Genomic DNA, 56,051 nt, shown 5'->3' with positions numbered 1-56,051 from the left:
CAGCTCGCCCGTGGCCATGCGCGGCAGCCAGCGGTCCTTCTGCACCTGCGTGCCGAAGTTCCAGAGATAGGGCGCCACCATGTCGGAATGGATGGAAAAGCCGATGCCCAAGCAGTTGGCGCGCGCCAGCGCCTCGATGACCACGGCCGCGTGGCCGAAGTCGCCGCCCTGGCCGTAGGGCGGAGGCAGGTCGCAGTTCAGCAGGCCGCTGTCGCCGGCCTTGCGCCACAGGGCGCGCGGCGTGATGCCCTCGGCCTCCCAGTCATTGATGTGGGGCAGGATCTCGGTGGCCACGAATCGGTCCACCTGTTCCTTGAACAGCAGGTGGTCTTCACGCAATACGGAGCGGGTGCGCATGTCTGTGTCGGTCTCCTTGGGCTGGGTCAGGGACGATAGGTGTCGGTGGCGCTGGCCTGGCCGCGCAGCACGGGGGCGGCGGCCGTACCCGTCATGAACAGGCTGTAGTGGTCGCCCGGCTGCAGCTGGGGCAGTGCCAGCGGCGCGCTGGCCGCAGTGGCGCAGGTGGCTGCGAGCTGGGCACTGACCGGGTTGATGGAGCGGCTGGCCGACCTGGCGGGCGCCACGCCCGTGAACAGCGGCGTGCCCGTGCCGGCGATCTTGAGCCCGCCTTCGGTGCAATCGTCGATCAGGTTGTAGAAGCGCAGCTCGGCCTTGAGCGCGTCCTGGCTTCCGCCGGAGTCGTCGATGGACGTGAAGCGCGCGGCCGCGTTCTTGCCTTGGCGCTGCGGCACCAGGGTGGTGAAGCTGCCCGGCGCCACCTTCATGCTGCCGGCGCTCTTGCCGTCCAGCTGAATGGCAAAGGGCGTGTCGCCCTTGACGATGGCGTAGCTGCTGGCCGGCTTGCTGCCGGACAGCGTCTGCTCGGGGCCGCCGCCGATCTTCACGCGCAGGCTGCCCGCGTCGGGGTGGACCACGCGCACGAAGGACGAGCCTGCGGGCGGGCGCGCCGCATAGAGCTGGGCCAGCGTGCCTTCGGCATGCGCGGCGGGCAGGCAGGAGAGCCCGGCCAGGCCGGCCAGGGCGAGCGCGACGGTACGCATCACGGGGGAAAAAGCGGAGGTCATGCCTGCGGGTCCTTGGTTTCCTTGGCGGGGCGCATGCGTGCATCAAGGTACATGCGCTCCAGTTGCTTGCGGTCGGCCTTGTCAGTCTGCGTCAGCGGGAAGCCGTGGCAGGCCAGCAGTTCCGACGGAATCATGTAGGGCGGCACGCGCTGGGCCAGCAGTTCGCGCCACCCGGCCAGGTCTTCGGGCAGGGGCTGCATGCCGGGCGGGCCGCTGCGGTCCAGGTCCACGAAGCCGATCATGCGCACGATGAAGCCATCGGGCCGCTTCAGCGCCACCGCCGCGCCTGCGCGCACGCCGGGCAGGGTGGCCAGCACGGCATCGACCTCGGCCAGCTCGATGCGGTAGCCGTGCATCTTGATCTGGTCGTCGCGCCGGCCGTGGAAGGTGACCAGGCCCTCGCCGTCGATCTCGCCCAGGTCGCCCGTGCGGTAGCCGCGCTTGCCGTTGCGCATGAACATGCGTGTGGCGTGCAGGTCGGGGCGGTTCAGGTAGCCGCGCATCACGTGGTCGCCAGCCACGCAGATCTCGCCTTCGTCCAGGAACACATCGGCATAGGGCTTGGCCCGGCCGATGGGAAAGGGCAGCGGCGCGCGCTGGCGCAGCGCGGGGTCGATCTCCACCCAGGTGGTGGAGCAGGTGGCCTCGGTGGGGCCGTAGGAGTTGATGATGCGTGCCTGGGGAAAGCGGCTCCACAGCGCCTCGGCCACGGTGGGCGTGAGCGATTCGGCGCCGAAGACGAAGACGCGCAGGTCGGGCAGGTGCTGCTGGTCGAAGTCGGCATCCAGCAGCTGCTGGCGCACGAAGGAGGGCGTGGATGCCCAGACGTTCACATGGGTGCCCGCCAGGTAGGCGGCAAAGGCCTGGCGGTCGGCAATGGTCTCGCGCGCGCACAGCACGCAGGCGCCGCCCGTGACCAGGGCGCCCATCCAGTTGAACAGCGAAAAGTCGAAGCTGAACAGCATCTGGTCCATGAAGACCGGCGCCTCGCCCAGGGCCAGGCAGTCGCGTATCCAGCCGGCGAACAGGCCCAGGCTCTCCCGCCCGATCTGCACGCCCTTGGGATCGCCCGTGCTGCCCGAGGTGAACATGATGTAGGCCAGCGATTTTTCCTGCAGCGGCTGCGCGGCGATGCCGGTGTCCAGGAAGCTGCGGGCCTGCGCGTCGTAGTGCAGGCCGGCCTGCACCAGCGTGGCGATGCGCGCCATGCGCTCGGGCGGGTTGATCACGTCCACCGGCACGAAGGGCACGCCCAGGCGCAGGCAGCCGAGGATGGCCACGAGGAACGCGGTCTCCTTGTGCCCCGTGATCAGCAGCGGCTCGTCGCGCCGCGCGCCGCGCGCCAGCGCCTGCTGCTCCCATTGCGCCACGGCCTGGGCCAGTTGCTGCCAGTCCAGCGTGCCGGCGGCATCGATCACGGCGGGCCGCGCGGTGTCGGCGCCGGGCTCGGTGAAGTCGAAGCGGTCAAAACTGAATCGCATGCGGGCTCCTTGTTGCGCAGGGACAAAGGGACAGGGCGGCGGCGTGCAGGCGCTGCATCAGGCCTTGCGCTGCTCGGCCACGTACTGCGCCAGCGTGTGCACGGATTCCAGGTGCAGGTCGATCTCCGATGGCGGTATCTTGACGCCGAATTCCTTTTCGATGGCCAATGCCACGTCCACGGCGGACAGCGAGTCCACCAGGCCCGATTCGAGCAGCAGCGTATCGGGCTCGACCGAGGTCAGGATGATGGCGCCGATGATCTGGGCAATCTTGGTTTCGATGTCATTCAGGGACATGGTTTCTCTCCAACAGGTGTTTCAGAACTGGAAATACAGGAAGCGGGTTTCCTTGTGCAGGTTGACCAGGCACAGGAAGAGCAGGACCAGGGTCACGGCCGTCCAGCCTGCGCTGGGGCGCCAGCGCATCCAGGCGCGGGGCGCTTCCTGCACCTTGAACATGGCGGGCGAGAAGCGGCCCAGGATCTGGTGGGCATTGGGCGTGAACCAGGCAATGGCCAGCAGCAGCAGGACCAGGGCCAGCTGCATGTGGTGGCCTATGGCCAGGCGTATGGCATCGCCCAGTGCCAGGCCCTGGACGTGGGACAGCGACTCCAGCGCCTCCACGCCGCGCAGGCCGGCCATGCCCTTGAGCAGTAGCATGGCGTCGCCCACGCCATGGGCGCGGAAGAAGGTCTGGGCGATGAGCACGGCGATGAAGGTGATGACAACGCACAGCGCCTGCACGCCCCGGCCCGACTTTCGTGCGGCGGCCGGCTTGCGGCTGACCACGAAGATGCGCCAGGCGTGGTTGACCGACAGGTAGAAGGCATGCAGCAGGCCGAAGATCACGTACTGCAGGCCCGCACCGTGCCAGATGCCCGCCAGCCCCATGGTGAACAGCGTGGGCACGACGATGGTGGCCGCAAAGCCGCCGGGCGTGCGCGCGGCGCTGGAGCCCACGGACAGGCCGCGCTTTTCGCGTGCGCGCGAGATGGCCATGGCCACGGGGTAGTACAGGTAGGCCGTGAGGTAGCGCGTCAGCGTCATGTGCCAGCGTGCCCAGAAGTCGATGATGCTGCCGGCCTTGTAGGGCGAGTTGAAGTTCAGCGGGAAACGGATGCCGAACATGCGCGCCAGGCCCAGCGCCATGTCCGAATAGCCCGAGAAGTCGAAGTACAGCTGCAGCGCGTAGCTGAGGCTGGCGCCCCAGGCGGCCCAGAACTGCAGCTCGCCGGGCGCGGCGAATCCCGCGTCTGCATAGGGCGCGATCTCGTCGGCCAGCAGCACCTTCTTGGCCAGGCCGATCACGAACAGCGTGCCGCCGATGGACAGGTTGTCCGCGCGGAACCGGTAGTTATCCGGCTGCGCGAACTGCGGCATCATTTCCTTGTGATGCAGGATGGGCCCCGCGATCAGGTGCGGGAAGAAGGTCACGAACAGCACGTAGCTGAGCAGGCTGCGTTCCTTGACGATGCCCGAGCGGCAGTCCAGCAGGTAGCCGATCTGGGTGAAGGTGAAGAACGAGATGCCCAGGGGCAGGATGAGCTCGTGCATGCCGCCCTGCGTCAGCCCCCATTCGCCCAGGAAGTTGAACAGCGTGGCGAAGTACTTGTAGTGGAACAGTGCCGCAAGGTCGGCGCCCACGCCCAGGGCGGTGACCAGCCCCTGCAGCCGCACACGGCCCGCAAAGCGCAGGATCAGCAGGCTCACCACGTAGTTGAAGGCGATGGACAGCGCCAGCAGGGCGACGAACTGCGGGTTCCACCAGCCGTAGAAGACAAAGGACGTCAGGCACAGCCAGAACGCGGCCAGCCGCAGGCTGATGGCCCCGGCCAGGTAGTGGCCCGCCAGCGCGATGGGCAGGAACAGCAGCAGGAAAAGATAGGAATTGAACAGCATGTAGCGGGCGGGGTCACGCAGGCGGGGAGGCGGCGTCCATCTCCTTGAGCGCCGCTTTTTCATCGTCCGTCAGGGGCAGGGACAAGGTGTTTTCCGAGAACTCCCAGATCACCAGCCGCAGGCTGGCCGGCCAGGAGGCGCGGCGCTTGAGCGCGGCCACCATGGCGCCGCTGAACTGGCCGCCGTCCATGCTGAGGTTCCAGACTTCCTGGCCCAGCGCGCGGCCGAGCTGCGGCGCGAAATTGCTGCGCAGCCCGTTGGAGCTGCCGGCCAGCAGCACCTGCACGGGCGGCGTCTCGTCCAGCAGGCCGCCGCCGCGCACGGGGACAATGGTCTGCGGGCGCACCTGGTCGCGCCGTGGGCGCCAGCCGGCCGGGGCATCGGCCAGGCCGGCCAGGGCCAGCAGGTCGCCGGGCAGCGGCTGCAGCGGCCCGGGCGCGGATTCCTCGAAGGCCTGGGCGCCGCGCTGCCCGCCCAGCAGCGGCAGCGCGGCCTGGGCCACGGCCAGGGCGGCGGCGCGTGCGCCCTCGGCATTCATGTGCACGTCGGTGCGAAAGAAAACGGGTTGCGCCTGCTCCTGTGTCTGCAGGGCAGGGCGCAGATCGGCAAAGGCAATGCCGTCGGCCTGCAGGCGCTGCTGCCACAGGTCCAGGCGCTGGAGCATCACGGGCGCCACGGGCAGGCCGCACAGATGGGCGGCCTCGATGCGCGACTTGTCGGGCACGGCCACCACCAGGGTGGCAATGCCTTTGTCCTGCAACTGCCGGGTCCAGTGGCGCAGCAGGCGCTGGCGCGCCTCGAAGGGCGCGGCGCCCGTGCCGGGCTGGGGCCGCAGGCCGTCGCGGTAGAACATCCATTGCGGGCAGCCCAGTGCCACCTGCGCTCCCGTGTCGCCCAGCAGGCGGTAGCGCAGCGCGGCCTGGCCGGTTTCCAGCGAGGACTGCGCAGGCAGGCGCAGGCCCTTGTTCAGCGCCGCGCCCGCGCGGCCATCCAGCCAGGCGGCCAGTTGCAGCTCGCCGGCCTTCGGTCCCCCGCTGGCCAGCGTCCAGCCGCCCCAGGCCAGGCCCGACAGCAGCAGGGCACCCCAGATCCAGGCGTTGCGCCGGTGTCCTTTGTCGGTTTGCAGTTCTTGCGCGGTGGGGTCCACGGTGTCAGCCCTTGAGCGCGGCCCGCAGCCGCTCCAGCCAGGTGGCGTTGGGCATGAGCGAGGCGTTGTCCCACTGGCCGGCCGCGTTGGGGCCGTAGCTGTAGGTGGGCTCGAACATCTGCCACACCAGCACCTGGGGCTTGTGGGACTTGAAGGCCGGCGACTCCAGGTACTCCAGCAGCATGGTCCACTGGCCCACGTTGCCGGGCTTCCAGTTCAGCGAGACCGGGCGGTCCAGCAGGTTGGAGAGCTTTTGCGGAAAGCCGAAGTAGGGCTGGACCATGCTGTGGCCGGTGACATGGACGGGGGCGGGCTCATCGTCGAGCAGGCCCTTGGCCGGAGCCTGGCGGCGCACGGTGTAGACCTCGCGGCCGATCTGCTTGCGCTCGTCGGCGGTGAGGAACAGCTCGGCCAGGTCGCCATAGCGGCGCTCGGTGACGGTGTCGCCCAGGGCCAGGCCGCTGCCGGCGCTGCCGGCCAGCTGGGGCACCTCGCCCTGGACCATGCGGGCGGTGGCCTCGGCCGTGGCGTCGGCTGCCGCCTGGGTCCAGTGCTGGTCGGTGCGGTAGAACACGTCCTTGCCGCTGTCGCGCACGGTGCGCAGCACGGCCTCGTCGTCAAAGCTGGGAATGCCGGCGGCCTGCAGCGCCTGCAGCACCTGCTTGTAGCGGCCCTGGACATCGGCGCTCATGGCCTTGCCGTCGGGCATCTTGTCGGCATAGAAGCGCACCTTGTCGGGCAGCAGCAGCACCTGCAGCTTCACGCCGCGCGCGGCCAGCAGGTTGCGCGCCTCGGTGATCAGCCGGGTGGATTCGGTGATGCCGGCGCGGTCCACCTGGGTCAGGCTGCCCCAGCCCGGAAACAGCCAGCCGTCCTTGCCCCTGAGAACGATGGAGGAGCTGTCCTGTGCCTGTGCCTGTGCCTGTGCCGTACCCTGCGCTGCCAGCGCGCCCAGCACCAGGGCGCAGCCAGCCAGTCCGCGTGCGGCGCGCGCCATGCCCGAGCGCAGTCCGTGCAGGGCGGGGCGGGGTGCTTGCTTGGTCGAATCCATGGGAGCTTTCTCCTTTTCTCTTGTCTGTGTGGTGGTGGCGGCGGCGGGGCAGGGCTTTCAATAGGACAGCGTCAGCGTCATGAAAAGGCCCTTGGCCCGGTCGGCCTGGCCGCCGCCGATGTTGAAGCGGTACTGCATGGACCAGTCCAGATAGGACTGGGCCGTGCTGTAGTGGCTTTCGCGGAACCATTGGCGCAGGCTGACGCCCACGCCGGCGCTGGCGGACCAGCTGCTGCCATTGCCTTGCAGTGCCAGCGTCTGCCCCTGCTGGGCGGCCAACTGGGCTGCGGTGGGCGTGGCGCCCGGGGCGGCCTGCAGGGAGCGCACATCGACGCGGTTCCTCTGCTTGATCCAGTCGGCCGCGACCACGCCGAACGGGAAGATCACCAGGCCCTGGTTGATGCCGTCGGCCCGGAAGCTGCGCCCGATACGGGCCTCGGTGGAGAAGAACCATTGCTCGCGCTTGTAGCGGCCCGAGCCGTCGCCCACCAGGGCACCATTGGTCTGGTCTGTCAGCGTGAAGCGCGAGGCCATGCTCTGGTTGGCATAGCCGGCCTGGCTGTAGCCTTCCATGGTGAACCAGCTGGAGCGGTCCGTGCGCCGGCCCGTTCCCTCGTAGAAGCCATGGGTGACATAGGCCAGCCACCCGCCCTGGCCCGCGCCTGCGCTGTATTTGGCCGAGATGGGATTGCCCAGCGCGGGGCCCGTGGGGTTGAGCGGATCGCGCCCGCTCATCAGGCAGCGCAGCTGGGGCGATTCAGGCGTGATGAAGCCCGAGCGCGTGGCGGAGCCGATGTTGAACTGGCGCTCTATGCCAAAGGTCAGCGCGTACTTGGTGGACGGCGTGAAGCGCATGCCCAGCGAGCCCGTGGTGGTGGGCAGGCCAGAGATGCCGCGGTTGTCGCCGGCCTGCACATTGATGGGCAGGCCCGTGCAGGGGTCGATGGCGCTCTGGCCCAGCGTGGTGCCGCCGCCGTCATGCAAGGTGCTGCCCAGCCGCCCGTAGACATCGAAGATGCGCGTCGATGAGTTGAGGAAGTTGGACGGGCGCCAGTAGGCCTCGGCCGTGCCGAAGACCGCATCGCCCGCCTGGGTGAGGATGCCGTCCGAGAACGCACGCCCCGCAGGCCGCGCACCCCGGTAGCCCATGGAGACGATGGCGCCCCATTCGCGCGAATAGCCGGAGACGGCGCTGCGTGCGTTCTCGCGCTGGCCGGGCGTGAGCTTGGCGGTGCCGGCGTCGTCCAGGTCGATGGCTTCCTTGAAGGTGCGCACGGCGCCCCGGTTGTCGCCGGTGCCGGCCAGCGCATAGCCTTCGTCCAGCATGGCGCCCGCTGGCGCCTCGCCCGTGGCGCGCGCCGCGCGAAAGTCCTGCAGCGCCTTGGCCGGCTCTTCCTGGCGCGAGTACAGGTAGCCGCGCTGCATCAGCAGCTGGGGGTCGTTGGGGGTGATGGACAGCGACTTGTCCAGCCGCAGCAGGGCCTGGCCCTGCTGGTCGCGGTTGCCTGCGGCCAGCGTGGTGGTCAGCAGCTTTTGCAACTGCTCGTTGTCGGGGTCCTGCTCCACGGCCGTGCGCGCGTGGTCGATGGCGGCCTTGTAGTCCTGGCGCGCGTAGGCCGCATAGGCCTGGGCGCTGGGGCCGCCCGTGCCCTGGGCATCGGAAGGCTGCAGCTCGCAGACCGTGCCATAGGGCGTGTCGCGGCAGTCCTGCAGGGGCGGCGGATAGTCGGCCATGGCCAGGGTCTGCGAGGCGCCGCGCGTATCGGCCACCATGGGCGTGTCGCGGCCGGGGCGCAGGTCATCGGCTTGCTTGAGGCGGCGGGCCACGGATTCATCCTGTGCCGGCATGGGCGCCAGCAGCGCGCGGGCGCGTGCCGCGTCGCCAGCGGCCAGGGCCGCGTCGGCCGCGATCAGGCGCAGGTTGGCGGACTGCTTTTCGTCCAGCCAGTCCTGCTTGAGCACGGCATCGAAGTCCTCGTTGGCCTGTGCGGTCTTGCCCTGGCGCTGGCGGATGTAGCCGCGCATGCCCAGCGCCGCTGTGTCTTCGTTGTCCTGCGCCAGCGCCTCGTCTGCGGCTTTTTCCGCATCGGGCAATTGCTCGGCCAGCAGCAGCGAGGTGATCAGCAGCAGGCGGTGCGATGCCGTTCCCGGCGCCAGCGCCACTGCTTCGCGCGCAAAGGGCACAGCCTGCGCCGGGTTGTTGGCGATCAGCGCCTGGTAGGCCTTTTGCGCCGGCAGCACGGCCTGGCTGCGGCGCAGGGTCTGGCGCTTGGCCACCAGGTCGCTTTTGTTGGGAGGGTCCAGGGCCAGGGCGGCATCTGCGGCCTCGATGGCGGCGCCCAGTTGCTCCTGCGCCTCCAGCGCGCCTATCCACAGCAGCGCCCACTGGCCCTGGCTGGGGTCCAGGCGAAAGGCCTGCTCGGCCCTGCGCGCGCTGTCCGCGTAGTTCTTGGCGTTGTAGTCGGTGTAGGCCTGCGTGGCGATGGGAAAGGCTTTGTTGTAGGCCTCGGAAGCCGTGGCCCCCGCAGGCCCGCCCGCCGCCCCGCCTGCCGCTGCGGCCCGCACATTGGTTTCGGCCTGCTGCAGCGTGGCCTCGTCCAGCCCGGCGGCGCGGGCCGAGGCGATGGCCTTGAGCGCTTCCTCGTTCTTGCCCTGCTTTTGCAGCGAGTAGATCAGCAGCATGCGCAGGCGCAGCAGGTCGGGGCGCAGCTGTACGGCCGATGCGGCGGCGGTCGCGGCCCGTGCAAAGCGGCCGGCCTGGTAGTGGGCATAGGCCTGGTTGGCCAGTTGCCACGCGCGGCCCCTGAGCGGCGCCTCCGCCTTGACGGCCGCCACGGCCTGCGGCCAAGCCGGCGGCGTGTTCCAGCCGGCGCCCAGCAGCGCGGCCAGCGTGAGAGGGCGAACGAGGGGAGCGAGATGCTTCATATGCCGGCCCTTGGGGTGCTTGGAATGCCTTGTGCGGGAATGTCGGGATGCACCGTGGGGTCGGTGGGCTCCCCCTGCTGGAAGCTGATGGCCTCGCGCAGCGTGGCCTCGTCGAGCCAGCCCTGCTCCATGAGGATGGCGCCCAGCGGACGGCGTTCGCGCTGCTGTATCTCCAGCGCGGTGGCCAGCCGGGTTTCGTCGATGGCCTGCCATGACAGCAGCAGCTCGCCCAGGCGCTGGCGCTGGTGGCTCAACTGGTCGGTGGACGGGAAGTCGTGCATGGTCTTGTCCCAGGCCAGGCGCTTGCCCGTGACCAGGTGGACGATGAACAGCTTCCAGGCGCGCGCCGCTGCCATGGCATTGATGAAGTTGCCGATCACCATGCGCGGAATGGACAGCATGGCGTGCTCCCAGCCGTACAGGCGCGAGACGAACCATGCGCGCTGCACCACGCGCAGCAGCAGGGCGATGACGTTGACGCTCATCAGCGTCACCAGCCAGCCGTTGGGAGCGAACAGGGACGGGTAGTACACCGTCCACCAGCCCATGTGATCGGCCAGCAGGAAGAGCAGGAAGTTCAGCAGCAGCAGATAGGCCAGGATGGCCACGAAGGAGGTCACCAGCCCCTTGCGGTCACGGAACAGCAGGTACTTGGTGGACAGCGGCCCGGCCCAGCCGACCTGGCTCCAGCCCTGCAGGCCGATGCCCAGTGTCCAGCGCGCCTTTTGCCGGTAGGCGGTCTTGAAGGTGTTGGGAAAGAACTCGCGGATGCCCAGCGGCATGGTCAGCGTGGACACCTTTTCCTTGCCCAGGCCGAACAGCGGCTTGCGCCGTATCACGTAGTCCACGGGGAACTTGCCGAAGATCTGCTTCATGCCCCGGCGTGCCAGCCGCGCGCCGATGTCATAGTCCTCGGTCAGCGTGTCGGTGTTGAAGGGCTGGTTGTGGGTCTCGGCCGCCAGTTCCTCCATCGCCTTGCGCGAAAAGCAGGTGCCCACGCCGGCCGAGGGCACCATGTGCGACATGCTCTCGCGCACCACCAGGTCCTTGGTGTGCCATTCGGCGAATTCGTCCATGTAGGTGCCGGCCACCAGCTCGTACCACTCGCGCTCCAGGGAGGTCACGGGCAGCTGGATGAAGTCCATGCGCGGCAGCAGGTAGTTGTAGTACTTGAGCTCCAGCGGGTGCAGCACGTCCTCGCTGTCGTGCAGGATCACGCCGGCAAAGGGCTCGGGCTGCAGCGTGTTCTGCTGGAAGATGGCCTGCACGATCCAGTTGAGGCAGTCGGCCTTGCAGGTGGGGCCGTCATGGGGCACCTCCACGCGGACCAGCTGGCGGTAGCGCCGGCGCATGCGCTCGACCTCGTTCTTGGTGCGCTCGTCGTTGCGGTAGGTGCCCACGAAGATCATGTAGTTCTTGTAGTCCAGCGTGCCCACCATGCTCTCCAGCATGGGCGCGATCACGTCGTACTCCAGCCAGGCCGGCACCATGATGGCCAGCGGCTTTTCCTCGACCTCCTGCAACTGCTGTGCCTTGAGCGGCTGGTAGCGGCGCTTGACGGTCAGCGCGCGCCAGGCCTCGCGCACCCAGTACCAGGCGTCGATGAACAGGTCGTCGATGCTGGACAGCAGGATGACGACGGCCACCACGGCGCTGACGATCTCCAGCGCGTGGTAGTAGTCGGCCACCAGGTAGGGCCAGTAGAGGGAAGAGATCATGGCGATCGCCTCATGCCGTCGTCATCGTTGCCCGGGCCGGGCTCAGTGCTTGGACTGCTTGCTGCGCGCCACCGCCCAGGCCAGCACCACCAGCAGCAGCACCACGAACAGCGCGATGGCGATGCCCGGCACGCTCCAGGACAGGAAGTTGCGCCATTCGTGGAAGGCGCCTTCGCGCGGACCCGACGGAATGCCTGTTTCGGGATTGCTGCTGTCCACCCAGGCCAGCGGGCCGTCGCCACCGATCACGGCGATGTTGCCGCGATTGAGCAGGAAGGGCTCGCCCAGGCCGCCCGTCCACTCGCCGATGGCATGCCACAGCACGCCCTGCTGGCCGCCTGCCGTGACCACTTCGGCCGAGGACAGTTGCTTGAGTCCCTTGATGTCCAGCCAGTCCGCCGACTTGCCGCGGATGCGCAGCTGCTGCCGGTCCGTCACCGTCACCAGGGGCTTGGCGCCGTCCACCGGCACTTCCATGGCGACAAAGGGCATGGAGGGCTTGGCCGTTGCATCGGCCTGGGCCACGACCAGCTCGGCCTGCGAAGCCGACAGGCCGCTGGCGGCCGCCAGATTTGCCATGCGCTCCAGCGCGGCCGGCGCCGCCGACAGATAGCTGGCGGGCACCAGGAACTGCGACTTGGCGCCCAGCAGCGGCAGCAGGCCGATGAAGCTGCCGTTGGCCTCGGCCTTGCCGGGCGTCACGTAGCTGATGGCCGGCAGCACGCTGGCGGGGTAGGGCTGGGGAATCTCGTTGCAGTCGGCCGAGTAGGGCTGGCGCTGCACGGACACCCGCAAGGTGTTGTTGATGCCCAGCGCATAGCCGGGCACACGGGCGCGCAGGCGTTCGGGCTGGCCGTTGGCCTCCAGCTGGCGGGCCGACAGCAGCATGCCGTTCCAGAACAGCGTGGCCACGGGACGCGTGGCCGAGGCGCCGGGGGCGGCGGCCACGTACAGCGTGATCTCGCCCGGCATCTGGCCCTGCGAGGCCACGGCGCTCAGCGGGAAGTTCATCGTCCAGTCGCCGCGCGACAGCACGTCGAAGCTGTCGGGACTGCCGCCCAGGCTGGACAGGCGTATGCCCTTGGCCTCGTCCCATTGCGGGGGCTGGGCCGCGGCCACGGTCACGTTGTCGCTGACCAGCAGGCGCTGCAGGGCGGCCTCCTGCAGGCCGGCCACGCGCGCACCCGCGTCCGCGGCCACGGCCAGCACCATCTGGCGGCCCATGGGCAGGGCGCGCAACTGCTGCGAGGCCAGCGCCTCGTTGGCCAGCGGTGCGCGCCGGGCGCGCCATTGCTGCAGGGCCTGTCCCGCATCGGGGTCGGCCGCCAGCTGGGCCTGCAGGGCCGCGAAGGCGGCGGTCAGGCGCTGCTGCAGTGCCTTGTCGGCCACCACGATGTCTCCGCTGACCTGGGCGGCCCCCAGCATGAGCAGCGCGCCCAGTTCGGCGTCACTGGCCAGCTTGTGCTGGGGCTCGGCGCCGCGCAGTGCGGCAAAGGCGGGCACGCCGGCCAGGGCGGCGGGAACCTCCAGGCCGCGCAGGTCCAGCGTCTCCCCCACGGCGGGCAATGCGTTCACCGTCATGCGCCTGTTGTTGCGCTGCAGGCTGGCGCCGATGCGCCAGGCACTGTCGAACGAGGCCTGCTCCAGCTGCCGGCCCGCCACCAGCACGGTGGTGCGCACGGGCAGGGTGTTCCAGACATCTTCGATGCTGCGCACATCGCGCGGGTCCACGCGGTAGCTCAGCCGTGTCTGCGGCGAGATGGTCAGGGAGTTGGCCAGGGAGTGGTTGTCATCGCATCGCACCTGGCCGTTGCGGCTGCGCCAGTTCACGCCCAGCCGCACGAAATCGCTGGCGCGGGCCTGCTGGGCGACGGGCAGCGTGCGCTGCAGCGTGCCGTCACCGTCGGGCACGGTCTGCGACACGGCGGGCGTGCCGTTGAGCGAGATCACCACGGTCGAGACGCCGGGCTCACCCTTCAGGTAGCGGCTGTCGAAGGCAATGCTGGCATCGCCCAGCGGCAGGCCGCGCGGCACGGGCAGGTAGAAGTCCTGGGTGGCCGTGCCGGCCAGCACCACGGGATCGACGATGCCCAGCTCCTTGAGCGTGACGCTGCGCTGCAGCCCGTCGCTGGCGCCCAGCTGGCGTATGGCGTCACCCAGCGCCGAGGCCGAGGCCGTCTGCGCGAACAGGGCGCCCAGGCCCAGCAGCGAACCCAGCGCCCAGCGGGCCCCGGTGCGGGAAAGCGATTGGCGGATGGTCGGTTGCATGGGGGCCTCTTTTCTCACTTCGGTGCTCGATTCGTAATGCGCTTCGTGGACGTGGTGCGCGGGGTGGTGCGTGCGTGGTTCAGGCCGGCGCCATGCCCTTGGTCACGGCGGCCGCGATGCCCGGGACGGCCGCGCCGCCTGTGTGTCCGGCGGCAAACTCGTCGAAGGGCTGTCCCAGCAGGGCACGCACGATGCGCTGCGAGGCCTGGCCATCGCCATAGGGATTGATGCGGCGCGCAAACGAGGCGTGGTGCACCTCGTCGGCCAGCAGCCGGTTGACCTCGGCCACGATGCGCGCGCGCTGCGTGCCCACCAGCAGCACGGTGCCGGCCGATACGGCCTCGGGCCGCTCGGTCACGTCGCGCATCACCAGCACGGGCTTGCCCAGGTAGGGCGCCTCTTCCTGCACGCCACCGGAGTCGGTCAGGATGATGTGGGCGCGCTGCATGAACCAGACGAAGTCCACATAGTCCAGCGGATCGATGAGGCGGATGTTGTCCATGCCGCCCAGCGTGCGCATGACCACTTCACGCACGGCGGGGTTGAAGTGCACGGGGTAGACGATGAGCAGGTCCGGATGGCGCTGCGCCAGCTCGGCCAGCGCAGCGCAGATGTTCTGGAAGCCTTCGCCGAAATTCTCGCGCCGGTGTCCCGTGACCAGCAGCAGCGGGCGCTGCGCATCCACCCAGGGATGGCGCTGGGCAATGGCGCGGGCCAGCTCGGGCTGGGCATCGAGCCGGTCGCACAGCGTGGCCAGCGCATCGATGACGGTGTTGCCCGTCACGGCGATGCGGCCCTGCAGGTTCTCGCCCAGCAGGTTGGCGCGCGACGTGGGCGTGGGCGCAAACATCCACTGGCTGACCACATCGACCACGCGGCGGTTCATCTCTTCGGGAAAGGGCTGGGCCAGATCGCCGGTGCGCAGGCCGGCTTCCACGTGGCCCACCGGAATGCGACGGTGAAACGCCGCCAGCGCGCAGGCGGTGGCCGTGCTGGTGTCGCCGTGCACCAGCACGTAGTCGGGCTTTTCCTGCTCCAGCACGCCATCGGCACCTGCCACCACGCGGGAGAACAGGCCGTTGAGCGTCTGGTTGGGTTGCATGACGGCGAGATCGTGCTGCGCCTGCAGGCCGAACAGATCCATCACCTGGTCCAGCATCTGCCGGTGCTGGCCGGTGACGCACACCACGCTCTCGATGCCCCGCGTCTGCGACAGGGCCGTGACCAGTGGCGCCATCTTGATGGCCTCGGGACGGGTCCCGAAAAACGAAAGAATCTTCATGCCAACCCCTTTTGCGTTTTCCTGTGCTCTTCGCTTGTGCGTTCTTGTGCTGCGCTGTACCCGGCAGGGGCGGGACCCGTCTCAGCCCGAAGACGGGCCGGGCAGGCTGCAAAGCGGTGTGGAATATACGGCGGGTTTTTGGAATTTTCGATCGATTGCTCCGGTTCGATTGAAAACTATCGTCAATTGAGAGAAATTGACGGAAGTTAAGAGGACTTGAGGGAGCTTGATGACCTTGCTTTCCATTGGGGAACCTCCGTCGAATCTCAAGCGCCGCAAGCCATGCGCGCCATGGGGCTGGATGCACGTTCGCGCCAGGGGTGCTGTTGCACAAAGCTGCGCGCCTGGGGGCTTTGTTGCAGCTAGTACATCACCGAAACAAGGATGTGCTTGTCAGACGCTTGCCTATTGCTGCCAGCTGCTGCCTATTGCAAGCCCTGGGGCGCGTCTGCGCAAGGCTTGGAGGGGGCGTCCGTGCTGTCGCTTTCCCTGATGTGCGGCCGGTGCGCGGGGCCGGGGCAGGGGCGGGCGCGGCGGGCGCAAACCTGGGCATGAACCTTGCCACAAGCCGGCCCGGAAACGAAAACGGGCCCCGTGTAGGGGCCCGTTTTGCTGGGTGTATGGCGGAGAGGGCGGGATTCGAACCCGCGGTGGGGATTAGCCCACACACGCTTTCCAGGCGTGCGACTTAAACCGCTCATCCACCTCTCCGAAGCCAGCGATTGTAGCAGTGATTTCGGGCGGTCACGGTAAGAAGCTGGAACCGGCAGCGATGCGCATGCGTCCCGCCGCACCTTGCAGGTAAAACCGGCAAGGCAGCTCCGGTCGTTCAGCCGCAAGCCATTTGGGATGGTGAATGGTTGCAGTATCGTGAAATCCGGCGAACTTTTGATGCGGGTCCATCTAGGGAATCCTCGGTGCGCACTATTTGCAGTGGGCAACCCATGGCGTATCCGCATTGATTCAGGTTTTCCTCAGCCCGGTGCATTCGATGGAAGCAGATGTCGGGAGCTGTCATGTATACAAGAAGGTATTTTCCTTGCTTTGTGAAATTGGAGTGAATTTCATGTAAGTCATTGATGTTGTTGATTTTTGTTCAAATGAAATCTATCTGGTTTGAAAGGTTCCAGAATGCATCCTGGACGAATTGCAAATGTTGAATGCAATTCTCAAGCGCCGGATGCATTTTGCAACAGACGCCGCATGCCAGCTTGTAGACAATGCCTGCGGCGCCGGGCCTTGAAATGCCTGTTTCAAGCCCATTGCGGCAGATTCCTCCTGTATTGCGGCGTGTCGACAGCCCAGGCCAATCATAGAAACCCGCTATCACCATGGCTCACCATTCAATGCGCTCCGATTTTTACTGTGGCGGGGCGCTGCCATGGCGGGCACTGGCCTTGAGCCTTGTGGCGGTGCTGGGTGCCGGGGCGGCGTTCGCTGCCGGGCCGCAGCGGCAGGTGCTGGAAAGCCTGCCGTCCGGCACGGCCAAGGGGGCGCCTGCCTATGAGTTGTCGCTGCCTGCCTGCACGGCGGCGCCTTGTCCCTTTGAGTTGCGGCTGGTGCGTGCCGGTGTGCAGCAGGGCCAGCCAGCGGCGCTGTCCTGGCCTGCGTCCAGGAGGCCGGCGCAATTGGCGCAGCCCGATCCGCTGTACGGCGTGGGTGATCCGCTGTCTGCGGCAGCAGGGCTCCAGCACATTGAGCGCGTGTGGACGACTGGAGAGGAAGAAGACACCGTCACCGCTGCCGTGCGCAGCTTGCGCCTGCCCGGTGTGCAGGGCGGCTCGCGTGCGCTGCTGGTCACGCAGATGGGGGGCTTTGAGCATCCCAAGCGCCGCCATGCGCTGTATGTCGCCACCGCCCAGGGCCCGCACCTGGCCTGGCAGTACGACGAGCCCCAGGGCAACTACCAAAGCTGGGTGCTGGCGCCCACGGGCCGGATTCCGGTGCTGCTGGTGCGCTATGCATCACCGCAGGACGATGCGCCCGACCAGATCGAGACCCGCAGCCTGCGCTGGAACAAGAGCCGGCAGGCGTTTGCCGAGCAGGCCTCGGCACCACCGGCCGCCGTGCAGGCCGTGGTGGCGGCGCGCTATGCCAGCGTGGCGGCAGCACGTGCCGCGCGCGCGCAGCAGGCCGAATGCCTGGGCGCCTATTCCGTCGTGCGCACACGCCCCGCAGGCGCCGCGCCCCATCACGCCCTGGTGCAGGTGGCGGCGGACATGGCGCAGGCGCATGCTGAATCTCTGCGGCTGCGTGCCTGCTCGGCCAGCCTGCAGCCGCGCACCGTGCCATTGGTGCACCTGCTGCCGGATGCCGGCCTGAATCCCGGCAAAAAACCCGGCAACAAACCCGACCGCAAACCCGAGCCCGCCCGCTGAGCCGTTGCTGCGGGCCATATCGACAACCACAAAGAGGGGAGAAACATGCCTGACATCAAGGACAGCGTAGGCGAGGGCGGCAGCAACCAGGTGCATGACGTGGCCCTGCTGCAGGCCATGCTGCGCGTGGTCAAGGACGCCAAGAACGCGCCGTATCTGGGCGTGGACTACGACGGCAGCTACGGCGCGCAGACGCGCGCCGCGCTGGAGCGTTTCCAGAACGACCACAAGCTGGCCGCCGCCAAGGCCGCGCCGGGCCAGCCGCAGGCCGGGGGTGCCAAGGAGGCGCTGGGCCTGGCGGCAGCCGGAGGGGCCACGGTGGCCAAGCTCAGCGGCATGCTGCCGGCCTCGCACCAGGGCATGCGCGCCGCGCAGAACTCCAAGACGGTGTACCTGGAGGCCAAGGCCCAGGACGTGGCCACCAGCAAGGCCGCCATTGCCAACGATGCGGAGTACGAGCCCACCTTCCGCGCCAAGCTGGCCAGCCTGGTGCAGCAGATGTATGACACGCACAAGATCGCGCTGTGGATCACGCCCACGGGGCGCCGGCGCACCTTTGCCCAGCAGGCCGCCGAGACCCAGACCAAGGCCGGCCCGGGCGAGAGCAACCACAACTTCGGCCGCGCGGCCGACATCGGCTTCAAGCGCTTCCAGTGGGTCAAGGGCGACGGCAGCATCGTCACCGACGCCGACTGGCTCAACCAGCTGGAGGCCGTCAAGTCCGCCGATGCATCGCGCTGGTGGAATGAGCGCGACAGCCTGGCGGCCAAGCAGGGCCTGCTGCCGCTGAAGTTCGAGCGCGTTCACCTGCAGGCATTCGCCCAGCAGGGGGTGAGCAACCAGCGCTCGCTGGCCAAGCTGCTCAACGCCGTGTCGCAGAACAACATGGGCTGGAAATCCGCCTACCAGGCCGACCTGCAGTCCCAGGGCAAGCATTGGGTGAACGTGGGGTCCGCCAAGTCCATCTGGGCTGGAGCAGCCTCCGTGACCAAGGCCGATCTTGCCAAGGCCCGCACGGCGGCCACCGGCAAGCAGGTCAAGGAAGCGCAGATCACCCAGAACGAGGTGGACGCCATGCGCCGCATGCTCAAGGCCGATTTCGAGCAGGCCGACCTGAACTGGTCCAAGTGGGCGCCCGTGCCCTGAGCCTGGCCGGACGCCTGCCGTGCAGGCAGGCGTCACTCCCATCGCATCTTCCGGAGAGAGCATCTTGAGAATCGACCCTTCGACGGGGGAGGCCGCCCTGCGCGCGCCACTGTCCCTTTCGCTGCCCCTGCCTGTGTCCCTGTCCGCGTCCCTTTCGGCGGCCCTTCCGGCGTCCCTTTCCGCCATGGACGCTGACGCAGCGCCGGGCGGGCCGCCTGCCATCCGCGCCCCGCAGGACGTTCTTTCAGGCGTGCGCGTTGCCTCGCAGCTGCTGCAGGACTTTCGCCCCATCACCGAAAGCATCGAGTGGGAGCTGGGCCATCTGCACTGGGCGCAGGCCGGCCTGCTGACCTTTGCCGAGAACGAAGTGCCCTACGTGGTCAACAACAGCGGCCGCCTCTCGGAGGATGCGGCGGCCCTGCTGTTCCACCACTGCGCGGACACCGCGCCGCAAGGCGCCATCGCCGTGCTGGAATTGGGCGCTGGCTGCGGCCTGTTTGCGCGCATGTTCCTGCAGGCCTTCCGGCACCTGTGCCAGCAGGAAGGGCGTGATTTCGACCATCGGCTGGTCTACTACGTCACCGATGGCTCTCCCCGCACGGTCGCGCAATGGCAGGAGCGCGCGCTGTTTGCCGAGTTCGGCGGCCAGGTCGTGGCCGGCTGCTGCGACGCCATGCGGCCCGAGGCCGTTCAGCTGCCGGACGGCAGCACGGTGCCCCTGCCGCCGCTGCACGCCGTGTTCTGCAACTACGTGCTGGACGTGCTGCCTGCCACCGTCGTGCGGCGGCAGGGCGACGGGCCGGTGCAGGAATTGCGCATACGCACCCGCCTCACCGATGACGCCCAGCTCGTGCGCCAGTACACCGCGCTGTCGCCGGGCGAGATCCGTGCCCTGGTGGACCATGCGGATGCGGCCCAGCGCGCGCGCCTGCTGCCCCTGGTGGGCCTGTTCGAGCAGGAGGTGGGCTTCTTCGACTGCGACCAGGCAGCGCTGTCGCCCTGGGTGGATGCCGCCTTGTCCGTCAGCGAGGCGGCACCGCGCCTGCTGGTCAACCACGGCGCCTTTGGCGCGCTGCAGACGCTGCACAAGCGGCTGGCGCCCAAGGGGCTGGTGCTCATCAACGACTACGGCGCCTGCACGCCCGAGGCGGCGGCCCAAGCGGGCGCCTCCCAGCGCTTTGGCCGCACCAGCGCCATCGGCCTGAACTTTCCGCTGCTGGCGCAATTGTTCGGGCGCGAGGGCTGGCAGGTGCTGGCGCCTTCGGGCGATGCGCAAAGGGCCATCCATGCGCGGCTGCTGATCGGCGAAGGATGCGAGCGCACGGCGGCAGCCTTTCTCAACCGCTTCAGCGCCGACGCGCAGCAGTTCTTCGAGGCCCCGGCCCATGAGGCCCGCACGCACCTGGAGTCGGGCCGCCAGGACGCCGCCCTGGAAAGCTACCGCCAGGCCATTACCCGCAGCCCGCGCGACTGGCGGCTGCTGGGCGAGGTGGCCGAATTCGTGGGCCTGCAGCTGCGGGACTTTGCCGCCGGCATCGAGCTGGCGCGCAGCGCGCTGGACCTCAATCCCTGGCTCAGTACCTGGCTGTGGAATGTGCTGGGCGACTGCCTGTTCTGCCAGGAGCAGTTCGCGGCCGCGCATGAGGCCTACCTGCAGGCCGAAGGCATAGACCCGCGCGATGCGCGCACCCAGCTCAACCTGGCCTACACCTGGCAACAGCGCGGCGACCCGGCGCGCGCGCTGGCCTGCATCGCCCAGGGCCTGGCGGGGGATGCGCATGGCGTGCACACGCAGCGCCTGATGGAAAAGCAGCAGCAGATCCTGGCGCAGATCGCTGCCCTGCGCGCCTCGGAGCAGCAGCGGCTGGCCCAGCGCGCGGCACGGCTGCAGGGCGGGGCATAAGCCTGCCGGCAGCCCGTGGAAGTTCAGCGGTTGCGGCCCGCCAGCCGCACGGCCAAGGCCGCCGCCGATGCCGCGCAGGCCAGGGCCACCACCCCGCCCCAGCCCCACTGCGCCAGGGCCAGTGCGCCCAGCGCCGAGCCCGAGGCCATGCCGATGAACACGCCCGTGAACAGCAGCGCATTGAGCCGGCTGCGTGCAGCGGGGTCCAGGCCATACACCAGGGTCTGGTGCGCCACCAGCGTCGCCTGGATGCCGAAGTCGAAACCGATGGCGCTGGCCACCAGCAGCGGCAACTGTGCGCCGGCTGGCAGCCAGGGCGACAGTGCCAGCACGGCAAACGACGCCAGGGCCAGGCCCGCACCCAGGCAGGTCACGCGCTGCGGGCCGCTGCGGTCGGCCAGCCGGCCTGCCAGCGGCGCGGCCAGCGCACCGGCGGCGCCCGCCAGACCCAGGGCGCCGGCTGCGGCGCTGCCCATGTGGAACTGCTGGTGCAGCATCACGGCCAGCGTGGACCAGAAGGCACTGAAGGCCACCGACAGCAGGCCCTGGGCCAGGGCCGCACGGCGCAGCGCGGGCTGGCAGCGCCACAGCTGCACCATGGAGCGCAGCAGCGCGCCATAGCCCAGTTGCGTGGTCGGCCTGAAACTGGGCAGCCCGCGCCACAGGGCCGCCCCCAGCAGTGCCATGGCAGCGGCGGCCAGCAGGTAGACGCTGCGCCAGCCGCCATGCTCGGCCAGCAGCCCGCTGACCACGCGCGACAGCAAAATGCCCAGCAGCAGCCCCGTCATCACCGTGCCCACCACCTTGCCACGCTGGTGCTCGGGCGCCAACGTGGCGGCGGCCGGCACCACATCCTGCGCCAGGGTGGCAGCCAGGCCCACGGCCAGGCTGGCGGCCAGCAGCGGCGCCAGGCCCGGGGCCAGCCCGCTGGCCAGCAGGGCCAGCATCAGCGCGGCGGTCTTGGCCAGGATGATGCGCCGGCGGTCCATGCGGTCGCCCAGAGGTGCCAGCAGCAAAATGCCCAGCGCATAGCCCAGCTGGGTCAGCGTGGGCACAAAGCCCACGGCGCGCTCGCCCGCGCCCAGGTCGGGGCCGAGCACGCCCAGCATGGGCTGGCTGTAGTAGAGCGAGGCCACGCCCACGCCCGCCGTGGTCGCCATCAGCAGCACCAGCGACCGGGGCACGCCGGCTGCCTTTTCGCTGGTGGCCGCCTGGTTATGCGTAGATTGAATGCAAGACATGTTGATCCGCCGATACGGCGTGTTTGAGAAACGATGGCCGTAGTGTGGTGCGATGCAGCAGCCCACGGTAGTGGCTGCGTCCGCAGAATCGATATACGCTTGGCGTATGACCATCGCCGACCTCTCCCTGCCTTCGGGCGCAGACCGCATCGAACTGCTGCAGACCTTTGTGCGCATCGTCGAAAGCGGCAGCCTCTCGGCCGCCGCGCAGCAGATGTCCACCACCCAGCCCACGGTCAGCCGGCGCCTGCAGACGCTGGAGCGCGCGCTGGGCCTGCGCCTGCTGCGGCGCTCCACCCACGCCATGGCGCTGACCGACGACGGAGAGCGCTGCCTGGCCCATGCGCGCGAACTGCTCGATACATGGCGGGCGCTGGAGTCCGACCTGCGCGGCGCCCAGGACACGCCGCGCGGCCTGCTGCGCGTGGTCGCGCCCCACGCCTTCGGCCAGGACCAGCTCATGGCGCCGCTGCTGCAGTTCCTGGGCCGCCATCCGGCCGTCAAGGTCGAGTGGCTGCTGCATGACCGCCAGCCGGACTTCATTGCCGAGGGCATCGACTGCGCCGTGCAGGTGGGCGCCGTGGTCGATCCATCGGTGGTCGCGCTGCGCGTGGCCGAGGTGCCGCGCATTGCCGTGGCCGCGCCTGCCTTGCTGGGGCAGGGCAGCGTGCCCCAGCACCCGCGCGAGCTGCAGGGGCTGCCCTGGATTGCGCTACGCACTTTCTACCAGCGCGAGCTGGAACTGCACCGCGTGGGCGATGAGCGGGTGTGCAAATCCTGGCGCCTGCAGTTCGAGCCCCGGCTCAGCACCGACAGCCTTTATGCGCTGCGCAACGCCGCCCTGGGCGGGCTGGGTGCAGCCCTGGCCTCGGCCTGGATCGTGCGCGACGATCTGGAGGCGGGCCGCCTGGTGCACCTGGCCCCGGACTGGCAGGCCGCGCCGCTACCCGTGCACCTGGTGTATCCGCCGGCGCGCCACCAGCCGGCGCGCCTGCGCGCCTTCATCGCGGCCATGCGGGAGGTCATGCCGGGACTCACCGGAATGCGCGCGCCGCTGCCCTGAGCCGTTCGCCCGCCGCTGTTGCGGCGGCGCGTCACCGCCCGGTTTGCCAACGGTAAGCATGGCAACTGCATAGGATAATAAGAATCATTTGCGATCTTCTTCGCGATTGGCTTTTCCTCCATGCCGTCCCCCTCCACGCTACAACCGCCCGCCGAGCCCCTGCTGGCCCAGCTGGTGCAGCACTATGACGAACTGGTCGGTTTCCTGCGCCACCGCTTCGGCGATGAATGCCAGCCCCGCGAAATCGTCAACGAGCTGTGCCTGCGGTTGATGGAGCGGCCCGTTCCCCAGGGCATTGCCAACCCGCTGGCCTTTCTGCGGCATCTGGCGCGTGACCTGGCCATAGACCGCCATCGGGCCCAGGCGCGCCGGCCCGAAACGCCCTTCGATGGCGCCGAGCTGGAAGAGCGCCTTGCCCCCGCCGCCGCCATGCCGCTGTCCCCGCCCGAGCTGGCCGTGGCCGCCGCCCAGCGCCAGCGCGCGCTGCTGGTGGCGATAGAGCAGCTGCCCCAGGCCAGCCGCGAGGCCTTCATCCTCACCAAGCTCTACGGCATGCCGCAGGAAGAGGCCGCACAGCGCATGGGCATCTCGCGCGGCATGGTGGCCCGCCATCTGGCGCGTGCACTGCGCGATGTGCAGCCCGTGCTCACGGCCGACCATGCCGCCTGAGATCACGCGCAGCACAGGCGGCACGCGCAGCGCGCGCCAGGGTGCTTCTGCGCAGTCTTCGGGGCGCAGCGCCCATCTGCCCGTCGATGACGCCCTGGCCCCCTTTGCCGACATGCTGCGCCGGCACCTGCCCACGCCCGAGGAAATCGAGCAGGCCGCCGCCCAGCGCCAGAAGCTGCGCCAGCGCAGGGCGCTGCGCGCAGGCACGGCTGCGGCCCTGGCGGCGCTGGCGCTGCTGCTCTGGGCCGACCCCGCGCTGCAGCGCCAGACCCTGGCGACGGCCGTGGGCCAGCGCCAGAGCTGGCAACTGGCCGATGGCAGCGAGGTGCGGCTGAACACCGGCTCGCGCGTGCAAGTGGCGCAGCACCTGCGCTCGCGCCGCCTGGTGCTGGACCAGGGGGAGGCGTCCTTCGAGGTATCCCATGCCTTCTGGCACGGCTGGGTGCCCTGGCTGCAGCGGCCCTTCACCGTGCAGGCCGGCGGCGTGGTGGTGCAGGACATCGGCACCGTGTTCGGCGTGCACCGCCATGAGGATGGCGCCGACATCACCGTGCTGCAGGGCAGGGTGCGCGTGCATTCCATGGAGGGTGGCGGCGCACCCGTGGAGCTGTCCACCGGCCAGCACCTGCGCACGCGCGCCGGCCGGCCGCTGCCGCAGCTCGTGCCGGCAGAGGCGGGCGACGGCGCCGCTGCCCTGGCCGCCCTGGCCTGGCGGGAGGGCCGCCTGGTGCTGGACGGCACGCCGCTGTCCGAGGCCGTGGCGCAGATGCAGCGCTACCGCAGCGCACCCATCGTGCTGGCCGACCGGCATGCGGCGCAGCTGCGCATCTCGGGGCAGTTCGACCTGGACCGCATCGACCAGCTGCTGGACTTGCTGCCTCGCCTTGCGCCCGTGCAGGTGCGGCATGAGGACGACGGCCGCGTGCTGATCTCCACGCGCCACAGGTAGGCGCAGGTAGGCGCAGGTAGGCCGCCCGGCAGTTGTCCCTGCAGCCGCTGGCCTGATCCAGAAATTTTCCTTGGCCATGTGTACAAACCTGCGCGCTGCAGCGGCTTACAGGCAGACCGGCATCGCGCCCGGGGCCGAACAGGCCCTGGAGGGGCCTGCCGCCGCCGCCGTATCCCGTATTCCGTACCCAACGCCTCAGGAGAGATGTCGCCATGAACCCTTCCCCTACCGTCACCGGCCTGCCGCGCCTTCGCATCGCGGCCCTGGCCGCCGCACTGTGCATTGCCGGCCTGGCCCATGCCCAGCCCCTGGCCGTGGATCTGCCGGCCCAGCCGCTGGCCCAGTCGCTGAACGCGCTGGCGCGCCAAAGCGGCGCCCAGATCATCTTCCTCACCGATGTGGCCCAGGGCCTGCAGGCGCCTGCGCTGCGCGGCACGCTGGAAGTGCGCGAGGCCCTGCAGCGCCTGCTGGCCGGCAGCGGCCTGCAGGTGCGTGCGCAGGATGAGCGCACCTTCACCGTGGAGCGCAGCGGCGGCCCGGCTGCCAGCTCCGGCGCTGGGGGTGCCGTCATGGCAGAAGTGCGCGTGCTGGCCTCGCGCGCGGAGGACACGGCCTACTACGCCCCCTCGGCCGCCAGCGGCACCAAGACCGAGGCGCCGCTGCGCGACGTGCCCCAGACCATCAATGTGATCCCCCAGCAGGTCATGCGCGACCAGGCCGCCACCTCGCTGCAGGACACGCTGCGCAACGTGGCCGGCATCGGCCTGTCGCACGGCGACGGCCAGCGCGACCAGGTCAGCATCCGCGGCTTCACCAGCATCGGCGACCAGTTCGTGGACGGATTCCGCGACGATGCGCTGTATTTCCGCGACCTCTCCAACATCGAGCGCGTGGAAGTCGTCAAGGGCCCGGCCGCCGTGCTCTATGGCCGGGGTTCCTCGGGCGGCCTGGTCAACCGCGTGACCAAGAAGCCGGGCGTCAATGTCTCCGACGTGGCCGTCAGCATTGGAAGCTGGGCCGACAAGCGTGCAGAGTTCGACGTGGGCCGTGCGCCCGAGGGCAGCGACTGGTCCTGGCGCGTCACCGGCGCCGCCGAAGACGCCAACAGCTACCGCAGCCAGCAGTTCCTCAAGCGCGAGACCATCGCCCCCTCCGTCATGTGGAAGCCGGACGGCAACACCTCGCTGACGCTGCAGGCCGAGCTGCTGCGCGACAAGCGCGTCACCGACTTCGGCATTCCCGCCTACCGCGGCCGCCCCGTGGATGTGGCGCCCGGCACCTACTACGGCTCGGCCAATGCGCGCGATGCGGACACCTCCGAATCCACCGTGGGCTCCTTCACCGCCACCTTCAACCACCGCTTCTCGGACACGCTGCGCGTGCGCAACGCGCTGCGCTACTACCACTACGAGCTGGACCGCCAGAACACCTTGCCGGCCGGCACCACCAACGAGGCGGCCGGCACCGTAGCGCTGACCCGCTCGGGCGTGGACCGCAACGAGCACGGCATCTTCAACCAGACCGAGCTGATCCAGAATTTCAGCACCGGCAGCGTGCAGCATGAAGTGCTCTACGGCCTGGAGCTGGGCCAGCAGAACAAGGATGCGCTGTCCTACAGCGGCGGCACCCTGGCCAATGTGAACCTCTGGAACCCCGTGCTGCCCGTGGCCCCGCTCAACGGCGGCGGCACCCTGAGCGGCAGCACGCTCAACCGCTACCTCACGCGGGCCCTGTACCTGCAGGACCAGGTCACGCTGTCGCCGCAGTGGAAGCTGCTGGTGGGCCTGCGCTATGACCGCTTCGGCCAGGAAACCGACAACCGCCTGGCCGGCCAGAGCGACTTCAGCCGCACGGACTCCACCTGGAGCCCGCGCGCCGGCCTGGTGTGGCAGCCCGATGCCGTGCAGTCCTATTACCTGTCGGTCAGCCGCTCCTACCAGCCTTCGGCCGAGATGTTTGCGCTGTCGGCCACCAATGCCGCCATCAAGCCGGAAAGCACCACCAACTATGAAGTGGGCGGCAAATGGGACCTGATGGACGGCAAGGCCATGGCGACGGCATCGCTGTTCCAGCTGGAACGCACCGACATCAAGACCACCAACCCGGCCCAGCCCACCCAGCTGATCCCCATCGGCACGCAGCGCACGCGCGGCCTGGAGCTGTCGCTGTCCGGCGAACTGCGCCCCGGCACCCAGGCCACCTTCAGCTACGCCTACCTGGATGCCGTGGTCACCGAATCCACCACCGTGGACGCCGGCCAGCCCGTGCAGGGCAAGCGCGCCACCATCACGCCCAGGAACTCCCTGTCTGTCTGGCTGACCCAGCGCCTGGGCGATGCCTGGACCGTGGGCGGCGGCCTCAACTACGTGGGCGACCGCTTTGCCAACCCCGGCAACACCGTCACGCTGCCCGCCTACACGGTGGTGGATGCCATGGCCCAGTACCGCATCGGCCGTGCCACCACGGTGCAGCTGAACCTGCGCAACCTGTTCGACCGCCGCTACATCGTCTCGGCCCACGGCACCAGCCCCAACCTGAACCTGCCCGGTGCGCCGCGCAATGTGATGGTGACGCTGCGGCACAGCTTCTGAGGCCGCGCCGGCAGCGCCGGCCTCTCCAAAAGACAAAGGCCCACGCAAGTGGGCCTTTGTCCATCCGGGCCGTGCCGTTTACTCGGTCGCCTTCTTCAGCGATTCCTTGGCGTTGTCTGCCGACTGCTTGGAGCGCTTCTTGTGGTAGTCCGACTTGACGTTGTTAACGGCCTTGCCGACCGGCCCGCTGTCCTTGGCCTTGGCGTCGGCCTGCTTTTCCTTCACCTTGTGGTCTGCGGCGTCGGTGGCCTCGGAGGCGGCCTTGCCCACCTGGGCGTGGGCGGTCGACAGGCCTGCGGCGAAGGCAAGGGAAATGGCGGTGGCAAGCAGCAGTTTTTTCATGGAACAGGTGTCCTGTGATGAGGTGGCTGCATGGTGCGCCAGTGCGCTGGTGCCGCCTTGTAGGAGCAGGGCTGTGCTGTGCGCGGGCACTGCGGCCCAAGCGCAGAAGGGCTTCCGACGGTAGCTTGCTTCGGTGTCCGACATGGGGCAGCCGGCCGAGCTTCTAGCCTTGGACCAACCCCCGCCAACACCCAAGAAGGACACACCATGATCACAGCCGAACCCACCATGACCAACCTCTTCGATCAGCTGGGACTGGATTCCAGCCCGGAGGGCATCCGTCAGTTCATTCTTTCGCACCGCCTGGAGAAAAACACGCTGCTGGTGGACGCTCCGTTCTGGACCGATGCACAACGCGCCCTGTTCTCGCAGCAGTGGCATGCCGATGCGACCTGGGCGCTGGTGGTGGACCAGCTCAGCGAGGCCTTGCATTCCGAGCCCGACCTGGACGCCGCGCCTGCCCCGGTGGCTTCCGAGCACGAACCGGAAGCGCGTCCCTGATCCTGTGATGCAACCGCTTGCGATGAATCCGTGCTGCTTACAATTTTCGCGGCGCATTCAACCCATTTGCCTACGGAGTCGCTCACATGCTGACCTCGAATGGTCTGGCGTCGGCCTCTCCAGGCTCCGACGCTCTTTTGCCCCTTGACCCGGGCCACGCCGTTCTGGATGCGTTTCCCGACGCCGTCTTTGTCGTCGGGCTCGACGGCCGTCTGGCCCACTGCAACCGCCAGGCCCGCAGCCTGCTGGACCACTCCGGAGATGCGCTGGAGGGCAGCGTTTTCGAAGAGCGTTTCGTCGCCCAGGCTGCGCGTTCAGGCTGGGCAAGCCGCCAATGGGAGCCTCCTGCCCAGGCCGCACAGCCCCGGCAGGCCAGCTGCTGGCCGCTGCTGACCTGTTCAGGGCGCGAGCGGCCCGTGGCTTCGAGCACATCGCGCATACGGCTGCCGGACGGCAGCCCGGCGTTGCTGCTGTGCGTGCGCGAGGCCGATGCGCACCCGCCTGCAGCGCCGCCGTCCGCGCCCCCGCCCCTGTCCAGCCCGCTTTCCAGCGCAGAGCGCAGCTTTGCCTTGCTGGTGCAAAGCGTGACCGACTATGCGATCTACATGCTCGACCCCGAAGGCCGCATCGTGAGCTGGAACCTGGGCGCCAAGCGCATCAAGGGCTATGAGGAGGAGGAGGTCCTCAACACCCATTTCTCGCGCTTTTACACGCCCGAAGACCAGCAGGCCGGGCTGCCCCAGGCGGGGCTGCGCACGGCGGTCAGCACGGGCCGCATGGAGGCCGAAGGCCTGCGCGTGCGCAAGGATGGCTCGCGCTTTTGGGCCTCGGTGGTCATCGATGCCATCTACGATGACGGCCGGCTGATCGGCTTTGCCAAGGTCACCCGCGATGTGACCGAGCGCAAGGCCGCCGAATCCCAGCTGCGCCAGGCCTTGAAGATGGAGGCCATCGGCCGCTTCACGGGCGGCGTGGCCCATGACTTCAACAACCTGCTGATGGCGGTGCTCAGCAGCCTGGAGCTGCTGCGCAAGCGCATGCCGCCCGACGAGCGGCTGCGCGCGCTGGTGGAGACCGCCACGCGCGGCGCCCAGCGTGGCGCCTCGCTGACCCAGCGCATGATGGCCTTTGCGCGGCAGCAGGAATTGAAGACGGAGGCCGTGGACGTGGCGGTGCTGCTGTCGGGCCTGCAAGGCCTGCTGCAGCAGGCGGCCGGCCCGCATATCTTTCTCAAGATGGCCCTGGCCGCCAACCTGCCGCGCATCCTCACCGACCCCAGCCAGTTCGAGAGCAGCATGCTCAACCTCGTCGCCAACTCGCGCGACGCCATGCCGGGCGGCGGCGTCATCAAGATCGCGGCGGCCGTGGAAACGATGCTGCCGCGCCAGCTTGCAGGCCTTGCCGCAGGCTCGTATGTCTGCGTGCGCGTGGAGGACACCGGCGAGGGCATGGACGAACAGACGCTGTCCCGCGTGGTCGAGCCCTTCTTCACCACCAAGGGCGTGGGCAAGGGCACTGGCCTGGGCCTGGCCATGGTGGACGGGCTGGTGGCCCAATCCGGCGGCAAGCTCGTGCTGCACAGCACACCGGGCAACGGCACCACGGTGGAGATGTGGATGCCCATCTCCAAGGACGAGAGCACGGCCTGCCACCTGGGCGCCCAGCGCACGCAGGACGTGGGACCCATGGACGTGCTGCTGGTGGACGACGACCCGCTGGTGCTGGCCAACGCCTCGGCCCTGCTGGAGGACCTGGGCCACCGTGTCACGGCCCTCGGCGCCGGGCAGGAAGCCATCGACCTGCTGGCGCGCCAGGCACGCTTTGACGTGGTCATCTCCGACTACGCCATGCCCGGCATGAACGGCGTCGAGCTGGCCGAACACATTGCGCAGCGGTATCCAGGCTTGAATTTCATCCTGGCCAGCGGCTTTGCAGACATCCCGGCGCTGCCGCCTGGAATGACGCGGCTGGCCAAGCCGTATTCGCAGGAGGATCTGAGCCAGTTGCTGCATCAGTTGGTGAGGGCGTGAGCCCCCATGGAGATGGCCTGCGAAGCGTTTTCGCAAGCCATCACATCAAGATGGCAGGGTGGAAACAATGGCGCGATTGGCCTGCAGGTGGGCTTCAATCGACGCCAATTGCGCGTCGTAATCACTGATGACTTGCTGTGCGGAGGTACTCCGCGGCATCCTTGTTTTTAGAAAAACAAGAACGGGTATGACGATCAAGGAAAGCATCCACGCCAACGTGAGCGCAGTGTTGATGGCAGTCATCTTGATCTGGTTTTCTGGGGCAATCCAAAGCCAAAGCTGCCCATACAGGCCAAGTCACCCGGCCGTATTCATTGCATCGCCCATGGGCAGCGAGCCGGGCAGTGTAGCGCTGAATGCGGCGGGTTTGACCAGGCTGCATGTGCAGCCGGAACTGCTCCAGTTGTTGTAGCCGTGGGGGAGGGCTCAGACACCTGCCTTCTCGAACAGCCGGCGCAATACCTGCATGGGCAGGAACCTGACCTTTCGCCGTTTCAGTTCCCGCCGGAACAGGCGCTCGCGTTCAATGAAGTTGATCTTGGGTTTCATCTTTTTTTTGGGCTGCAATGGACGAAACGCGCCAATCTACTTGTGAACGCCGCAGCTCCTGTAACACCGTGTCAGCGACGCTTCGGGATTGCCGGTTGCCGGTTGCCGGTTGCCCGTTGGCGCTCGGCCCTATGGCCCGCGCCATTGGGCATGCCGCACGCCAAGCTGCAGCTGCTGGATGCGGCGGTGGATGGTGGAGCGGCTGACGCCGAGCTGGCGCGCCGCCTCGGAGACGTTGCCCTGGCATTGGGCAAGCAGTTGCTCCAGCGCCTGTGCGGCGGACTCGCTGGTGTTGCTGGCCAGGGCGGCGGTGCAGGGCGGGGTGCCGTGCAGCGCGTCGGGCAGGTGGTCGGGCTCGATGCTGCCGTCGCCATCGTTCCCGCACAGGGCTGCGGCGTAGCGCAGCGCGTTGTGCAGCTCGCGCAGGTTGCCAGGCCAGGCGTGCGCGGCCAGCAGCGCGCGGGCCGCGTCGCCCAGGTGCAGATGGCTGCCCAGCGTGGCCAGCATCTGGTCGGCAATGGCCTGCAGGTCGCTGCGCTGGCGCAGGGCGGGCAGTTGCAGCTCGGCGGCATTGAGGCGGTAAAGCAGGTCTTCGCGGAAGCTGCCGCGCCGCACCAGTTCGGCCAGCGGGCGGTGCGAGGCCGAGATGACGCGAACGGACACGGCCCGTGGCGCGCGGGCGCCCAGCGGGGTGATTTCGGATTCGGACAGGACACGCAGCAGCTTGGCTTGCAGGGCCAGTGGCATATCGCCGATCTCGTCGAGGAACAGCGTGCCTTCATGCGCCGCGGCGATCAGGCCCTCGCGGCCCTTGCTGGCGCCGCCGGTCCAGGTGCCGGGCAGGTAGCCGAACAGCTCGCTTTCCAGCAGTGCCTCTGGAATGGCCGCGCAGTTGATGGCGACGAAGGCGCCGCTGCGGCCGCTGCTGGCATGCAGCGCGCGGGCCAGGTATTCCTTGCCTGCGCCGGTCTCCCCCTGCACCAGGATGGGCAGCGTTTGCGGCGCGAGCCGTGCGGCCTTGCGCAGCAGCGTCTGCAGCTTGGCATCGCCCGTGTCCAGCGCCTGCAGCGCTGCCGGCAGCGGGGGCTGCGCCGGCATGGCCTGCGCGCGCAGGCGGCGTGTCGGGCGCTGCGGCTCCATGGCATGGGCGAAGAGGATGCTGCCGTCGCGGGCGCGGATGATGCGCTCCTGCGCCGGGCGATGGCGGCGCAGCTCGGGCAGGTGGCGCAGGTCCACGTCGAAGAAGCGCTCCAGCGGCTGGCCGATGAGCTTGTGGCGCTGGCGCCAGTCCAGCTGCGCGGCGGCCACCAGCAGGCGGGCGCCCGCGTGGGTCATGGCGCGGATGCGGCCCCGTGCGTCCACGCTGATGGAGGCGTCGGGATCGACGTCGAGGAAATCGGGCGACTGCGCCAGGCGCACCACCCAGTCCTGGCCGGACTGGGCCATCAGGTTGGCCTGCTCCACGCGCCGCGCAGCGGCCACGACGAGGTTCAGCGCCAGGTTCTGGCTGGCCCGCTCGGCGGGCGAGCGCAGCAGCGACAGGTCCAGCACCGCTGCGAGTTCGCCGTGCATGTCGTAGATGGGTGCGGCCGTGCAGGACAGGCCGGTGTGGGTGAAGTCGAAATGGTCGCTCTGGTGCACGGTCAGCGCCTCGCCCGTTTCCAGGCAGGCGCCCACGGCCGAGGTGCCCGAGTGGTCCTCGCGCCACTGCGCGCCCAGGTACAGGCCCGCGCGGCGCAGGTCGCCAGCGTCGGCCTCGTGCCCGAGGAAGTCCACGGCCACGCCGTGCCGGTCCGCCAGCAGCAGCACGTAGTCCAGGCCCTTGAGCTGCTGGTACAGCCGCTCCAGCGCATGGCGGGCGATGTGGATCAGCGGCTCGGACTCCTCGCGGTGCGCGCGCAGCTGGCCGTCGGTCACGATGTGGGCTTCGCTGGTATGCGCCGGGTCGAGCCGGTGGGAATCGATGCACCGGCGCCAGCTGCGCAGCACGGCGCGGTCGCGCTCTTGGCCGCGGTTGGAGTAGCCGAGGCCAAAGGCTTCGATTTCCTGGATGTGCGAGGCGTAGGACTGCAGGGGCATGGCGTGGAGTCGATGCGGGCTTTGAACGTGCCGCAGACGATTCTGTGCCCTGCACGGTGCAGCGCCAATCAAGACTTACCCACTGCCCCTGCTGCGCTGCAGCACGCCTGGTGCGACAGGTGTCGCAGGGCTGCCCCACCTGTCGCGGGCGGCAACGCCGGGCAGCGGGGTGCAAGGCGCAGGGTTTGTACTGGCGGTGCGCAGGCAACCCCTTGATTTGCCTGGCGCATCCTGCCGCCGGGCCTGTCTGGCATGGTGATTGCGTAAGAGCGCCTGCCCGAAGAAAAACCAGCGGGCATGACCGCATCAAGGAGACAACCATGACCGATACGACGCCCAACGCCCGCGCCAAGGCGCTGCTTGACCAACTCAACCATGCCCTGGGAGACCGCGACTTCGCGGCCGCCAGCCGCCTGTTCGCCGATGAATGCTATTGGCGCGACCTGGTGCTGCTGACCTGGAACATCAAGACCATGGAAGGGCGCAGCCAGATCGCCGACATGCTGGCTGCGCAGCTGGACGCCGCGGCGCCCGTGCGCTTTTCGCTGGACGAGCGTGAGACGGTGGAGGAGGCCGATGGCGTGGTGTCCGCCTGGATCGTGATCGATACGCGCCATGCGCGCGGCGGCGGCCATGTCCGCATCAGGGACGGGCGCATCTGGACGCTGCTGACGGCCGCCCAGGAGCTCAAGGGCCATGAGGAACCCATGGGCACGCGCCGCCCGATGGGGGCCGAGCACGGCATCCGGCGTGGCCGCCAGACCTGGCTGGAGCGCCGCCAGCAGGAGGCGCAGGAGCTGGGCCGCGACAAGCAGCCTTTCGTGCTCGTCATCGGCGGCGGCCAGGGCGGCATTGCGCTGGGCGCGCGGCTGCGCCAGCTGGGGGTATCGCACATCGTCATCGACCGCCAGGCGCGCCCTGGCGACCAGTGGCGCAACCGCTATAAATCGCTGTGCCTGCACGACCCGGTCTGGTACGACCACCTGCCGTACATGCCTTTCCCGGACAACTGGCCCGTGTTCGCGCCCAAGGACAAGATCGGCGACTGGCTGGAGATGTACACCAAGGTGATGGAGGTCAACTACTGGCCGTCCACCAACTGCCTGAACGCCCGCTTCGATGAGGACCGGCAGGAATGGGAAGTCACCGTGGAGCGCAACGGCGAGACGCAGGTGCTGCGCCCCAAGCATGTGGTGTTCGCCACCGGCATGTCGGGCAAGGCGAATGTGCCCAAGATCAAGGGCCAGGACGTCTTCAAGGGCGAGCAGCAGCACTCGTCCCAGCACCATGGCCCGGACGCCTATGCGGGCAAGAAGGTGGTGGTGATCGGCGCCAACAATTCAGCGCACGACATCTGCGCGGCCCTGTGGGAGCACGGCGCCGATGTGACCATGGTGCAGCGCTCGTCCACGCACATCGTGCGCTCCGATTCGCTGATGGACATCGGCCTGGGCGACCTGTATTCGGAGCGCGCCGTGGCCAGCGGCGTGACGACCAGGAAGGCGGACCTGATCTTCGCCTCGCTGCCCTACCGCATCATGGCCGACTTCCAGGTGCCGGTGTACGACCGCATCCGCGAGCGCGACGCTCAGTTCTACCGCCAGCTGGAGGCGACCGGCTTCATGCTGGACTTCGGGGATGACAACTCGGGTCTTTTCATGAAGTACCTGCGCCGCGCCTCGGGCTACTACATCGACGTGGGGGCCTGCGATCTGGTGATCGACGGCAGCATCAAGCTGCAGGCGGGCAAGCAGATCAGCCACCTGTCGGAAAACGCGGTGGTGCTGGCCGATGGCACCGAGCTGCCGGCGGACCTGGTGGTCTACGCGACCGGCTATGGCTCCATGAACGGCTGGGTGGCCGACCTGATCAGCCAGGAGGTGGCAGACAAGGTGGGCAAGGTCTGGGGCCTGGGCTCGGACACCACCAAGGACCCGGGGCCGTGGGAGGGCGAGCAGCGCAACATGTGGAGGCCCACGCAGCAAGACGCGCTGTGGTTCCACGGCGGCAACCTGCACCAGTCGCGCCACTACTCGCTGTACCTGGCGCTGCAGCTCAAGGCGCGGCAGGAAGGCCTGCCAGTGCGTGTCTATGACCTGCAGCAAGTTCATCACCTGCGGTAAGGCCGAATAATCGCCATGGGGCGGCTGTGCCGCCCGCCAACCCAGCCTTGCAAAACAGAAAGTTCAATCATGAAAGCAGCACGTTTCTACGACCGGGGCGACATCCGCATCGAAGACATCCCCGAACCCGTGGTGGAGCCCGGCACCGTGGGCATCGAGGTGGCCTGGTGCGGCATCTGCGGCACGGATTTGCATGAGTTCATGGAAGGGCCGATCTTCATTCCGCCCTGCGGCCATCCGCACCCCATCTCGGGCGAGTCCGCACCCATCACCATGGGGCACGAGTTCTCCGGCGTGGTGTACGCCGTGGGCGCGGGCGTCGACGATATCAAGGTCGGTCAGCACGTCGTGGTGGAGCCCTACATCGTGGCCGACGACGTGCCCACGGGGCCGGGCGACCACTACCACCTGTCCAAGGACATGAATTTCATCGGCCTGGGCGGGCGCGGCGGCGGGCTGTCCGAGCGGATTGCGGTCAAGCGCCGCTGGGTGCACCCGATCTCCAATGCCATTCCACTGGACCAGGCCGCGCTGATCGAGCCGCTGTCCGTGGGCCACCATGCCTACACCCGCAGCGGCGCGAAGGCGGGTGATGTGGCGCTGGTCGGCGGTGCAGGCCCCATCGGCCTGCTGCTGTCCGCCATCCTGAAGGCCAAGGGCCTGACGGTGGTCATCACCGAACTGAGCGCCAAGCGCAAGCAGAAGGCGCGTGAATCGGGCGTGGCCGATCACATCCTGGACCCCTCCGAAGTGGACGTGGTGGCCGAGGTGATGAAGCTCACCGGCGGCAAGGGCGTGGATGTGTCGTTCGAATGCTCCAGCGTGAACAAGGTGCTGGACACGCTGGTGGCCGTGACGAAGGCCACGGGCGTGGTGGTGATCGTGTCCATCTGGAGCCATCCGGCCACCATCAACGTGCACAGCGTGGTCATGAAGGAGCTGGACGTGCGCGGCACCATTGCCTACTGCAACGACCACCAGGAAACCATCAAGCTGGTCGAGGAGGGCAAGATCAACCTCGAGCCCTTCATCACCCAGCGCATCCAGCTCGATGACCTGGTGGCGCAGGGCTTTGACACGCTGATTCACAACAACGAATCGGCGGTGAAGATCATCGTGCAGCCACGGCTCAAGTAGGCCGGGCGGCAGGCCTGAATCGAACCGGCTGCGATCAGGAGCGGGTTCGTCTGATGCCTGCCGTGTGGTCACGCTGCGCAAAGAAAAAAGCCCTTGATTGAATCAATCAAGGGCTTAGATCATTTTGGCGGAGAGGGCGGGATTCGAACCCGCGGTGGGGATTAGCCCACACACGCTTTCCAGGCGTGCGACTTAAACCGCTCATCCACCTCTCCGAAGACCGCGATTCTAGCACTGGTTTTGCACGTCCTGGACAAACTCCATGGTGTGCCATCAATTCGCCACGGTGAGCCAAGGCCAGCGCTCTTGGTAGTTTCGCGCTTTGGCCTCGAACATGGCCGGTTGTGCGAACCTGGGGTTGATGCGCAGCCGGCCTGCCGCGAGGTCTGCCAGTCCATCGGGCGCATACAGCTCCCCGCTGGTCACATCGATGCCAACGCAGGTGCAGGCGATCAGGTAACGGTCCATGCCATCGCGGGCGCTACGCAGTTGGGGATAGGGCGCGTTGAAGCGCTGTGGATACCACAGGTGCACGCGCGCCTGGTTGCGTATTTCGATGCGGGCGCCCAGGTCTGCCAGCAACTGCTCGGCCTTGCGGATTACGGCGTCTTCGGCTTCCCACGACAGGTCGTTGTCGTCGAAGTAGAAGATGTCGTAGTCCTTCACGCCCCAGCCTGCAGGGCGGCCTGAGTGTTGATTCCACCAGGCCTGGAACAGGCAGCCTGCCGTCAGGTGGCATTGATTCAGGCCCAGGGCCGGCAGGCGCTGCAGGAGTGCGGCGTTGATGGGGTTCTGCCTGGCGATGGTCACAAACTCCTCGGAATTTGGCGTGGTTGGCATAGTTCAAATCTTGCGGGGAGTCGTTGTGTTCTGCTGGAAGTTCTGCACTTGCGGCATGGCCCGCACCTGCGCCTGCAGCCACGTGCACAGGGTGTCGAGCCGGGCAGGCGCGGCGGTGCTGCGGCGCAGTGCCAGGTAGCGGTAGCCGGAGGCCGTGAAGCCGAAGGGTGCCAGCAGGCGGCCGGCCTGCACGTCGTCCATCACCAGGTGCCAGGGAGCAACGGCTGCACCCAGGCCGCGCAGCGCCGCTTCCAGCGTGAAGTAGTAGTGCTCGTAGACGGGGCCGGCCGCTGCGGGCGGGGCCATGTCCATGGAGGCGGCCCACAGGTCCCAGGCATCGCGCCGGCCGCGCGTGTGCAGCAAGGGGAGGCTGGCCAGGTCCTGGGGCCGCGCGACAGGCCCGGCCATTGCGGGGGACATCACGGGGCCCAGGTATTCGTCGAAAAGCGGCAGGGCCAACTCGTCGTCTGAAATGGCCTGGCCGCTGTTGCCGCTGCTGTCGGTGGGGATGGCCGTGATGAGCAGGTCGCAGCCTTCGCGTGCAGCGTCGGTGCCGGTGTCCGTGGTGCGCAGGCGCACCTCGATGCCGGGGTGGTGCGCGTGGAAGTCGAACAGCCGGGGGATCAGCCATTTGACGGTGAAGGTGCTGAAGCAGGCCACGTCCAGCGGGCCTTCGTGGGCGTCGCCCAGGCTGCGCACCGCCTCATGGATCTGCTCGAAGGCCTGGGTGAGCGCGGGCTGCAGGGTGCGCGCCGCTGCGGTGAGCGTGGGGCGGGCCTTGGTGCCCGCGAACAGCGCCAGGCCCAGATGCTGCTCCAGCTGCCGTACCTGGCGGCTGACGGCGCCGGGCGAGACGCACAGCTCGTCTGCCGCCGCCGTCATGCGGCCCAGGCGTGCGGCAGCTTCAAAGGCGCGCAGGGCGGCCAGCGGGGGCAGGCGGCGGGTCATGGGTGGGGTCATGAGTCGGGTCACCGGGCGGGTCACGGGGCGGGTGGAGGCTATGTGAGTTCCAGGTACATAGAACCGGCCGAATCATCGCTTTTCAGGCAATGGGCCGGTGGATAGATTTGCCGCTTCGGCCGGCAATCCTGCGTGGATTCTGGCCGGACTCTTCCTCTCCATTTGATCCCAAAGCACATAGCACCATGCCCTTCGTCCACACCTATCTGCCCCAGTCCACCTCCACTTCCCAGCGCGATGCCGTCGTGCAGGGCATCCACCAGGCGCTGGTGCAAGGCATTGGCATGCCCGAGGACGAGCTGTTCAACATGGTGCACCCGTACGCTCCCGGGCAGTTCGCGTTCAGCCGCAGTTTCAACGGGGTAGCGCGTTCGGATGCGGTGGTGGTGGTCGAGATCACCATGCGGCGCGGACGCAGCGATGCGATGAAGAAGGCCTTGTATGCGGCCATTGCGCGCAATCTGCACGAGGGGGCCGGGGTTGCGCCGGCCGATGTGTTCATCTTCATGCATGAGAACGACTACTCGGACTGGTCCGTGGGCCATGGGCGCTTCGCCATGGCACTGGTGCAGCAGACCGGCGCGCAATGAAAAACGGGCCGCGATGGCCCGTTCTTCATGGGGTTCCGGCGGATCTCAGCTGGTGCGCTGCCCGGTCTGGATCATCTTCATGGCCGAGGTGATCAGGCTCGATACCTCGGTCATGTTGCTGGGAACGATCAAGGTGGTGGTGGCGTCCGATGCCACCTGGCTGTAGGCCTCGACGGCCTTTTCGGCCACCTTGAGCTGCACGGCCTGTTCGCCGCCGGGCTGGCGGATGGCGTTGGCCACGCGTTCGATGGCCTGGGCGGTGGCGTCGGCCACGGCCTTGATGGATTCGGCCTCGCCCTGGGCCTTGTTGATGACGGCCTGCTTCTCGCCTTCGGAGCGTGCGATGAAGGCTTCGCGCTCGCCGGTGGCGATGTTGATCTGTTCCTGGCGGCGGCCTTCGGAGGCGGCGATCAGTGCGCGCTTTTCGCGCTCGGCCGTGATCTGGGCCTGCATGGAGCGCAGGATTTCGGCGGGCGGCGTCAGGTCCTTGATTTCATAGCGCAGCACCTTCACGCCCCAGTTGAGCGCGGCCTCGTCGATGGCGGAGACCACCTGGGCATTGATCATGTCGCGCTCCTCGAAGGTCTTGTCCAGTTCGAGCTTGCCGATCACGCTGCGCAGCGAGGTCTGGGCCAGCTGGGTGACGGCCATGATGTAGTTGGACGAGCCGTAGCTGGCGCGCATGGGGTCGGTGACCTGGAAGTAGAGGATGCCGTCCACCTGCAGCTGGGTGTTGTCGCGCGTGATGCAGACCTGGCTGGGCACATCCAGCGGGATTTCCTTGAGGCTGTGCTTGTAGGCCACGCGGTCCACGAAGGGCACGAGGAAGTTCAGGCCCGGCGTGAGCGTGCCGGCGTACTTGCCAAGGCGTTCCTTGACCCAGGCGTGCTGCTGGGGCACGACCTTGACGGAGCGTGCGATGAAGATGGCCGCGATGACGGCGATGACGATGGCGATTTCCATGGTGTCTCCAAGCCCGGAGGGCATTCAGTGAAACAAGAGGGTGAGGCGAAGGGGCGCGAGGACTGCATCCCCAGGTGTGCGCAAGAGGTGCAGCGGTGGCTCAGAGCTTGTCCACGAGCAGCCGGTTGCCGACGACCTCGGCCACGCGGTGCATGCCGGCCGAGGGCAGGTTGCCCGGGCGGCCGATCACGGTCCATTGGGCGCCACGGTAGCGGACCTGGGCCGTGCCGTCGGAATTCCATTGCTCGACCATGACGGACTCGCCTATGTCGAGGTTGACATCGCGGTTGCTCGATGCCGGCTGGCGGCTGGGCTGGCGGCGGCGCACCAGATAGCAGGCCAGCACGAAGGCGCTGCCCAGCGCGGCGGCGATGATGATCTGTGCAATGGGCGCCAGGCCCGCATGCGCGCACAGCGCGCCGACGATGGCGCCCAGCGCCAGCATCAGCAGATAGAAGCTGCCGGTCAGCAGCTCGGCGATGACCAAGGCGCCGGCGACTAGCCACCAGATGGTGGAATATTCCATGCGTGAGACTCCCTTTGTGACAGTTGCTTGTGTTTAGTGCAGCACATTCTGGGTGAAAATCCGCACGCTTCAAAGGCGCAATAAGGATATTCCTTACACTTCGCGCCTGTTTCGTTTTTTGGCCCGCTCAGGTTACGGAGGCTGCCCCCATGAAGTTTCGCTTTCCCATCGTCATCATCGACGAGGACTACCGCTCCGAGAACACCTCGGGCCTGGGCATCCGCGCCCTGGCCCAGGCCATCGAGGAGGAAGGTTTCGAGGTGCTGGGCGTGACCAGCTACGGCGACCTGTCGCAATTCGCGCAGCAGCAAAGCCGGGCCAGTGCCTTCATTCTGTCCATCGATGACGAGGAGTTCTCGCTGGGCGATGGCGGAACCGATCCCGTGATCCACAGCCTGCGCAGCTTCATCGGCGAAGTGCGCCGCAAGAACGCCGATGTGCCGATCTACATCTACGGCGAGACCAAGACCAGCCGCCACCTGCCCAACGACATCCTGCGCGAGCTGCACGGCTTCATCCACATGTTCGAGGACACGCCGGAGTTCGTGGCCAAGCACATCATCCGCGAAGCCAAGAGCTACCTGGAAGGCGTGCAGCCGCCGTTCTTCAAGGCGCTGCTGGACTATGCGGAAGACGGCTCCTACAGCTGGCACTGCCCCGGACACTCGGGCGGCGTGGCCTTCCTGAAAAGCCCCGTGGGCCAGATGTACCACCAGTTCTACGGCGAGAACATGCTGCGCGCCGACGTGTGCAACGCGGTGGAGGAGCTGGGTCAGCTGCTGGACCACAACGGCGCCATCGGCGAGAGCGAGCGCAATGCCGCCCGCATCTTCAATGCCGACCATTGCTACTTCGTGACCAACGGCACGTCCACGTCGAACAAGATCGTGTGGCACCACGCCGTGGCGCCCGGCGACGTGGTCGTGGTGGACCGCAACTGCCACAAGTCCATCCTGCACTCCATCATCATGACGGGTGCGATTCCGGTGTTCCTCAAGCCCACGCGCAACCACTTCGGCATCATCGGCCCGATCCCGCAAAGCGAGTTCTCGGTGGAGTCCATCCAGGCCAAGATCGCGGCCAATCCGCTGCTCAAGGGCGTGGACGCCAAGACGGTCAAGCCGCGCGTGCTGACGCTGACACAGTCCACCTACGACGGCGTGCTCTACAACACCGAGACCATCAAGAGCATGCTGGACGGCTATGTGGCCAACCTGCACTTCGACGAGGCCTGGCTGCCGCACGCTGCCTTCCACCCGTTCTATGGCAGCTACCACGCCATGGGCAAGAAGCGCGCGCGCCCCAAGCACTCGGTGGTGTATGCCACGCAGTCCATCCACAAGCTGCTGGCCGGCATCAGCCAGGCCTCGCATGTGCTGGTGCAGGACAGCCAGACCGAAAAGCTGGACCACCACCTGTTCAACGAGGCGTACCTGATGCACACCTCGACCAGCCCGCAGTACAGCATCATCGCCAGCTGCGACGTGGCCGCCGCGATGATGGAGCCGCCCGGCGGCACGGCCCTGGTGGAGGAGTCCATTCTGGAGGCGCTGGACTTCCGCCGCGCCATGCGCAAGGTGGAGGACGAGTTCGGCGACGACGACTGGTGGTTCGAGGTCTGGGGTCCCGAGAAGCTGGCCGATGAAGGCGTGGGCTCGGCCCAGGACTGGATCATCCGCGGCCATGACGCGGCACCCAAGCGCTCCAAGGCCAAGAACGGCAAGGAGTTCGACAACTGGCACGGCTTCGGCGAGCTGGCCGACGGCTTCAACATGCTGGACCCGATCAAGTCCACCATCGTGACGCCGGGCCTGGACCTGGACGGCGATTTCTCGGACACGGGCATCCCCGCCTCCATCGTGACCAAGTACCTGGCCGAGCACGGCGTGGTGGTGGAGAAGACGGGCCTGTACTCGTTCTTCATCATGTTCACCATCGGCATCACCAAGGGCCGCTGGAACACCATGCTGACGGCGCTGCAGCAGTTCAAGGACGACTACGACCGCAACCAGCCGCTGGCGCGCATCCTGCCCGAGTTCTGCCAGCAGCACCGCCGCTACGAGCGCATGGGCCTGCGCGACCTGTGCCAGCACGTGCACCAGCTGTACGCCAAGTACGACATCGCCCGCCTGACGACCGAGATGTACCTGTCGGACCTGCAGCCCGCCATGAAGCCCACCGATGCCTACGCCCACATCGCGCAGCGCAAGACCGAGCGCGTGGAGATCGACCACCTGGAAGGCCGCATCACCGTGGGCCTGGTCACGCCGTACCCGCCCGGCATTCCGCTGCTGATTCCCGGCGAAGTGTTCAACCGCAAGATCGTGGACTACCTGCTGTTTGCGCGCGAGTTCGCCAAGGAGTGCCCAGGCTTCGAGACCGACATCCACGGCCTGGTGGAATTGCAAAGCGAAGATGGCGAAGTGCGCTACTACGCCGACTGCGTGGCCGGGACCGCGCCGGCCCGCAAGACGCCGGCAGGGGGCAAGCCTGCTGCGAAGAAGGCCGTGAAGACTGCAGCCAAGCCTGCGGCCAAGACAGCCGCCAAGACAGCTGGCAAGGCAGCCGCCAAGACAGTTGCCAAGGCAGCCGCGAAACCGGCAGCCAAGCCGGCCGCCAAGGTTGCCAAGGCCGCCGCGGTCAAGGCGCCTGCCAAGCGCCCCGCAGCGCGCAAGGCGCAGCCGGCCGCGCCTGAAGTCGGCACCGCAGCCAAGCCTGCGCGCGGCCGCAAAATGGTGCAGGTGGGGGACGATGGTCCCTTCGGCCGCACGATCTGATCGCCGGGCCGGCTGACGGCCCATATAAAAGGCGCGGGTCCCGAAAGGGGCTCCGCGCCTTTTTCATTGCGCCGCTGCGGCGTTGTTATTCCGTGGTCACTCCAGGCGTATCTTTGCGTCGCGGATCAGCGCGGCCCAGTCCGTCTGTTCCTTGAGCAGGTATTGGGCCGCGTCCTGGATGCTGCCGCCCAGGGCCGTGCTGCCCTCGGCCTGCAGTTGCTGCTGCACGGCGGGCTGCTGCAGGGCCGCGTTCACGGCGGTGTTCATCTTCTGCACGATGGCAGCCGGCGTGCCCTTGGGCGCGACGATGAGCTTCCAGTCCACGGCCTCGAAGCCTGCATAGCCCGACTCGGCCACGGTGGGCACCTCGGGCAGGATGGGCAGGCGCTTGGCCGAGGTCACGGCCAGGGCGCGCAGCTTGCCGCCCTTGAGTAGCGGATAGACGGCCTGGGGCGTGCCGAACATGTAGTGCGTCTGCTTGCCCAGCAGGTCGGTCACGGCCGGCGCTGCGCCCTTGTAGGGCACGTTGAGCACCTGGATGCCGGCCTTGAAGGCCAGCATCTCGCCGGCCAGGTGGCCTACCGTGCCCGTCGATGCCAGGCCCTGGCGGATGCCGCCCGGGTCGGCCTTGGCGGCCTTGACCAGATCCTGCACCGACTTCCATGGCGAGTCCTGCGGCACGACCAGCACCGTGGGCTGGGCGGCGACCAGGGCCACGGGGATCAGGTCGGTGCGCGGGTTGAAGGGCATGCTGGGCAGCAGGGCGGGGTTGATGGCGAGGTTGGCGGTCTGGCCCATGCCGAAGGTATAGCCATCCGGCGCGGACTTGGCCACTGCATCCAGGCCGATGTTGCCGCCCGCGCCGGGCTTGTTGTCCACGACCACGGTCCATTTGTTCAGCGTGCCCACGCGCTCGCTGATCTGGCGCGCTACCGCGTCCGTGCCGCCGCCCGGTGTGTAGGGAACGACCATGCGCACGGCGCGTGAGGGCCAGTGGTCAGTCTGGGCCTGGGCCGCCAGCGGGAGCAGGGCGGCAGCCAATGCGGGCAGGGCGCACAGCAGCAACTGGCGGCGCGGGGCGGAACAAGGGCGGGCCTGGGTCTGTGCCTGTGTCCGGTTTTGGGCGGTCGGGTTGCGGTGGATGGCGGGCATGGTGTTGTCTCCGGGAATTTTTGGGAAAAGGCCTCCCCGCCGGGCGCGCGGCAAGCGTCGTCCGGTGTGGGGTGGATGGGGTGCAAGGTTGCAGGGGCGCCGCGCGCCGGGTGGACGGCGGCGCCTTCAGTGGCTCAGCCTGGCTTCAGTGGGAAGCCTTGGCGTGGCTGTCGGTGGCGTCGCCCCGGGCCAGGGCCAGGGCCTGCTCGCTGCTGTAGCCCAGGGCGGTGAGGATCTCCAGGCTGTGCTCGCCCAGGCGCGGCGGCGACAGGCGCACATCCAGGCGCTTGCCGTCCAGCGTGAAGGGCAGCAGCACGGTCTTGGTCTCGCGGCCATCGGGCAGGGTGATGGGGGCCAGCGCGCCCGTGGCGTTCAGGTGCGGGTCTTCCAGCAGGTCCTGCGGGCGTGCGATGGGCGCGAAGGGCAGGCCGTTCTTCTCGAAGATCTCCGCAATGTGGGCGGCGCTGTGCGGGGCCATCTTCTCGCGCAGCAGCGGCATCAGCCAGCTGCGCGCCAGCACGCGGTCGTTGTTGCTGCCAAGGCGCGGATCGTCGCGCAGCTCGCCCAGGCCGAAGGCGTCGCAGAACAGGCGCCAGGCGCCATCGCTGACCACGGCCAGGAAGATCTGCTCGCCGTCCCGGACTTCGAACACGTCGTAGATGGCCCAGGCCGAGATGCGTGCCGGCATGGGCGCGGCCGGCTTGCCGGTGACGGCGAACTGCATCATGTGCTGGGCGACCAGGAAGATGTTGTTCTCGAACAGCGCGCTTTGCACTTCCTGGCCGCGCCCGGTCTTCTCGCGCTGGGCCAGGGCGGCCATCGCGCCCATGGCGCCGAACATGCCGCCCATGATGTCGTTGACGCTGGCGCCCGCGCGCAGCGGGTCGCCGGGGCGGCCCGTCATGTAGGCCAGGCCGCCCATCATCTGCACCACTTCGTCCAGCGCCGTGCGGTGCTCGTAGGGGCCGGGCAGAAAGCCCTTGTGGCTCACGTAGATGAGGCGCTCGAAGCGGTCCTTGAGGCTGTCGTAGTCCAGGCCCAGCTTGCGCATGGTGCCGGGCTTGAAGTTCTCGCAGACCACGTCGGCCGTGGCGATCAGGCGCAGCGCGGCCTGCTTGCCTTCCTCGGTCTGCAGGTCCAGCGTCAGGCTTTTCTTGTTGCGGTTGAACAGCGGGAAAAAGCCCGAGCCCGAGCCCAGCAGCTTGCGCGTGGCATCGCCGTCGCGGCCGTGGCCCACGGGCTCGATCTTGATGACTTCGGCGCCCAGGTCGGCCAGCATCATGCCGCAGGACGGGCCCATGACCATGTGGGTGAACTCGACCACGCGGATGCCTGCGTAGGGCAGTGGCGCGGTCTGGCCTGCGGCCGTGTCGGGGGAGTTGGGTTGGCTCATGGAAAAACGGTGAATGAATGTGTGTTTTGTCGCTGCGGCTCAGGCCGGTGCGTAGATGCGGGGCACAAAGCCCTTGGGCAGTCCGGCCAGCGGCGTCATGCCGTGCAGCTCCTCACCGGGCAGGCCTGCGGCCAGCGGCTGGCGGGCGGCGATCAGGCGATCGATGTCCACGCCGGTGCGGATGCCCATGGCCTCGAACATGAAGACCAGGTCTTCGGTGACCACGTTGCCCGAGGCGCCGGGCGCATACGGGCAGCCGCCCAGGCCGGCCAGCGAGGCATCGAAGGTGCGCACGCCGGCCTCGTAGGCGGCCAGGCAGTTGGCCAGGCCCAGGCCGCGCGTATTGTGCATGTGGGCCGCGCCTGCATGTTCGCCCAGCTCGGCGCGCAGCCGTGTGAACAGGCGCCGCACCTGGGCCGGGTTGGCCATGCCCGTGGTGTCGGACAGGCCCGATTCATCGGCGCCCGCCGCCACGCAGGCCAGGGCCAGTGCAATCACTTCGTCCTCGGGCACCAGCCCCTGCAGCGTGCAGCCGAAGGCCGTGGAGATGCCCGCCTCGATCAGGGCCTGCGGCGCGATCTCGTCGCGCAGCGCGGCAATGGCCCGCACCTCGTCCACCATCTGCATGGGCGTCTTGCGCACATTGGCCATGGAGTGCGCGGGGCTGGCCGAGACGGGCAGCGTGACCTTGTGGGCGCCGGCGCGCAGCGCGGCCTCGGCGCCGCGCAGATTGGGGGCCAGGGCCATCACGGTGACGCCCGGCAGGGTGATGGCCTGGGCGACCACCTCGGCCGCGTCGGCCATCTGCGGCAGCAGCTTGGGCGAGACGAAGGAGCCGACCTCGATCTCCTGCAGGCCTGCATGGGCCAGCGCGGCGATCCAGGCCAGCTTGTGCGCCGTGGACATGGTGGAGGCCACGGACTGCAGGCCATCGCGCGGGCCGACTTCGCTGATGAGTACGTCAAAACGGTGGGAAGACATGGGCAGTTGCATCCGGTGGTGGGTGTCGATGGTGGCGGATTCACCTGTTGACATCGGGGTTCTGTGTGGTTCTAATAGATAGAACTATATTCTCTCTATTGAAATATTCCCTGCTGCACGCGCCATCGTCAAGCCTGCGTGCCTGGGGTTTTCCCTTGGGTGCCTTTTTATGCCTCGCAAATCAGTGACGGAATCGGTGGCCGACGAGAACGCCGCGCCGGGCGGCGTGGCGGCCGTGGACAGGGCCTTGAGCCTGCTGGCAGCGTTTCGCGACGGCGACGACGGGCTGACGCTGGCCCAGTTGTCGGAGCGCACGCGCCTGTACAAGAGCACCGTGCTGCGGCTGCTGGCCTCGCTGGAGCATGGCGGCTGGGTGCTGCGCATGGATGACGGCCGCTACGCCGTGGGCCCGGCCGTGGCGCGGCTGAACACCGTCTATGCCCGGCATTTCTCGCTGGACAGCGTGGTCATGCCCGTGCTGCGCACCCTGGTGCAGGCCACGGGCGAAAGTGCGGCCTACCACGTGCGCCAGGGCCAGGACCGGCTGTGCCTGTACCGCGTGGATTCGCCCCATCCCGTGCGCGACCATGCACGCACGGGCGATCTGCTGCCGCTGGGCCAGGGTGCAGGCGGGCGCGTGCTGTCGGCTTTCGACACCGAGCTGTACGCCGCATCGCGCGGCGGCAGCCGCACGCAGCTGGCCCGTGTGCGCGCCGATGGCTACTGCGCCATGGTGGGAGACAGGCACCGCGAGATCGCCGGGATTTCGGCCCCCGTGTTCAAGCGCGATGGGGAATTGGCAGCGGCGCTGACACTGACCATGCCAGCCCACCGCTATGAAGAGCGCCACGCCCGCCATGTGCTGGCGGCGGCGCGGGAACTGGGGCTTTTGCTGCCCTGAGCCAGGCGTGCGCGGTGCGCTGGCTCAGCCCAGGGCCGTGTCCAGCACCATCATCAGCACGAAGCCCAGCATGAGGCCGCCCGTGGCAAAGGCTTCATGGCCCTTGCGGTGCGACTCGGGAATGATTTCGTGGCTGATCACGAACAGCATGGCGCCCGCTGCAAAGCCCAGTCCCCAGGGCAGCATGGCTGCCGAGCCGCTCACGATGGCTGCCCCCAGCACGGCGCCCACGGGCTCCACCAGGCCGGAGGCCATGCCCAGCAACACGGCAAAGCTGCGCTTGTAGCCTGCGGCCAGCAGGGCCACGGCCACCACCAGGCCTTCGGGCACATCCTGTATGGCAATGCCCGTGGCCAGCGCATTGGCGCGCAATCCGTCGTTGCCCGCATAGCCCACGCCGATGGCCAGGCCTTCGGGCAGGTTGTGCAGGGTGATGGCGAAGACGAACAGCCAGGTGCGCTGCAGCTTGCGCGCGCCTTGCGGGTCCAGGCCTTCGCGGCCCTTGATGAAGTGCTCATGGGGCAGGAGCCTGTCCATGAGCATGAGGGCGGCACCGCCCATCAGGATGGCCGAACCTATGACCCCGCCAGCCGCCCAGCTGCCGCCACCGAACAGTTCCTGGGTGCGCACGGCCTCCAGTCCCGGCAGGATCAGCGAGAAGGCGCAGGCGGCCAGCATGACCCCGGCGCCAAAGCCGAACAGGGTGTCCTGCGTGCGTTCGGACAGGCGCTGGGACAGCATCACGGGCACGGTGCCCAGTGCGGTCGCCAGCGCGGCGGCCGAGCCTCCGGCCAGGGCCTGGAAGACCACCGGATGGTTCTGGGCGTAGGCCCAGAACTGGCTGGTGAGCGCCCAGGCGCCGGCCATCATGATGGCCAGGCCTATCCACAGGCGGATGTTGGACCGTACGCTGGTCTTGGAGCGGAAGCGTTGTGGCAGATCCATGCTGGTCGAGGTCAGAGGTTGGCGTTGCGGACCGTTCAGCCGCGTGCGGCGGCGTAGCGGCGGGCCACTTCGGCCCAGTTGACTACGTTGTAGAACGCCGCGATGTATTCAGGGCGGCGGTTCTGGTACTTGAGGTAGTAGGCGTGTTCCCACACGTCCAGGCCCAGGATGGGGGTGGCGCCGGAGCCGATGCCGGCCATCAGGGGGCTGTCCTGGTTGCCGCTGCTTTCCACGGCCAGCTTGCCGTCCTTGCCCACCACCAGCCAGGCCCAGCCGCTGCCAAAGCGCGTGAGCGCGGCCTGGGTGAAGGCGGCCTTGAAGGCATCGAAGCCGCCCAGCTCCCGGTCAATGGCCTGTGCCAGTTCGCCCGAGGGAGCACCGCCGCCGCCCTGGTCCACCGGGGCCATCACGGTCCAGAACAGGCTGTGGTTGGCGTGCCCGCCGCCGTTGTTGCGCACGGCACCGCGAACGCCTTCGGGCAGCAGGGACAGGTCGGCGATCAGCTGCTCCACGGGCTGGCTGCCATGCGGCGTGTCCTTGAGCGCGGCATTCAGGTTGTTCACATAGGCCTGATGGTGCTTGGTGTAGTGGATCTCCATGGTCTGCGCATCGATATGGGGCTCCAGCGCGTCGTAGGCGTAGTTCAGGGGAGGCAGGGTGTAGTTGCTCATGTGGTTTCTTTCAGGGACTACGGGGAAAAAATCGGTGCGTTGCGATGTCTGTGCGGCTGCAATCAATGCGCCAGCCGGGGCGGCAGGGCCGCAGACGTGCAGTCGAAGACGCGGGCCGAGGCCTGAAGCGCCGCATCGATGCGGGGCTGGCTGCCGTGCTGGCGCTGCCACTGCAGCAGGGCTGAATGGGTTTCGCGCATATGGCGCCAGGCGGCGCTGCACACGGCGGCCGCATGGTGGCGCGCATCACCCAGGGCCAGCAGGCCCTGGTGCGCCTCGCACAGGTATTCGATGGCCAGTGCGGGCTGCTGGCGCAATGCCAGCAACTCGGCCAGGTTGTGGTGGGAGACCACCCAGGCGGCCATGCAGTGATCGGCGTGTTCCGCCAGCAGCGGGCCGGCGATGAGGCGCTGCGCCACGTGCAGGGCCTTCATCTGCATGGCGAGCGCGCTTTCGATCTGGCCTGCATGGAAATGCCCATGGGCGCGGCGCGCCAGCTGTTCCCATTGATTCAAGGATGCTTCGGAGGGTGTCGGGACGGGAGAGGGCAGACTGAGGTCAGAGGTTGCTTGCATATCTGCTGGCTCCGAGGTTTTCAGAGGTTCTTTGATATTGATCTGAGAATTGTATTATTCATGAGAATCATTCTCATTCAAAACAAAAATGACCGTATGCAATCCGATGTGTATTTTCTTTCGCGCATCGGCAGGATGCGGATGCCTGGATTCCAGGCGAAAAAAAGCCCCGCAGGCGGCAATGCCTGCGGGGCGGGTCGCAGTCTGGCGGTGACTTAGACCTGGTCAGCCGACAGGCCGGCGGTCTGGCTGAAGCCGCCGTCCACGTAGGTGATCTCGGCCGTCACGCCCGAGGCGAGGTCCGACAGCAGGAAGGCGGCCACATTGCCCACGTCCTCGATGGTCACGTTGCGGCGCAGCGGCGATGCATCGGCCACGCGGCCCAGCAGCTTGCCGAAGTCCTTGATGCCCGAGGCGGCCAGGGTCTTGATGGGACCGGCCGAGATGCCGTTGGCGCGGATGGCGCGGCCGTCTGCCGTGCGGCCCACGGCCTCGGCCAGGTAGCGCACCGAGGCTTCCAGCGACGCCTTGGCCAGGCCCATGGTGTTGTAGTTGGGGATGGAGCGCAGGGCGCCCAGGTACGACAGCGTCAGCAGCGAGGACTTGTCGTTGAGGTAGGGCAGGGCCGCCTTGGCCATCGCGGGGAAGCTGTAGGCGCTGATGTCGTGCGCGATCTTGAAGCCTTCGCGCGACAGGCCGTCCAGGAAGTTGCCGGCGATGGCCTCGCGCGGTGCAAAGCCGATGCTGTGCACGAAGCCGTCGAACTTGCCCCAGGTCGCGCCCAGGTCGGCGAACAGCTTGTCGATCTGGGCATCGTCTGCCACGTCGCAGTCAAAGATCAGCTTGGAGTCGAATTCGGCGGCGAACTCGGTGATGCGGTCCTTGAAGCGCTCGCCCACATAGCTGAAGGCCAGCTCCGCGCCCTGTGCATGGCAGGCCTTGGCGATGCCGTAGGCGATGGAGCGGTTGGACAGAACGCCCGTGATCAGCAGTTTTTTACCGGCGAGAAAGCCCATTGTTGTTCTCCAGAGAAAGTGAGTGGAAGTGCGCACCAGCTGGCGGCGACGGCCGGGGCCCGCGTCAGCGTTTGCCAGCGGAAGGGCTGGCTGCGTGGTGCAGAATTGTCGCATGCGCCATTGGATGATTTCTTCGCTGCTGCTGGCCTCGGCGTGTGTGCCGGCCTGGGGCTCGCATGCCTATGCCCTGTGGGGCGAGCCCCGCTATGCCGAGGGCTTCAGCCATTTCGACTATGTCAACGCCAAGGCCCCTAAGGGCGGCGAGCTGCGCCTGGTGAGCAATCTGCGCATCTCCACCTTTGACAAATACAACCCGTTCACCATCAAGGGGTCGTCGCCCGCCTATCTGGCGGAGCTGATGTTCGACACCTTGCTGTGGCCCTCGCTGGACGAGACCGCCACCGGCTACGGATTGCTGGCCGAAGACGTGCAGGCTGCGGCCGACGGCCTGTCCGCCACATTCCGGTTGCGGCCCCAGGCACGCTTTCACAACGGAAAGCCCGTGCTGGCCGCCGATGTCAAGTTTAGCTATGACACGCTGGTGGGCCCGCATGCACTGCCCGGCTACAGAACGCTGTTCTTCGATGTGGCGGGCGTCGATGTGCTGGACGAGCGCACCGTGCGCTTTCGCTTCAAGCAGCCGAACCGGGAATTGCCGCTGACCGTGGGGGCCATTCCAGTATTCAGCCGCGACTGGGGCGTGGAAAACGGCAAGGCCAAGCCCTTCGACCAGGTGGTGATGGACACGCCCATCGGCAGCGGGCCCTACAAGATAGGTCCCGTGCGATTCGGCAAGGACATCACCTATGTGCGTGACCCGGACTACTGGGGCCGCGATCTGCCTGTGCGCGTTGGCACGGCCAATTTCGATCGCATCTCCGTCAAGATCTACCGCGACAACACGGCGAGGCTGGAGGCGCTGAAGGCCGGGGAGTTCGACCTCATGCGCTTTTACAGCGCCGGCGACTGGGCGCGTCGCCTGTACGGCAAGCGTTTCGACCGGGGCGAGCTGGTCAAGGGCGAGTTCAGCAACAAGCTGCCATCGGGATTCCAGAGCTATGTGCTCAACGTGCGCCGGCCTGTGCTGCAGGACGTCCGGGTGCGCCGCGCCCTGGGCCTGGCCATGGACTACGAGTGGATGAACCGGCAGATGTTCTACGGTTCCTACCAGCGCGTGCGCGGGCTGTTCGGCAACACGGCCTGCGAGACCCATGGCGAGCCCTCGCCAGAGGAGCTGGCGCTGATGGAGCCCTTGCGCAAGAGCATTCCGCCGGAGGCCTTCGGCCCCATGGCCGAGCCGCCGCGCACCGATGGCGACAGCTCGTTGCGCGGAAATCTGCGCCAGGCGCGGCAACTGCTGGCCGATGCCGGCTGGACCATTCAGGATGGCGTGCTGCGCAACGCGCGGGGCCAGGCCATGGAGCTGGATTACCTGGACAGCAGCGAGTCGGGCATTCGCCAGGTCTCGCCCTGGATACGCAATCTGGAAAAGCTGGGCATACGGCTGCGCTTTCGCTCGGCGGACTTTGCGCTGTACCAGCAGCGCGTGGAGAAGTTCGACTACGACATCATCTCCATCGCCTACCAGGGCACGAACAATCCGGGCCAGGAGTTCGCCGACCTGTTCGGCAGCCAGGCGGCGGCAACCGAGGGTTCCGGCAATTTCCCCGGTGTGAAGAACCCGGCGGTCGACGCCATGATCCGCCGCATGACCGAGGCCAAGACAGAGGCGCAACTGTTGCCTGCCTGCCACGCACTCGAACGCATCATCACGCACGGCCACTACCTGATTCCGCAGTGGAGCGCGGGCACGCACCGCATGGTCTACGACTCGTGGCGCCTGGTGCGGCCGGCCGTGGTTCCGGCCTATGCGAAGGGCGAGAGCTGGGCCATGGACACCTGGTGGGCCCGCATGCCGGTGCTGACCGCGCCGCCTCCATGAGCCGGCGTTGCGGCTGTGTCGTTGCGATCCGTTGCATGATGAGGGCGTCCCCCGGCTGGGGCCCCTCCCCGCAATGGACATAATGCAAGACTTCTTATGTGGGCCTACATATTCAAACGCTTGCTGCTGATGGTGCCGACCCTGCTGGGCGTACTGCTGCTGACCTTCGTGGTCGTGCAGTTCGTGCCCGGTGGCCCGGTCGAGCAGTATCTGGCCGAGGCCAAGGCCAGCGTGGGCCGTGGCGGCGAAGGCGGTGGCCTGGCCTACCGTGGCAACCAGGGGGTGGACCCCCAGCGCATAGAGCAGATCAAGGCCCTCTACGGCTTCGACAAGCCGGCCCATGAGCGCTTTTTCCAGATGCTCGGGCAGTTCGCGCGGTTCGACCTGGGGCGCAGTTTCTTTCAGAACAAGGATGTCTGGCAGCTGATCAAGGAGAAGCTGCCGGTCTCGGCCAGCCTGGGACTGTGGACCTTTTTCATCAGCTACCTCGTTGCCGTGCCGCTGGGCATTGCCAAGGCCGTGCGGGCCGGCTCGCGGTTCGACTTCGCCACCACGCTGCTGATCCTGGTCGGCTATGCGATTCCGGGTTTCGTGCTGGGCGTGGCGCTGTTGGTGATCTTTGGCGGCCAGTTGCAGTGGTTTCCGCTGCGCGGGCTGACTTCCTCCAACTGGGACGAGCTGTCCTGGGGCGCGCGCATCGTGGACTATCTCTGGCATATCGCGCTGCCGGTGACGGCCATGGTGGCGGGCAGCTTCGCCATCACGGCCATGCTGACCAAGAATGCCTTCCTGGAAGAGATCCGCAAGCAGTACGTGCTGACTGCGCGTGCCAAGGGCCTGTCCGAGCGGCAGGTGCTCTACCGCCACGTGCTGCGCAATGCGCTGATCCCCATCGTCACCGGATTTCCGGCCGCCTTCATCGGGGCCTTCTTCACGGGCTCGCTGCTGATAGAGACACTGTTCTCGCTGGACGGCCTGGGCCTGCTCAGCTATGACAGCGTGATTCGGCGCGACTATCCCGTGGTGCTGGGCACGCTGTATCTGTTCACGCTGATCGGCCTGGTGACCAAGCTGGTCAGTGACCTTTGTTATGTGTGGGTGGATCCGCGTGTACGGTTTGACTAGGTACCTTCCGAGCCGCTTCGCGGCTTGCCCGGTATGCACGGCGCCCTGTATCGCGGGGGGCGGACGGGCGGCGCGTGGCGCCGGGCTTCGTTTCCTGGAGCGACATGGACACTGAAATGCAATCCGTTGTGGTTTCTGGAACGGGGCTGCCAGGGGCTGGGGCGCCTGCACCGCTGGCGGCGGCGGCGGTTTCGCCGGCGCGGCGGGCCTGGATGCGGTTCAGGCGCAATCGGCTGGGATATTGGAGCCTGGTCGCTTTTTGCGTGATGGTGGTGCTGAGCCTGGGCGCCGAGCTGATCAGCAACGACCGGCCCCTGGTGGTGCGCTATGAGGGCCAGACCTACTGGCCGCTGTGGAACGATTATTCCGAGAAGACTTTCGGCGGCGACTTCGAGACGGCCACCGACTACCTGGACCCCTTCATCCGCGACCGCCTGAGCCAGGGCGACAACTGGGCGCTGTATACGCTCAATCCCTATGGGCCGCAGGCGCTGAACTACTTCGCGACCTCGCCCAATCCGGCGCCGCCCTCGCGCGACAACCTGCTGGGTACCGATGACCGGGGGCGCGATCTGCTGGCCCAGCTGATCTACGGGTTTCGCGTCAGCGTGCTGTTTGCGCTGGCGCTGACGGCGTCGGGTGTGGTGCTGGGCGTGGTGACGGGGGCCGTCCAGGGTTTTTTCGGCGGCAGGACGGATCTGGCATTCCAGCGCTTCATCGAGATCTGGGGCTCCATGCCCGAGCTGTATCTGCTGATCATCTTCAGCGCGGTGCTGGCGCCCAGCGTATCGCTGCTGCTGGTGCTGCTGTCGCTGTTCGGCTGGATGGGCCTGTCGGACTACGTGCGTGCCGAGTTCCTGCGCAACCGCCAGCTGGACTATGTGAAGTCGGCGCGGGCGCTGGGCGTGGGCAATGGCGCGCTGATCTGGCGCCATCTGCTGCCCAACAGCATGACGCCCGTGGTGACCTTTTTGCCGTTTCGCATGAGTGCGGCCATCCTGGCCCTGACCTCGCTGGACTTCCTGGGGCTGGGCGTGCCGCCTGACACCCCCAGCCTGGGTGAGCTGCTGAACCAGGGCAAGAACAGCATCGATGCCTGGTGGATCTCGCTGTCCACCTTTGCCGTGCTGGTGGTGACGCTGCTGCTGCTGACCTTCATGGGCGATGCGCTGCGCGATGCGCTGGACCCGCGCAAGGCCGCTGCCAGCGATGCCGCCCCCGGTGTCGATGCAAAGGACGCCGCATGAACGCAGAGCAGCCGGCAATGGAGCTGCCTTCGCCCCCGGGCCGTGGCCGGACCTTGCTGTCCGTGCGCAACCTGCGCGTGCGCTTCGGCAGCAAGGATGTGGTGCACGGCGTGAGCTTCGACCTGGCGGCAGGCGAGAAGCTGGCGCTGGTGGGCGAGTCCGGCTCCGGCAAGACCATCACCGCGCTGTCGCTGCTGCGGCTGGCTGGAGACGCTCAGCTGGGCGGCCAGGCCCTGTTCGACGGCCGCGACCTGCTGCGCCTGCCCGAGCGCGAGATGCGCGCCGTGCGCGGCGGCGACGTGGCCATGATTTTCCAGGAGCCCATGACGGCGCTCAACCCGCTGATGACCGTGGGCGAGCAGGTGGGCGAGGTGCTTCGCCTCAAGCAGGGGCTGACGCGAGCGCAATCCCTGGTCCAGGCCACCGAATTGCTGGCGACCACCGGCATTGCCGAGCCTGTGCGCCGCGCCCGCGCCTTTCCCCACCAGCTCAGTGGCGGGCAGCGCCAGCGCGCCATGATCGCCATGGCGCTGGCCAGCAGCCCGCGCCTGCTCCTGGCCGACGAGCCGACGACGGCACTCGATGTCACGCTGCGCGGCCAGATCCTGCAGTTGCTCGATGACCTGCAGCGCCAGACCGGCATGGCCGTGCTGATGATCACGCACGACCTGCACCTGGTGCGGCGCTTTGCCGACCGCGTGGCGGTGATGGAGCGCGGGCAACTGGTGGAGCAGGGCGGGGTGTCGGCGGTCATGGCGGCTCCGCGCCATGCCTATACGCGCAAGCTGCTGGCCAGCGTGCCGCGCCGCGACCTGATCGAGGTGGAGGCAGGCGCCGAGGCCACGGCTGGCGAGCCGCTGGTGCAGGCCCAGGGCCTCAAGGTCAGCTATCCGGTGCCGCTGGCAGGCATGCGCGGATGGTTCGGCCAGGGGCGCTTCGTCGCCGTGCAGTCCGCAGACCTGGCGCTGTTGCCCGGGCGCACCGTGGGTGTGGTCGGTGAATCGGGATCGGGCAAATCCACGCTGGCCCAGGCCGTGCTGGGGCTGCTGCCCCATGAGGGCCGGCTGCGCATTGCCAGCCATGCCTGGCAGCAGCCAGCCACGCGCAACTCGCCCGCCAACCGTGCGCTGCGGCGCAAGGTGCAGGTGGTGTTCCAGGACCCGTATTCATCGCTGTCGCCCCGGCTGACGCTGGAGCAGATCGTTGGCGAAGGCCTGCGCGTGCATGCGCCGTCGCTGACGGCGCCGCAGCAACGCGACCGCATCGTGGAGATGCTGTCGGCCGTGGGCCTGACGCAGGAACAGTTTCCCGGCCTGCTGGACCGCTATCCCCACGAATTCTCGGGAGGCCAGCGCCAGCGCATCGCCATTGCACGTGCGCTGGTGCTGGAGCCCGAGGTGCTGGTGCTCGACGAGCCCACCAGCGCGCTGGATGTGACCATTCAGCAGCAGGTGCTGGGCCTGCTGCAGCGGCTGCAGCGCGAGCGGGGCCTGGCCTATCTGCTGATCACGCATGACGTGGACGTGATCCGCGCCATGGCCCATGACGTGGTGGTCATGAAGGATGGCGCCATCGTCGAATCCGGCCCCGTCGCCCAGGTGCTGGGCGCGCCGCGCCAGGCGTACACGCAGCGGCTGGTGGAGGCCGCCGGCTTCTCGGGCGACGGCATGCCCGAGGGGTTCTGAGGCAGTTGCCGGTCCGCGCTACCAGCTGCCCGTGGGATTGACTCCGTCCTGCAGGATCCACTGGACCTTGTCCACGGGCACGCCCAGCAGCCGGGCCTGTGCCAGCAGGCGTGCCGCCACGCCGTCGGCCAGTTCGGGCGTGCGCGAAAGAATCCAGAAATAGCGCAGGTCCGATCCCACCACCATGGCCCAGCGGTACTCGGCA

Annotated in this window: 48 protein-coding genes and 2 tRNA genes (2 of these 50 running past the window's edge); 19 read left to right on the top strand and 31 right to left on the bottom strand. The window is 67.9% G+C overall.

From position 1 onward, the window contains the following. From IAE24_RS12315 to IAE24_RS12255, 13 genes are all read right to left on the bottom strand, one after another. Positions 1 to 357, bottom strand: partial view of an acyl-CoA dehydrogenase family protein gene (locus IAE24_RS12315; RefSeq protein WP_199961379.1) — the 5' end (the start) only. 789 nt of this gene lie to the left of the window's left edge; only the first 357 of its 1,146 coding nucleotides appear in the window; its start codon is at positions 355 to 357; its stop codon lies off the left edge, out of view. A gap of 26 nt (positions 358 to 383) precedes the next feature. Then, positions 384 to 1,085 (bottom strand): alginate O-acetyltransferase AlgF, encoded by a 702-nt coding sequence (locus IAE24_RS12310; RefSeq protein WP_199961380.1) that lies wholly within the window; start codon positions 1,083 to 1,085, stop codon positions 384 to 386. Further along, positions 1,082 to 2,566 (bottom strand): AMP-binding protein, encoded by a 1,485-nt coding sequence (locus tag IAE24_RS12305; RefSeq protein ID WP_012204785.1) that lies wholly within the window; start codon positions 2,564 to 2,566, stop codon positions 1,082 to 1,084. The genes IAE24_RS12310 and IAE24_RS12305 overlap by 4 nt, the downstream gene beginning before the upstream one ends. A gap of 57 nt (positions 2,567 to 2,623) precedes the next feature. After that, positions 2,624 to 2,863: an acyl carrier protein gene (locus tag IAE24_RS12300; RefSeq protein ID WP_012204786.1), complete on the bottom strand. Its 240-nt coding sequence runs from the start codon at positions 2,861 to 2,863 to the stop codon at positions 2,624 to 2,626. Between the two features lie 21 nt (positions 2,864 to 2,884). Beyond that, on the bottom strand, positions 2,885 to 4,465 hold the full coding sequence (locus IAE24_RS12295; protein WP_199961381.1) for an MBOAT family O-acyltransferase: 1,581 nt from the start codon (positions 4,463 to 4,465) through the stop codon (positions 2,885 to 2,887). Positions 4,466 to 4,478: 13 nt separating this feature from the next. Continuing rightward, the gene (locus tag IAE24_RS12290; RefSeq protein WP_199961382.1) at positions 4,479 to 5,612 is read right to left on the bottom strand and encodes an alginate O-acetyltransferase AlgX-related protein; all 1,134 of its coding nucleotides are present in this window, start codon (positions 5,610 to 5,612) and stop codon (positions 4,479 to 4,481) included. A gap of 4 nt (positions 5,613 to 5,616) precedes the next feature. Further along, positions 5,617 to 6,663, bottom strand: a complete 1,047-nt coding sequence (locus IAE24_RS12285) for an alginate O-acetyltransferase AlgX-related protein (RefSeq protein WP_199961383.1) — start codon at positions 6,661 to 6,663, stop codon at positions 5,617 to 5,619. A 57-nt stretch (positions 6,664 to 6,720) separates the two neighbouring features. Beyond that, entirely contained in the window at positions 6,721 to 9,588 is a 2,868-nt protein-coding gene (locus IAE24_RS12280) for an NfrA family protein (protein WP_199961384.1), read from the bottom strand. Then, positions 9,585 to 11,306, bottom strand: coding sequence for a glycosyl transferase family protein (locus tag IAE24_RS12275; RefSeq protein WP_012204791.1), 1,722 nt, complete (start codon positions 11,304 to 11,306; stop codon positions 9,585 to 9,587). Before IAE24_RS12275 ends, IAE24_RS12280 begins: the two co-directional genes overlap by 4 nt. 42 nt (positions 11,307 to 11,348) lie before the next feature. Beyond that, entirely contained in the window at positions 11,349 to 13,574 is a 2,226-nt protein-coding gene (locus tag IAE24_RS12270) for a hypothetical protein (RefSeq protein ID WP_199961385.1), read from the bottom strand. Positions 13,575 to 13,653: 79 nt separating this feature from the next. Further along, positions 13,654 to 14,856 (bottom strand): non-hydrolyzing UDP-N-acetylglucosamine 2-epimerase, encoded by a 1,203-nt coding sequence (gene wecB, locus IAE24_RS12265; RefSeq protein ID WP_199135640.1) that lies wholly within the window; start codon positions 14,854 to 14,856, stop codon positions 13,654 to 13,656. Positions 14,857 to 15,477: 621 nt separating this feature from the next. Next, positions 15,478 to 15,567: transfer RNA gene (locus IAE24_RS12260), tRNA-Ser, on the bottom strand. Between the two features lie 33 nt (positions 15,568 to 15,600). After that, positions 15,601 to 15,759, bottom strand: a complete 159-nt coding sequence (locus tag IAE24_RS12255) for a hypothetical protein (RefSeq protein WP_199135639.1) — start codon at positions 15,757 to 15,759, stop codon at positions 15,601 to 15,603. 503 nt (positions 15,760 to 16,262) lie between these two features. Here IAE24_RS12255 and IAE24_RS12250 point away from each other — a divergent pair. The 3 genes from IAE24_RS12250 to IAE24_RS12240 all read left to right on the top strand — a co-directional run bounded on the left by IAE24_RS12250 (position 16,263) and on the right by IAE24_RS12240 (position 20,283). Next, positions 16,263 to 17,234, top strand: coding sequence for a hypothetical protein (locus tag IAE24_RS12250; RefSeq protein WP_325100529.1), 972 nt, complete (start codon positions 16,263 to 16,265; stop codon positions 17,232 to 17,234). 45 nt (positions 17,235 to 17,279) lie between these two features. Beyond that, entirely contained in the window at positions 17,280 to 18,380 is a 1,101-nt protein-coding gene (locus tag IAE24_RS12245) for a peptidoglycan-binding protein (RefSeq protein WP_071955035.1), read from the top strand. 184 nt (positions 18,381 to 18,564) lie between these two features. Next, entirely contained in the window at positions 18,565 to 20,283 is a 1,719-nt protein-coding gene (locus IAE24_RS12240) for a tetratricopeptide repeat protein (protein WP_233626276.1), read from the top strand. A gap of 23 nt (positions 20,284 to 20,306) precedes the next feature. Here the strand turns inward: IAE24_RS12240 and IAE24_RS12235 are convergent, their stop codons facing one another. Continuing rightward, positions 20,307 to 21,524 (bottom strand): MFS transporter, encoded by a 1,218-nt coding sequence (locus tag IAE24_RS12235; RefSeq protein ID WP_199961387.1) that lies wholly within the window; start codon positions 21,522 to 21,524, stop codon positions 20,307 to 20,309. Between the two features lie 106 nt (positions 21,525 to 21,630). On the opposite strand from IAE24_RS12235, the gene IAE24_RS12230 reads away from it, so the two are divergent. The 4 genes from IAE24_RS12230 to IAE24_RS12215 all read left to right on the top strand — a co-directional run bounded on the left by IAE24_RS12230 (position 21,631) and on the right by IAE24_RS12215 (position 26,796). Then, positions 21,631 to 22,587, top strand: a complete 957-nt coding sequence (locus tag IAE24_RS12230) for a LysR family transcriptional regulator (protein ID WP_013803067.1) — start codon at positions 21,631 to 21,633, stop codon at positions 22,585 to 22,587. Between the two features lie 120 nt (positions 22,588 to 22,707). Further along, positions 22,708 to 23,256 carry an RNA polymerase sigma factor gene (locus IAE24_RS12225; protein ID WP_013803066.1) on the top strand — a complete coding sequence of 183 codons (549 nt, stop codon included), beginning with the start codon at positions 22,708 to 22,710 and terminating at the stop codon, positions 23,254 to 23,256. Further along, positions 23,246 to 24,205 carry a FecR family protein gene (locus tag IAE24_RS12220; protein ID WP_083571152.1) on the top strand — a complete coding sequence of 320 codons (960 nt, stop codon included), beginning with the start codon at positions 23,246 to 23,248 and terminating at the stop codon, positions 24,203 to 24,205. Before IAE24_RS12225 ends, IAE24_RS12220 begins: the two co-directional genes overlap by 11 nt. A 212-nt stretch (positions 24,206 to 24,417) precedes the next feature. Continuing rightward, positions 24,418 to 26,796 (top strand): TonB-dependent siderophore receptor, encoded by a 2,379-nt coding sequence (locus IAE24_RS12215; protein WP_199961388.1) that lies wholly within the window; start codon positions 24,418 to 24,420, stop codon positions 26,794 to 26,796. Positions 26,797 to 26,874: 78 nt separating this feature from the next. Here IAE24_RS12215 and IAE24_RS12210 read toward each other — a convergent pair whose 3' ends face one another. Beyond that, positions 26,875 to 27,138 (bottom strand): hypothetical protein, encoded by a 264-nt coding sequence (locus IAE24_RS12210; RefSeq protein ID WP_099753056.1) that lies wholly within the window; start codon positions 27,136 to 27,138, stop codon positions 26,875 to 26,877. A gap of 207 nt (positions 27,139 to 27,345) precedes the next feature. Here IAE24_RS12210 and IAE24_RS12205 point away from each other — a divergent pair, with 207 nt between their 5' ends. After that, a complete protein-coding gene (locus tag IAE24_RS12205) occupies positions 27,346 to 27,639 on the top strand; it encodes a DUF2789 domain-containing protein (RefSeq protein WP_199961389.1) in 294 nt (97 codons plus the stop codon). An 86-nt stretch (positions 27,640 to 27,725) separates the two neighbouring features. Further along, a complete protein-coding gene (locus tag IAE24_RS12200) occupies positions 27,726 to 29,669 on the top strand; it encodes a hybrid sensor histidine kinase/response regulator (RefSeq protein WP_199961390.1) in 1,944 nt (647 codons plus the stop codon). 45 nt (positions 29,670 to 29,714) lie between these two features. On the opposite strand, the gene IAE24_RS12195 is transcribed toward IAE24_RS12200, so the two are convergent. From IAE24_RS12195 to IAE24_RS12190, 3 genes are all read right to left on the bottom strand, one after another. Continuing rightward, entirely contained in the window at positions 29,715 to 29,912 is a 198-nt protein-coding gene (locus IAE24_RS12195) for a hypothetical protein (RefSeq protein ID WP_233626277.1), read from the bottom strand. A gap of 183 nt (positions 29,913 to 30,095) precedes the next feature. After that, a complete protein-coding gene (locus tag IAE24_RS30575; protein ID WP_013803059.1) occupies positions 30,096 to 30,218 on the bottom strand; it encodes a hypothetical protein in 123 nt (40 codons plus the stop codon). A gap of 129 nt (positions 30,219 to 30,347) precedes the next feature. Beyond that, positions 30,348 to 32,297, bottom strand: coding sequence for a sigma-54-dependent Fis family transcriptional regulator (locus IAE24_RS12190; protein WP_199961391.1), 1,950 nt, complete (start codon positions 32,295 to 32,297; stop codon positions 30,348 to 30,350). Positions 32,298 to 32,617: 320 nt separating this feature from the next. Between IAE24_RS12190 and IAE24_RS12185 the strand changes: the two genes are divergently transcribed. Next, on the top strand, positions 32,618 to 34,420 hold the full coding sequence (locus IAE24_RS12185; protein WP_199961392.1) for an NAD(P)/FAD-dependent oxidoreductase: 1,803 nt from the start codon (positions 32,618 to 32,620) through the stop codon (positions 34,418 to 34,420). Positions 34,421 to 34,489: 69 nt separating this feature from the next. Next, positions 34,490 to 35,557, top strand: coding sequence for a 2,3-butanediol dehydrogenase (locus IAE24_RS12180; protein WP_199961393.1), 1,068 nt, complete (start codon positions 34,490 to 34,492; stop codon positions 35,555 to 35,557). Between the two features lie 125 nt (positions 35,558 to 35,682). Here IAE24_RS12180 and IAE24_RS12175 read toward each other — a convergent pair. The 3 genes from IAE24_RS12175 to IAE24_RS12165 form a co-directional block, all read right to left on the bottom strand. Beyond that, positions 35,683 to 35,772 (bottom strand) — tRNA-Ser (locus IAE24_RS12175). A 58-nt stretch (positions 35,773 to 35,830) separates the two neighbouring features. Further along, the gene (locus tag IAE24_RS12170; protein ID WP_096915908.1) at positions 35,831 to 36,397 is read right to left on the bottom strand and encodes a nucleotidyltransferase family protein; all 567 of its coding nucleotides are present in this window, start codon (positions 36,395 to 36,397) and stop codon (positions 35,831 to 35,833) included. 3 nt (positions 36,398 to 36,400) lie between these two features. Beyond that, positions 36,401 to 37,345, bottom strand: a complete 945-nt coding sequence (locus IAE24_RS12165; protein WP_199961397.1) for a LysR substrate-binding domain-containing protein — start codon at positions 37,343 to 37,345, stop codon at positions 36,401 to 36,403. A 197-nt stretch (positions 37,346 to 37,542) separates the two neighbouring features. Between IAE24_RS12165 and IAE24_RS12160 the strand changes: the two genes are divergently transcribed. Further along, complete coding sequence (locus tag IAE24_RS12160) at positions 37,543 to 37,947, top strand: tautomerase family protein (protein ID WP_012204809.1); 405 nt, start codon at positions 37,543 to 37,545, stop codon at positions 37,945 to 37,947. Between the two features lie 45 nt (positions 37,948 to 37,992). On the opposite strand, the gene IAE24_RS12155 is transcribed toward IAE24_RS12160, so the two are convergent. Together IAE24_RS12155 and IAE24_RS12150 are read right to left on the bottom strand one after the other, a co-directional pair. Further along, on the bottom strand, positions 37,993 to 38,910 hold the full coding sequence (locus IAE24_RS12155) for an SPFH domain-containing protein (protein WP_012204810.1): 918 nt from the start codon (positions 38,908 to 38,910) through the stop codon (positions 37,993 to 37,995). 100 nt (positions 38,911 to 39,010) lie between these two features. Beyond that, positions 39,011 to 39,436, bottom strand: coding sequence for an NfeD family protein (locus IAE24_RS12150; RefSeq protein ID WP_012204811.1), 426 nt, complete (start codon positions 39,434 to 39,436; stop codon positions 39,011 to 39,013). A gap of 149 nt (positions 39,437 to 39,585) precedes the next feature. Here IAE24_RS12150 and IAE24_RS12145 point away from each other — a divergent pair, with 149 nt between their 5' ends. Beyond that, positions 39,586 to 42,213 (top strand): arginine/lysine/ornithine decarboxylase, encoded by a 2,628-nt coding sequence (locus IAE24_RS12145; protein WP_199962448.1) that lies wholly within the window; start codon positions 39,586 to 39,588, stop codon positions 42,211 to 42,213. A 96-nt stretch (positions 42,214 to 42,309) separates the two neighbouring features. Here IAE24_RS12145 and IAE24_RS12140 read toward each other — a convergent pair whose 3' ends face one another. The 3 genes from IAE24_RS12140 to IAE24_RS12130 form a co-directional block, all read right to left on the bottom strand. Then, on the bottom strand, positions 42,310 to 43,365 hold the full coding sequence (locus tag IAE24_RS12140; protein ID WP_199962447.1) for a Bug family tripartite tricarboxylate transporter substrate binding protein: 1,056 nt from the start codon (positions 43,363 to 43,365) through the stop codon (positions 42,310 to 42,312). A 145-nt stretch (positions 43,366 to 43,510) separates the two neighbouring features. Further along, a complete protein-coding gene (locus tag IAE24_RS12135) occupies positions 43,511 to 44,758 on the bottom strand; it encodes a CaiB/BaiF CoA transferase family protein (RefSeq protein WP_197943053.1) in 1,248 nt (415 codons plus the stop codon). Between the two features lie 39 nt (positions 44,759 to 44,797). Beyond that, a complete protein-coding gene (locus IAE24_RS12130; protein WP_043781550.1) occupies positions 44,798 to 45,751 on the bottom strand; it encodes a hydroxymethylglutaryl-CoA lyase in 954 nt (317 codons plus the stop codon). 157 nt (positions 45,752 to 45,908) lie between these two features. Between IAE24_RS12130 and IAE24_RS12125 the strand changes: the two genes are divergently transcribed. Further along, positions 45,909 to 46,640 (top strand): IclR family transcriptional regulator, encoded by a 732-nt coding sequence (locus IAE24_RS12125; protein ID WP_034392130.1) that lies wholly within the window; start codon positions 45,909 to 45,911, stop codon positions 46,638 to 46,640. A 24-nt stretch (positions 46,641 to 46,664) separates the two neighbouring features. Here IAE24_RS12125 and IAE24_RS12120 read toward each other — a convergent pair whose 3' ends face one another. From IAE24_RS12120 to IAE24_RS12110, 3 genes are all read right to left on the bottom strand, one after another. Then, positions 46,665 to 47,585 (bottom strand): ZIP family metal transporter, encoded by a 921-nt coding sequence (locus tag IAE24_RS12120; RefSeq protein ID WP_012204817.1) that lies wholly within the window; start codon positions 47,583 to 47,585, stop codon positions 46,665 to 46,667. A 35-nt stretch (positions 47,586 to 47,620) separates the two neighbouring features. Further along, positions 47,621 to 48,256, bottom strand: a complete 636-nt coding sequence (locus IAE24_RS12115; RefSeq protein ID WP_012204818.1) for a superoxide dismutase — start codon at positions 48,254 to 48,256, stop codon at positions 47,621 to 47,623. A gap of 62 nt (positions 48,257 to 48,318) precedes the next feature. Next, a complete protein-coding gene (locus tag IAE24_RS12110; protein WP_233626423.1) occupies positions 48,319 to 48,771 on the bottom strand; it encodes a hypothetical protein in 453 nt (150 codons plus the stop codon). 120 nt (positions 48,772 to 48,891) lie between these two features. Between IAE24_RS12110 and IAE24_RS12105 the strand changes: the two genes are divergently transcribed. After that, the gene (locus tag IAE24_RS12105; protein WP_157158299.1) at positions 48,892 to 49,050 is read left to right on the top strand and encodes a hypothetical protein; all 159 of its coding nucleotides are present in this window, start codon (positions 48,892 to 48,894) and stop codon (positions 49,048 to 49,050) included. Here the strand turns inward: IAE24_RS12105 and fabI are convergent. Next, positions 49,047 to 49,847 (bottom strand): enoyl-ACP reductase FabI, encoded by an 801-nt coding sequence (fabI, locus tag IAE24_RS12100; RefSeq protein ID WP_012204820.1) that lies wholly within the window; start codon positions 49,845 to 49,847, stop codon positions 49,047 to 49,049. The genes IAE24_RS12105 and fabI overlap by 4 nt on opposite strands. A 124-nt stretch (positions 49,848 to 49,971) precedes the next feature. On the opposite strand from fabI, the gene IAE24_RS12095 reads away from it, so the two are divergent. The 4 genes from IAE24_RS12095 (at position 49,972) to IAE24_RS12080 (ending at position 55,846) form a co-directional block, all read left to right on the top strand. Next, a complete protein-coding gene (locus tag IAE24_RS12095; RefSeq protein ID WP_199962445.1) occupies positions 49,972 to 51,789 on the top strand; it encodes an extracellular solute-binding protein in 1,818 nt (605 codons plus the stop codon). A 96-nt stretch (positions 51,790 to 51,885) separates the two neighbouring features. Then, positions 51,886 to 52,914: a microcin C ABC transporter permease YejB gene (locus IAE24_RS12090; RefSeq protein WP_013803046.1), complete on the top strand. Its 1,029-nt coding sequence runs from the start codon at positions 51,886 to 51,888 to the stop codon at positions 52,912 to 52,914. Positions 52,915 to 53,018: 104 nt separating this feature from the next. After that, positions 53,019 to 54,161 carry an ABC transporter permease gene (locus IAE24_RS12085; protein WP_081816243.1) on the top strand — a complete coding sequence of 381 codons (1,143 nt, stop codon included), beginning with the start codon at positions 53,019 to 53,021 and terminating at the stop codon, positions 54,159 to 54,161. Beyond that, positions 54,158 to 55,846 (top strand): ABC transporter ATP-binding protein, encoded by a 1,689-nt coding sequence (locus IAE24_RS12080; RefSeq protein ID WP_199962444.1) that lies wholly within the window; start codon positions 54,158 to 54,160, stop codon positions 55,844 to 55,846. Before IAE24_RS12085 ends, IAE24_RS12080 begins: the two co-directional genes overlap by 4 nt. Before the next feature lie 18 nt (positions 55,847 to 55,864). Here IAE24_RS12080 and IAE24_RS12075 read toward each other — a convergent pair whose 3' ends face one another. Beyond that, a protein-coding gene (locus IAE24_RS12075) for a lipocalin family protein (protein WP_034398350.1) crosses the window boundary here: on the bottom strand, positions 55,865 to 56,051 show its 3' portion. It continues 440 nt past the right edge of the window; the window shows 187 of its 627 coding nt (coding positions 441-627); its start codon lies off the right edge, out of view — the gene reads right to left on this strand; it ends in the stop codon at positions 55,865 to 55,867.

The sequence above is a fragment of the Delftia sp. S65 genome (assembly GCF_016516495.1).
In the GTDB taxonomy this organism is placed as follows: domain Bacteria; phylum Pseudomonadota; class Gammaproteobacteria; order Burkholderiales; family Burkholderiaceae_C; genus Comamonas; species Comamonas acidovorans.
This window is presented reverse-complemented; position numbering and strand designations above follow the sequence as displayed.

Coding starts and splice junctions, on each gene's coding strand:
- IAE24_RS12145 (WP_199962448.1), top strand. CDS start 39,586: ATGAAGTTTCGCTTTCCCATCGTCATCATCGACGAGGACTACCGCTCC.
- IAE24_RS12255 (WP_199135639.1), bottom strand. CDS start 15,759: ATGGACCCGCATCAAAAGTTCGCCGGATTTCACGATACTGCAACCATT.
- fabI (WP_012204820.1), bottom strand. CDS start 49,847: ATGGGCTTTCTCGCCGGTAAAAAACTGCTGATCACGGGCGTTCTGTCC.
- IAE24_RS12195 (WP_233626277.1), bottom strand. CDS start 29,912: ATGACTGCCATCAACACTGCGCTCACGTTGGCGTGGATGCTTTCCTTG.
- IAE24_RS12185 (WP_199961392.1), top strand. CDS start 32,618: ATGACCGATACGACGCCCAACGCCCGCGCCAAGGCGCTGCTTGACCAA.
- IAE24_RS12205 (WP_199961389.1), top strand. CDS start 27,346: ATGATCACAGCCGAACCCACCATGACCAACCTCTTCGATCAGCTGGGA.
- IAE24_RS30575 (WP_013803059.1), bottom strand. CDS start 30,218: ATGAAACCCAAGATCAACTTCATTGAACGCGAGCGCCTGTTCCGGCGG.
- IAE24_RS12200 (WP_199961390.1), top strand. CDS start 27,726: ATGCTGACCTCGAATGGTCTGGCGTCGGCCTCTCCAGGCTCCGACGCT.
- IAE24_RS12270 (WP_199961385.1), bottom strand. CDS start 13,574: ATGCAACCGACCATCCGCCAATCGCTTTCCCGCACCGGGGCCCGCTGG.
- IAE24_RS12155 (WP_012204810.1), bottom strand. CDS start 38,910: ATGGAAATCGCCATCGTCATCGCCGTCATCGCGGCCATCTTCATCGCA.
- IAE24_RS12305 (WP_012204785.1), bottom strand. CDS start 2,566: ATGCGATTCAGTTTTGACCGCTTCGACTTCACCGAGCCCGGCGCCGAC.
- IAE24_RS12105 (WP_157158299.1), top strand. CDS start 48,892: ATGAGAATCATTCTCATTCAAAACAAAAATGACCGTATGCAATCCGAT.
- IAE24_RS12245 (WP_071955035.1), top strand. CDS start 17,280: ATGCCTGACATCAAGGACAGCGTAGGCGAGGGCGGCAGCAACCAGGTG.
- IAE24_RS12170 (WP_096915908.1), bottom strand. CDS start 36,397: ATGCCAACCACGCCAAATTCCGAGGAGTTTGTGACCATCGCCAGGCAG.
- IAE24_RS12310 (WP_199961380.1), bottom strand. CDS start 1,085: ATGACCTCCGCTTTTTCCCCCGTGATGCGTACCGTCGCGCTCGCCCTG.
- IAE24_RS12300 (WP_012204786.1), bottom strand. CDS start 2,863: ATGTCCCTGAATGACATCGAAACCAAGATTGCCCAGATCATCGGCGCC.
- IAE24_RS12120 (WP_012204817.1), bottom strand. CDS start 47,585: ATGGATCTGCCACAACGCTTCCGCTCCAAGACCAGCGTACGGTCCAAC.
- IAE24_RS12215 (WP_199961388.1), top strand. CDS start 24,418: ATGAACCCTTCCCCTACCGTCACCGGCCTGCCGCGCCTTCGCATCGCG.
- IAE24_RS12210 (WP_099753056.1), bottom strand. CDS start 27,138: ATGAAAAAACTGCTGCTTGCCACCGCCATTTCCCTTGCCTTCGCCGCA.
- IAE24_RS12240 (WP_233626276.1), top strand. CDS start 18,565: ATGGACGCTGACGCAGCGCCGGGCGGGCCGCCTGCCATCCGCGCCCCG.
- IAE24_RS12135 (WP_197943053.1), bottom strand. CDS start 44,758: ATGAGCCAACCCAACTCCCCCGACACGGCCGCAGGCCAGACCGCGCCA.
- IAE24_RS12090 (WP_013803046.1), top strand. CDS start 51,886: ATGTGGGCCTACATATTCAAACGCTTGCTGCTGATGGTGCCGACCCTG.
- IAE24_RS12115 (WP_012204818.1), bottom strand. CDS start 48,256: ATGAGCAACTACACCCTGCCTCCCCTGAACTACGCCTACGACGCGCTG.
- IAE24_RS12285 (WP_199961383.1), bottom strand. CDS start 6,663: ATGGATTCGACCAAGCAAGCACCCCGCCCCGCCCTGCACGGACTGCGC.
- wecB (WP_199135640.1), bottom strand. CDS start 14,856: ATGAAGATTCTTTCGTTTTTCGGGACCCGTCCCGAGGCCATCAAGATG.
- IAE24_RS12280 (WP_199961384.1), bottom strand. CDS start 9,588: ATGAAGCATCTCGCTCCCCTCGTTCGCCCTCTCACGCTGGCCGCGCTG.
- IAE24_RS12295 (WP_199961381.1), bottom strand. CDS start 4,465: ATGCTGTTCAATTCCTATCTTTTCCTGCTGCTGTTCCTGCCCATCGCG.
- IAE24_RS12160 (WP_012204809.1), top strand. CDS start 37,543: ATGCCCTTCGTCCACACCTATCTGCCCCAGTCCACCTCCACTTCCCAG.
- IAE24_RS12235 (WP_199961387.1), bottom strand. CDS start 21,524: ATGTCTTGCATTCAATCTACGCATAACCAGGCGGCCACCAGCGAAAAG.
- IAE24_RS12275 (WP_012204791.1), bottom strand. CDS start 11,306: ATGATCTCTTCCCTCTACTGGCCCTACCTGGTGGCCGACTACTACCAC.
- IAE24_RS12130 (WP_043781550.1), bottom strand. CDS start 45,751: ATGCAACTGCCCATGTCTTCCCACCGTTTTGACGTACTCATCAGCGAA.
- IAE24_RS12125 (WP_034392130.1), top strand. CDS start 45,909: ATGCCTCGCAAATCAGTGACGGAATCGGTGGCCGACGAGAACGCCGCG.
- IAE24_RS12190 (WP_199961391.1), bottom strand. CDS start 32,297: ATGCCCCTGCAGTCCTACGCCTCGCACATCCAGGAAATCGAAGCCTTT.
- IAE24_RS12165 (WP_199961397.1), bottom strand. CDS start 37,345: ATGACCCGCCGCCTGCCCCCGCTGGCCGCCCTGCGCGCCTTTGAAGCT.
- IAE24_RS12080 (WP_199962444.1), top strand. CDS start 54,158: ATGAACGCAGAGCAGCCGGCAATGGAGCTGCCTTCGCCCCCGGGCCGT.
- IAE24_RS12180 (WP_199961393.1), top strand. CDS start 34,490: ATGAAAGCAGCACGTTTCTACGACCGGGGCGACATCCGCATCGAAGAC.
- IAE24_RS12085 (WP_081816243.1), top strand. CDS start 53,019: ATGGACACTGAAATGCAATCCGTTGTGGTTTCTGGAACGGGGCTGCCA.
- IAE24_RS12230 (WP_013803067.1), top strand. CDS start 21,631: ATGACCATCGCCGACCTCTCCCTGCCTTCGGGCGCAGACCGCATCGAA.
- IAE24_RS12140 (WP_199962447.1), bottom strand. CDS start 43,365: ATGCCCGCCATCCACCGCAACCCGACCGCCCAAAACCGGACACAGGCA.
- IAE24_RS12220 (WP_083571152.1), top strand. CDS start 23,246: ATGCCGCCTGAGATCACGCGCAGCACAGGCGGCACGCGCAGCGCGCGC.
- IAE24_RS12150 (WP_012204811.1), bottom strand. CDS start 39,436: ATGGAATATTCCACCATCTGGTGGCTAGTCGCCGGCGCCTTGGTCATC.
- IAE24_RS12095 (WP_199962445.1), top strand. CDS start 49,972: ATGATTTCTTCGCTGCTGCTGGCCTCGGCGTGTGTGCCGGCCTGGGGC.
- IAE24_RS12225 (WP_013803066.1), top strand. CDS start 22,708: ATGCCGTCCCCCTCCACGCTACAACCGCCCGCCGAGCCCCTGCTGGCC.